59 protein-coding genes, 1 tRNA gene and 1 pseudogene (2 of these 61 only partly in view) are annotated in these 57,168 nt (G+C 50.8%); 45 read left to right on the top strand and 16 right to left on the bottom strand.

Annotated elements, in window-relative coordinates; all coding sequences use genetic code 11:
• On the bottom strand, positions 1-477 hold the 5' end (the start) of the coding sequence (gyrA, locus tag DNH61_RS07540) for a DNA gyrase subunit A (RefSeq protein ID WP_111146042.1). It extends 2,055 nt beyond the left edge of the window; only the first 477 of its 2,532 coding nucleotides appear in the window; it begins with the start codon at positions 475-477; its stop codon lies beyond the left edge, outside the window.
• A 274-nt stretch (positions 478-751) separates the two neighbouring features.
• On the opposite strand from gyrA, the gene DNH61_RS07535 reads away from it, so the two are divergent.
• Positions 752-1,576 (top strand): YheC/YheD family protein, encoded by an 825-nt coding sequence (locus tag DNH61_RS07535; RefSeq protein ID WP_111146041.1) that lies wholly within the window; start codon positions 752-754, stop codon positions 1,574-1,576.
• Positions 1,577-1,612: 36 nt separating this feature from the next.
• Here the strand turns inward: DNH61_RS07535 and gyrB are convergent, their stop codons facing one another.
• From gyrB to dnaA, 6 genes are all read right to left on the bottom strand, one after another.
• Positions 1,613-3,529 carry a DNA topoisomerase (ATP-hydrolyzing) subunit B gene (gene gyrB, locus DNH61_RS07530; protein WP_111146040.1) on the bottom strand — a complete coding sequence of 639 codons (1,917 nt, stop codon included), beginning with the start codon at positions 3,527-3,529 and terminating at the stop codon, positions 1,613-1,615.
• An 81-nt stretch (positions 3,530-3,610) separates the two neighbouring features.
• The gene (gene remB, locus DNH61_RS07525) at positions 3,611-3,859 is read right to left on the bottom strand and encodes an extracellular matrix regulator RemB (RefSeq protein WP_111146039.1); all 249 of its coding nucleotides are present in this window, start codon (positions 3,857-3,859) and stop codon (positions 3,611-3,613) included.
• Positions 3,860-3,896: 37 nt separating this feature from the next.
• Positions 3,897-5,006 carry a DNA replication/repair protein RecF gene (gene recF / locus DNH61_RS07520; protein WP_111146038.1) on the bottom strand — a complete coding sequence of 370 codons (1,110 nt, stop codon included), beginning with the start codon at positions 5,004-5,006 and terminating at the stop codon, positions 3,897-3,899.
• Positions 5,007-5,075: 69 nt separating this feature from the next.
• Positions 5,076-5,285, bottom strand: a complete 210-nt coding sequence (gene yaaA, locus DNH61_RS07515) for a S4 domain-containing protein YaaA (RefSeq protein ID WP_111146058.1) — start codon at positions 5,283-5,285, stop codon at positions 5,076-5,078.
• Positions 5,286-5,347: 62 nt separating this feature from the next.
• Positions 5,348-6,490 carry a DNA polymerase III subunit beta gene (dnaN, locus tag DNH61_RS07510; RefSeq protein WP_111146037.1) on the bottom strand — a complete coding sequence of 381 codons (1,143 nt, stop codon included), beginning with the start codon at positions 6,488-6,490 and terminating at the stop codon, positions 5,348-5,350.
• Positions 6,491-6,702: 212 nt separating this feature from the next.
• Positions 6,703-8,055: a chromosomal replication initiator protein DnaA gene (dnaA, locus tag DNH61_RS07505; protein WP_111146036.1), complete on the bottom strand. Its 1,353-nt coding sequence runs from the start codon at positions 8,053-8,055 to the stop codon at positions 6,703-6,705.
• Positions 8,056-8,813: 758 nt separating this feature from the next.
• On the opposite strand from dnaA, the gene rpmH reads away from it, so the two are divergent.
• From rpmH to DNH61_RS07445, 12 genes are all read left to right on the top strand, one after another.
• Complete coding sequence (gene rpmH, locus DNH61_RS07500; RefSeq protein WP_111146035.1) at positions 8,814-8,948, top strand: 50S ribosomal protein L34; 135 nt, start codon at positions 8,814-8,816, stop codon at positions 8,946-8,948.
• An 86-nt stretch (positions 8,949-9,034) separates the two neighbouring features.
• Positions 9,035-9,388: a ribonuclease P protein component gene (gene rnpA / locus DNH61_RS07495; protein ID WP_111146034.1), complete on the top strand. Its 354-nt coding sequence runs from the start codon at positions 9,035-9,037 to the stop codon at positions 9,386-9,388.
• A 93-nt stretch (positions 9,389-9,481) separates the two neighbouring features.
• Positions 9,482-10,249 carry a YidC/Oxa1 family membrane protein insertase gene (locus tag DNH61_RS07490; protein ID WP_111146033.1) on the top strand — a complete coding sequence of 256 codons (768 nt, stop codon included), beginning with the start codon at positions 9,482-9,484 and terminating at the stop codon, positions 10,247-10,249.
• Positions 10,246-10,875 carry an RNA-binding cell elongation regulator Jag/EloR gene (gene jag / locus DNH61_RS07485; RefSeq protein WP_111146032.1) on the top strand — a complete coding sequence of 210 codons (630 nt, stop codon included), beginning with the start codon at positions 10,246-10,248 and terminating at the stop codon, positions 10,873-10,875. Before DNH61_RS07490 ends, jag begins: the two co-directional genes overlap by 4 nt.
• 257 nt (positions 10,876-11,132) lie before the next feature.
• Positions 11,133-12,512, top strand: a complete 1,380-nt coding sequence (gene mnmE / locus DNH61_RS07480; protein ID WP_111146031.1) for a tRNA uridine-5-carboxymethylaminomethyl(34) synthesis GTPase MnmE — start codon at positions 11,133-11,135, stop codon at positions 12,510-12,512.
• Between the two features lie 113 nt (positions 12,513-12,625).
• Positions 12,626-14,515, top strand: coding sequence for a tRNA uridine-5-carboxymethylaminomethyl(34) synthesis enzyme MnmG (gene mnmG, locus DNH61_RS07475; protein ID WP_111146030.1), 1,890 nt, complete (start codon positions 12,626-12,628; stop codon positions 14,513-14,515).
• Between the two features lie 4 nt (positions 14,516-14,519).
• Positions 14,520-15,230, top strand: coding sequence for a 16S rRNA (guanine(527)-N(7))-methyltransferase RsmG (rsmG, locus tag DNH61_RS07470; RefSeq protein ID WP_111146029.1), 711 nt, complete (start codon positions 14,520-14,522; stop codon positions 15,228-15,230).
• 260 nt (positions 15,231-15,490) lie between these two features.
• A complete protein-coding gene (noc, locus tag DNH61_RS07465; RefSeq protein WP_111146028.1) occupies positions 15,491-16,306 on the top strand; it encodes a nucleoid occlusion protein in 816 nt (271 codons plus the stop codon).
• 105 nt (positions 16,307-16,411) lie between these two features.
• Positions 16,412-17,185, top strand: coding sequence for a ParA family protein (locus DNH61_RS07460; RefSeq protein WP_111146027.1), 774 nt, complete (start codon positions 16,412-16,414; stop codon positions 17,183-17,185).
• On the top strand, positions 17,166-18,026 hold the full coding sequence (locus DNH61_RS07455) for a ParB/RepB/Spo0J family partition protein (protein WP_111146026.1): 861 nt from the start codon (positions 17,166-17,168) through the stop codon (positions 18,024-18,026). The genes DNH61_RS07460 and DNH61_RS07455 overlap by 20 nt, the downstream gene beginning before the upstream one ends.
• A gap of 115 nt (positions 18,027-18,141) precedes the next feature.
• Positions 18,142-19,308, top strand: coding sequence for an aminotransferase class V-fold PLP-dependent enzyme (locus DNH61_RS07450; RefSeq protein ID WP_111146025.1), 1,167 nt, complete (start codon positions 18,142-18,144; stop codon positions 19,306-19,308).
• Positions 19,309-19,376: 68 nt separating this feature from the next.
• On the top strand, positions 19,377-19,871 hold the full coding sequence (locus tag DNH61_RS07445; protein ID WP_111146024.1) for a DUF4446 family protein: 495 nt from the start codon (positions 19,377-19,379) through the stop codon (positions 19,869-19,871).
• Here the strand turns inward: DNH61_RS07445 and yyaC are convergent.
• Positions 19,846-20,439 carry a spore protease YyaC gene (yyaC, locus tag DNH61_RS07440; RefSeq protein ID WP_111146023.1) on the bottom strand — a complete coding sequence of 198 codons (594 nt, stop codon included), beginning with the start codon at positions 20,437-20,439 and terminating at the stop codon, positions 19,846-19,848. The two genes, DNH61_RS07445 and yyaC, sit on opposite strands and share 26 nt — an antisense overlap.
• 102 nt (positions 20,440-20,541) lie before the next feature.
• Between yyaC and DNH61_RS07435 the strand changes: the two genes are divergently transcribed.
• From DNH61_RS07435 to DNH61_RS07410, 6 genes are all read left to right on the top strand, one after another.
• Positions 20,542-20,787, top strand: coding sequence for a putative Se/S carrier protein (locus tag DNH61_RS07435; RefSeq protein ID WP_111146022.1), 246 nt, complete (start codon positions 20,542-20,544; stop codon positions 20,785-20,787).
• Between the two features lie 63 nt (positions 20,788-20,850).
• Positions 20,851-21,774: a mechanosensitive ion channel family protein gene (locus tag DNH61_RS07430; RefSeq protein WP_111146021.1), complete on the top strand. Its 924-nt coding sequence runs from the start codon at positions 20,851-20,853 to the stop codon at positions 21,772-21,774.
• Positions 21,764-21,985 carry a DUF951 domain-containing protein gene (locus DNH61_RS07425; protein WP_111146020.1) on the top strand — a complete coding sequence of 74 codons (222 nt, stop codon included), beginning with the start codon at positions 21,764-21,766 and terminating at the stop codon, positions 21,983-21,985. Before DNH61_RS07430 ends, DNH61_RS07425 begins: the two co-directional genes overlap by 11 nt.
• Before the next feature lie 97 nt (positions 21,986-22,082).
• A tRNA-Ser gene (locus DNH61_RS07420) sits at positions 22,083-22,173 on the top strand.
• Positions 22,174-22,325: 152 nt separating this feature from the next.
• Positions 22,326-22,889 carry an RNA polymerase sigma factor gene (locus DNH61_RS07415; protein WP_111146019.1) on the top strand — a complete coding sequence of 188 codons (564 nt, stop codon included), beginning with the start codon at positions 22,326-22,328 and terminating at the stop codon, positions 22,887-22,889.
• Complete coding sequence (locus DNH61_RS07410) at positions 22,879-23,757, top strand: hypothetical protein (RefSeq protein WP_111146018.1); 879 nt, start codon at positions 22,879-22,881, stop codon at positions 23,755-23,757. Before DNH61_RS07415 ends, DNH61_RS07410 begins: the two co-directional genes overlap by 11 nt.
• Before the next feature lie 323 nt (positions 23,758-24,080).
• Here the strand turns inward: DNH61_RS07410 and DNH61_RS07405 are convergent, their stop codons facing one another.
• On the bottom strand, positions 24,081-24,260 hold the full coding sequence (locus DNH61_RS07405) for a YjzC family protein (RefSeq protein ID WP_111146017.1): 180 nt from the start codon (positions 24,258-24,260) through the stop codon (positions 24,081-24,083).
• Between the two features lie 289 nt (positions 24,261-24,549).
• On the opposite strand from DNH61_RS07405, the gene rpsF reads away from it, so the two are divergent.
• The 6 genes from rpsF (at position 24,550) to DNH61_RS07375 (ending at position 28,862) form a co-directional block, all read left to right on the top strand.
• Positions 24,550-24,834, top strand: a complete 285-nt coding sequence (gene rpsF, locus DNH61_RS07400) for a 30S ribosomal protein S6 (protein ID WP_111146016.1) — start codon at positions 24,550-24,552, stop codon at positions 24,832-24,834.
• A 43-nt stretch (positions 24,835-24,877) separates the two neighbouring features.
• On the top strand, positions 24,878-25,402 hold the full coding sequence (ssb, locus tag DNH61_RS07395) for a single-stranded DNA-binding protein (RefSeq protein ID WP_111146015.1): 525 nt from the start codon (positions 24,878-24,880) through the stop codon (positions 25,400-25,402).
• 54 nt (positions 25,403-25,456) lie between these two features.
• The gene (gene rpsR / locus DNH61_RS07390; RefSeq protein ID WP_111146014.1) at positions 25,457-25,738 is read left to right on the top strand and encodes a 30S ribosomal protein S18; all 282 of its coding nucleotides are present in this window, start codon (positions 25,457-25,459) and stop codon (positions 25,736-25,738) included.
• A gap of 269 nt (positions 25,739-26,007) precedes the next feature.
• Positions 26,008-26,466 carry a MarR family winged helix-turn-helix transcriptional regulator gene (locus DNH61_RS07385; RefSeq protein ID WP_111146013.1) on the top strand — a complete coding sequence of 153 codons (459 nt, stop codon included), beginning with the start codon at positions 26,008-26,010 and terminating at the stop codon, positions 26,464-26,466.
• Between the two features lie 37 nt (positions 26,467-26,503).
• A complete protein-coding gene (locus DNH61_RS07380; protein WP_181438611.1) occupies positions 26,504-28,531 on the top strand; it encodes a YhgE/Pip domain-containing protein in 2,028 nt (675 codons plus the stop codon).
• Between the two features lie 136 nt (positions 28,532-28,667).
• Positions 28,668-28,862, top strand: a complete 195-nt coding sequence (locus DNH61_RS07375; RefSeq protein WP_111146011.1) for a hypothetical protein — start codon at positions 28,668-28,670, stop codon at positions 28,860-28,862.
• 65 nt (positions 28,863-28,927) lie between these two features.
• Here the strand turns inward: DNH61_RS07375 and DNH61_RS07370 are convergent, their stop codons facing one another.
• A complete protein-coding gene (locus DNH61_RS07370) occupies positions 28,928-29,278 on the bottom strand; it encodes a DUF4870 domain-containing protein (RefSeq protein ID WP_111146010.1) in 351 nt (116 codons plus the stop codon).
• A gap of 194 nt (positions 29,279-29,472) precedes the next feature.
• Here DNH61_RS07370 and DNH61_RS07365 point away from each other — a divergent pair, with 194 nt between their 5' ends.
• The 15 genes from DNH61_RS07365 (at position 29,473) to DNH61_RS07285 (ending at position 49,549) form a co-directional block, all read left to right on the top strand.
• Positions 29,473-30,528 (top strand): LCP family protein, encoded by a 1,056-nt coding sequence (locus DNH61_RS07365; protein WP_111146009.1) that lies wholly within the window; start codon positions 29,473-29,475, stop codon positions 30,526-30,528.
• A 68-nt stretch (positions 30,529-30,596) separates the two neighbouring features.
• A complete protein-coding gene (locus DNH61_RS07360; RefSeq protein ID WP_111146008.1) occupies positions 30,597-31,055 on the top strand; it encodes a CBS domain-containing protein in 459 nt (152 codons plus the stop codon).
• Between the two features lie 96 nt (positions 31,056-31,151).
• Complete coding sequence (locus tag DNH61_RS07355) at positions 31,152-33,200, top strand: amidohydrolase family protein (protein ID WP_245948000.1); 2,049 nt, start codon at positions 31,152-31,154, stop codon at positions 33,198-33,200.
• Positions 33,201-33,541: 341 nt separating this feature from the next.
• Complete coding sequence (locus tag DNH61_RS07345) at positions 33,542-34,444, top strand: DUF2232 domain-containing protein (RefSeq protein ID WP_245947998.1); 903 nt, start codon at positions 33,542-33,544, stop codon at positions 34,442-34,444.
• A gap of 18 nt (positions 34,445-34,462) precedes the next feature.
• Positions 34,463-36,433: a DHH family phosphoesterase gene (locus tag DNH61_RS07340; protein ID WP_111146006.1), complete on the top strand. Its 1,971-nt coding sequence runs from the start codon at positions 34,463-34,465 to the stop codon at positions 36,431-36,433.
• Positions 36,430-36,873, top strand: coding sequence for a 50S ribosomal protein L9 (gene rplI, locus DNH61_RS07335; protein ID WP_111146005.1), 444 nt, complete (start codon positions 36,430-36,432; stop codon positions 36,871-36,873). Before DNH61_RS07340 ends, rplI begins: the two co-directional genes overlap by 4 nt.
• A gap of 131 nt (positions 36,874-37,004) precedes the next feature.
• A complete protein-coding gene (dnaB, locus tag DNH61_RS07330) occupies positions 37,005-38,366 on the top strand; it encodes a replicative DNA helicase (RefSeq protein WP_111146004.1) in 1,362 nt (453 codons plus the stop codon).
• Positions 38,367-39,663: 1,297 nt separating this feature from the next.
• On the top strand, positions 39,664-40,953 hold the full coding sequence (locus DNH61_RS07320) for an adenylosuccinate synthase (protein WP_111146002.1): 1,290 nt from the start codon (positions 39,664-39,666) through the stop codon (positions 40,951-40,953).
• A gap of 193 nt (positions 40,954-41,146) precedes the next feature.
• The gene (locus DNH61_RS07315; protein WP_146240961.1) at positions 41,147-42,010 is read left to right on the top strand and encodes a hypothetical protein; all 864 of its coding nucleotides are present in this window, start codon (positions 41,147-41,149) and stop codon (positions 42,008-42,010) included.
• Between the two features lie 140 nt (positions 42,011-42,150).
• Positions 42,151-43,689: a M23 family metallopeptidase gene (locus tag DNH61_RS07310; protein ID WP_111146000.1), complete on the top strand. Its 1,539-nt coding sequence runs from the start codon at positions 42,151-42,153 to the stop codon at positions 43,687-43,689.
• A 139-nt stretch (positions 43,690-43,828) separates the two neighbouring features.
• A complete protein-coding gene (gene yycF / locus DNH61_RS07305; protein ID WP_111145999.1) occupies positions 43,829-44,569 on the top strand; it encodes a response regulator YycF in 741 nt (246 codons plus the stop codon).
• Positions 44,569-46,398, top strand: coding sequence for a cell wall metabolism sensor histidine kinase WalK (gene walK / locus DNH61_RS07300; protein ID WP_111146056.1), 1,830 nt, complete (start codon positions 44,569-44,571; stop codon positions 46,396-46,398). Before yycF ends, walK begins: the two co-directional genes overlap by 1 nt.
• Positions 46,395-47,885, top strand: coding sequence for a YycH family regulatory protein (locus DNH61_RS07295; RefSeq protein WP_111145998.1), 1,491 nt, complete (start codon positions 46,395-46,397; stop codon positions 47,883-47,885). The genes walK and DNH61_RS07295 overlap by 4 nt, the downstream gene beginning before the upstream one ends.
• Before the next feature lie 77 nt (positions 47,886-47,962).
• Positions 47,963-48,709, top strand: a complete 747-nt coding sequence (yycI, locus tag DNH61_RS07290) for a two-component system regulatory protein YycI (protein ID WP_111145997.1) — start codon at positions 47,963-47,965, stop codon at positions 48,707-48,709.
• Between the two features lie 33 nt (positions 48,710-48,742).
• Positions 48,743-49,549: an MBL fold metallo-hydrolase gene (locus tag DNH61_RS07285; RefSeq protein WP_111145996.1), complete on the top strand. Its 807-nt coding sequence runs from the start codon at positions 48,743-48,745 to the stop codon at positions 49,547-49,549.
• On the opposite strand, the gene DNH61_RS07280 is transcribed toward DNH61_RS07285, so the two are convergent.
• A complete protein-coding gene (locus DNH61_RS07280) occupies positions 49,518-49,739 on the bottom strand; it encodes a hypothetical protein (protein ID WP_181438610.1) in 222 nt (73 codons plus the stop codon). The two genes, DNH61_RS07285 and DNH61_RS07280, sit on opposite strands and share 32 nt — an antisense overlap.
• A 149-nt stretch (positions 49,740-49,888) precedes the next feature.
• On the opposite strand from DNH61_RS07280, the gene DNH61_RS07275 reads away from it, so the two are divergent.
• Together DNH61_RS07275 and DNH61_RS07270 are read left to right on the top strand one after the other, a co-directional pair.
• The gene (locus tag DNH61_RS07275) at positions 49,889-51,211 is read left to right on the top strand and encodes a S1C family serine protease (RefSeq protein WP_111145995.1); all 1,323 of its coding nucleotides are present in this window, start codon (positions 49,889-49,891) and stop codon (positions 51,209-51,211) included.
• Between the two features lie 9 nt (positions 51,212-51,220).
• Positions 51,221-51,388, top strand: coding sequence for a CxxH/CxxC protein (locus DNH61_RS07270; protein WP_111145994.1), 168 nt, complete (start codon positions 51,221-51,223; stop codon positions 51,386-51,388).
• Positions 51,389-51,468: 80 nt separating this feature from the next.
• On the opposite strand, the gene DNH61_RS07265 is transcribed toward DNH61_RS07270, so the two are convergent.
• On the bottom strand, positions 51,469-51,798 hold the full coding sequence (locus tag DNH61_RS07265; protein ID WP_111145993.1) for a hypothetical protein: 330 nt from the start codon (positions 51,796-51,798) through the stop codon (positions 51,469-51,471).
• Between the two features lie 223 nt (positions 51,799-52,021).
• Between DNH61_RS07265 and rlmH the strand changes: the two genes are divergently transcribed.
• A complete protein-coding gene (gene rlmH, locus DNH61_RS07260; RefSeq protein WP_111145992.1) occupies positions 52,022-52,501 on the top strand; it encodes a 23S rRNA (pseudouridine(1915)-N(3))-methyltransferase RlmH in 480 nt (159 codons plus the stop codon).
• An 89-nt stretch (positions 52,502-52,590) separates the two neighbouring features.
• Here rlmH and DNH61_RS07255 read toward each other — a convergent pair whose 3' ends face one another.
• From DNH61_RS07255 to DNH61_RS27225, 3 genes are all read right to left on the bottom strand, one after another.
• Positions 52,591-53,007, bottom strand: coding sequence for a hypothetical protein (locus DNH61_RS07255; protein WP_111145991.1), 417 nt, complete (start codon positions 53,005-53,007; stop codon positions 52,591-52,593).
• 336 nt (positions 53,008-53,343) lie between these two features.
• Entirely contained in the window at positions 53,344-53,793 is a 450-nt protein-coding gene (locus DNH61_RS07250) for a hypothetical protein (protein ID WP_111145990.1), read from the bottom strand.
• Positions 53,794-53,839: 46 nt separating this feature from the next.
• Positions 53,840-54,088 carry an HTH-like domain-containing protein gene (locus DNH61_RS27225; protein ID WP_425452225.1) on the bottom strand — a complete coding sequence of 83 codons (249 nt, stop codon included), beginning with the start codon at positions 54,086-54,088 and terminating at the stop codon, positions 53,840-53,842.
• A 155-nt stretch (positions 54,089-54,243) separates the two neighbouring features.
• Here DNH61_RS27225 and DNH61_RS07240 point away from each other — a divergent pair, with 155 nt between their 5' ends.
• Positions 54,244-55,395, top strand: a complete 1,152-nt coding sequence (locus DNH61_RS07240) for an IS4 family transposase (RefSeq protein ID WP_111145989.1) — start codon at positions 54,244-54,246, stop codon at positions 55,393-55,395.
• A gap of 144 nt (positions 55,396-55,539) precedes the next feature.
• Here the strand turns inward: DNH61_RS07240 and dndB are convergent.
• Positions 55,540-56,534 (bottom strand): annotated as a pseudogene (gene dndB / locus DNH61_RS07235) (DNA sulfur modification protein DndB).
• 351 nt (positions 56,535-56,885) lie between these two features.
• Here dndB and DNH61_RS07230 point away from each other — a divergent pair.
• Positions 56,886-57,168: the 5' portion of a GIY-YIG nuclease family protein gene (locus tag DNH61_RS07230; protein ID WP_111145988.1), read on the top strand. The gene runs 23 nt beyond the window's last position; only the first 283 of its 306 coding nucleotides appear in the window; it begins with the start codon at positions 56,886-56,888; the stop codon falls past the right edge of the window.

Below are 57,168 nucleotides of genomic sequence, written 5' to 3'. Positions count from 1 at the left end.
AACAACTGGCTCATGCTCCTCACCGTCATAGTTTGGTATATAATCAATCGTTTCCTTGTTGATATCACGCAGCATCTCCATAGCCATCTTGGACAAGCGCGCTTCGGTATAACGCATGGCTGCGGCAGAATCGCCGTCAATGGAGCCGAAGTTGCCGTGACCATCAACTAGCATATATCGCAATGAGAAGTCCTGCGCCATCCGTACCATCGATTCATAAACGGCTGAGTCACCATGAGGATGGTACTTGCCGATTACTTCACCGACAATTCTTGCGGACTTCTTATAAGGTTTATCCGGAGACATACCAAGCTCAGACATCGCAAATAAAATTCTGCGGTGAACCGGCTTAAGTCCATCACGGACATCGGGCAGTGCACGGCTTACTATAATGCTCATGGCATAATCCATGAACGAATCGCGCATTTCCGTGCCGATATCGCGATCTATTATTTGAGAACGTTGTTCTTCGGCCATGCTAAACCTCCTGACATAACTAAAAAAGCACCAAACTATATTATATTACTTTCACGTTTCCAGTACAATTAAACGTTATGGTTTTCACATGCGGTTCTAGACCGGCATAGAAATGGGCAAACACGCTGTACCGAGGCGGACCATTCGACATATACTGTTACGAAACACCAAGGCATGCGACATTAGTCCCTAATTTTCATTATAGCCCATTCCTTGTCTTTTGTCCGGTTTAAAATTCCTTGTGCGGCATACTTTCTGAAAGGAGATGCCTCTGTTGGCTGTTCAGCGAGTCAAAAGCAAATTAGCCAAAACCAAAGTGCTTGAGCAGCATTGCTATATCCGGGATTTTATTCCCCTGACCAGGGAGCTGTCCAAGGTTTCTCTCAATGAAATGCTGACTCAGCATTCTATGGTATATATCAAGCCTGATATCGGATCATTCGGCAATGGCGTTATGCGGATTGAACAGCAGCCGGATGGTCTTTACCGCTTGCAGCTTCAATCTGACATCTATAGCTACTCTTCCTTCGATCGTCTCTATGAAGGGATCCGAAAACTTGCGGGACATAAAAAGTATCTCGTTCAGCGAGGCATCGAGCTGCTTCGGTATAATGACCGGCGATTTGATCTCCGCGTTATGGTCCAGAAGAATCCCAAGGGCAAATGGGAGACAACCGGGATCATCGGGCGTCTTGCCCATCCAGCCAAGGCCGTTACCAATTATCACAGCGGCGGTACGCCATTATCCTTCGAACAGCTTACACAAGCGATTCTTACGGATGAGGAACGTCAAGCTCTTACCCAGCGTTTAAAGTTGATTGGCGCAGCAGCAGCAAGCGGTCTCCAATCTGCTTACCCCAGATTGAAGGAGCTCGGACTGGATATTGCCATTGATACGGACAAACGTCCCTGGCTGCTGGAAGTGAACACACTTCCAGATCCCTGGCTGTTTCGCAAGCATGACGATCCTGCTGTTTTTCGTAAAATCTATCACTATGCCGCTGCGTACGGACGCTTTAAGCACAGCAGACGCAGCAAGCGAGCCAGGCAGCTGCGCTCATCCGGCCATGCGCATAAAACACAAAAGCCGTCCCCTTAAAGGGACGGCTTCGTATTCATTATTCGTATAACCGGACTATACGTCCAGATTTGTTACATACTTCGCATGCTCTTGAATAAAATCACGGCGCGGTTCCACATTGTCACCCATCAGGGTGTCGAAAATGGTATCAGCTATCATGGCATCCTCGATAGTAACCTGAAGCATCGTGCGGCTTTCCGGATCCATCGTCGTCTCCCACAGCTGGCCTGCGTTCATCTCTCCAAGACCTTTATAGCGCTGCACATTCACCTTCGCGCCTTCGCCAAATTCAGCAATGATCTGGTCGCGTTCCTTCTCGCTCTGGGCATAGCGGATCGTCTTGTTGCGCTCAATCTTGAAGAGCGGCGGCTGCGCGATATAGATATAACCAGCCTCAACAATTTGACGCATATACCGGTAGAAGAATGTGAGCAGCAGTGTCCGGATATGGGCACCGTCAACGTCTGCATCGGTCATAATAATGATTTTGTGGTAACGCGCCTTCGCCAGGTCAAAGTCATCACTGATTCCTGTGCCCAGCGCCGTAATAATCGCCCGGATCTCAGCATTACCGAGAATCCGGTCAAGACGCGCCTTCTCCACGTTGAGGATTTTACCCCGCAGCGGCAGAATCGCCTGAAAATGACGGTCGCGTCCCTGCTTGGCAGAGCCGCCGGCGGAGTCGCCTTCGACAATGTACAGCTCACTGATCGAAGCATCCTTGGATGAACAGTCTGCCAGCTTGCCCGGCAGTGCACTGACTTCCAGCGCGCTCTTGCGCCGTGTCAGCTCGCGGGCTTTACGGGCCGCTTCCCTTGCGCGCGCAGCCTGAACACCCTTCTCCATGATTTTACGGGAAACAGACGGGTTTTCCTCCAAGAACTCCTGCAGTTTCTCGGCAAAGAACGATTCAACGATCCCCCGTACTTCACTGTTGCCAAGCTTGGTCTTCGTCTGACCCTCGAACTGAGGCTCCGGAATCTTCACGGAAATGATCGCCGTCAGGCCCTCGCGGACATCATCACCCGACAGGTTCGAATCATTATCCTTGATAAAACCTGACTTGCGGGCATAATCATTGATGATCCGGGTGAGCGCACTCTTGAAGCCGGATTCATGCGTGCCGCCCTCATGAGTATTGATATTATTCGCGAACGAATAGATATTCTCCGTGTAGCTGTCATTATACTGGAGCGCTACTTCCACCTGGATGTGATCCTTGGAGCCTTCCACGTAGATTGGCGTTTCATGCAGCGCTTCCCGGTTGCGGTTCAGGTACTTGACGAATTCATTGATGCCGCCGTCATATTTGTACGTATTGGTCGTCTCAGTACGTTCGTCCGTCAGGACGATCTCAATTCCCCGGTTCAGGAACGCGAGTTCCCGGATCCTGCCCTGCAGAATATCATAATCATAGACGGTCGTCTCGGTAAAAATCTCTTCATCCGGTTTGAACGTTACGGTTGTTCCCGTAACATCGGTTTCGCCTACTACCTTGATATCATGCTGCGGGACACCGCGGCGGTAAGACTGCTCATATACATTACCGTCCCGCCTTACCTGAACAGTTACCCATTCCGAGAGGGCGTTCACTACGGAAATACCGACGCCATGCAGACCGCCGGATACTTTATAACCGGAATCGTCGCCGCCGAACTTGCCCCCGGCGTGAAGCACAGTAAGAACGACTTCAAGCGTCGACTTCTTCAGCTTTGTATTTTCCCCGACTGGGATACCCCGGCCGTTGTCTATAACCGTAATGCTGTTGTCTTCCCTTATGATGACTTCGATCCTGCTGCAGTAGCCTGCAAGCGCCTCGTCTATACTGTTATCTACGACTTCCCAGACCAGGTGATGAAGCCCCTTGCTGCTGGTAGAACCGATGTACATACCGGGACGTTTACGTACCGCTTCCAAACCTTCAAGAACCTGAATCTGACTCTCATCGTACGCTTGCTGATTCAAGGTCATGCCTAACTCACTGCTCCTCTCAACTGCTTGCTGCTTCTGTATAAAACACGATGATGAAATATAATATATTTATGCCGCAGGTCACATATCCGAAAACTGATGCGCCCGCTTCTTCAGCGTGGAAGACGAAATAGGCGAGTAGTAGACCCGCTGTCCGGTAATGACAATGGATTTCGGCTCTTCCTCGCCAATGACCTCCACATCCTTGCGCTTTGTTGCATGCGTTACGAACTGCTTGGAAATTTTGGATGACTGCTCGATGGATATATCAAAAATCGCCACCAGCTCAGCTGCACGTACGATTTTCTCCCCGCCCAGATGGATATACATGACACCCGTCCCTTCTTTCGCTCTGCCGCCGCATCCTTTACCGCATAACGCTGCCTTCCTTCACATGATAGAGACTAGCGTCCTGCAGCTTAGCGATATCGACGCTTTCAAGCCCGGTCGTTGTAATAAAGGTCTGTACCTTGCTCTGGAAGGTTTCGATCAGCTGCGTCTGCCGGTTCCGGTCCAGTTCAGACAGAACATCATCCAGCAGAAGCACAGGATACTCCCCGATCTCTTCGCGGATCAGCTCGATTTCGGCCAGCTTGAGCGACAATGCGGTCGTCCGCTGCTGTCCCTGAGAGCCGAAGGTCTGGGCTTCCTTCCCGTTGATATAGAAGGCCAGATCGTCTCTATGCGGGCCCGCGAGCGTCATTCCGCGCCGTAATTCCTGCTCTTTCACTTGTGATAACTTTATCATAAATTGCTCAAATAAAACAGATTCATCTTCCGATGCAGCCGCTTCGAAGGATGGCTTGTACTGTACCTCCAGCTGCTCTGTTCCCGCCGTAATGCCCGCATGGATTGTCTCCGCCCACTTTTGCAGCCTTTTTATAAAGTTTTGCCTCTTTTTTATGATTTTAACACCATACTCCACAAGCTGGGCATTCCAGATGTCCAGCATCGCCTGCTGGGCACCGCCTGGATAGGCCGATTTGAGATAGTTATTGCGCTGGACCAGCACCTTGGCATACTGCTGCAGGGTATGCAAATAACCGGGCTGCACCTGACCGATTTCCATGTCCAGAAACCGTCTGCGTATGCCCGGTGTTCCTTTTACGATTTCGAGATCCTCAGGCGCGAACATGACGACATTAAGCGTACCAACAAAATCGCTCAGCTTGCGCTGCTCAAGTCCGTTGATCTTCGCCTTCTTGCCTTGTCCCGAGAAAGCAAGCTCCAGCTTAACCGTACCGTACTTACGCTCGGCTTCCCCTATGATCCGTGCCGTATCCGACTGCCAGCCGATCAGTTCCTTGTCCTTGGAGGTGCGATGGGACTTGGAGAGGGCAAGGACGAAGATGGCTTCAAGCAGATTCGTCTTGCCCTGTGCATTGGGCCCGATAAAGATATTCACCTGACTGTCGGTTTGAAGCTCAACCCGTTCATAATTCCGGTAATGCTGCAGTTCAATGGATTTTAAAAACAAGGATGCGTCCTCCTGATCTATAACACGGCGCAGCGTTAATGTGCCACTGTTCCCTTTGCATTACGTGATTTACACGACTTTAAACGAGCCGCATCCTTCCACAACAACCGTATCACCGGGATACAGCTTGCGGCCGCGGCGGTTATCCGGTTCTCCGTTGATATGGATTTCGTTTTCCTGGAGAAAAAACTTGGCCTGTCCGCCTGTGCCAATACAGTCCGCAATCTTAAGAAACTGGCCCAGTGTAATATATGCCGTTGTAATCGTCACTTCTTTCACCTGTCTGCACATCCCTTCACCAATGTTCTGCCATCATTGTTCCCTAAAGCAGGCCTGCTTGATCAGCTTGTCGTCCGGTAAGGAAGAATAATATGCAGATTATGCGAGTGGTCGGTCGGCTTCAGGATGATCGGGCTCATTGCACCGTTAAAACCGATGGAAATCTGCTCGCTGTCAATCACTTTCAGCGCATCAAGCATATATTTGGAGTTGAAGGCGATCCGCAGGGGATCTCCGTTGAAGGCTATTACATTCAGCTGCTCGGTAACCTTGCCAAGCTCGGATGAACTTGATGACACTTCGATTGTTCCATCCTCCATCGTGATAAGGCGGACGATGTTCGTCTTCTCTTCCCGCGACATCAGATAGGCCCGGTCGATGGCATCTGTTAAATTTTTTGTTTCTAGAACCAGTTCTGTTTTGAATTGCTGCGGAATAATCTTAGAAGTATCCGGATAGGTGCCGTCGAGAACGCGGGAGAAGAACAGCACTTGCCCTACTTTAAACAGAACCTGATTGTCCGCTACCACAATTTCGACTTTCTCGGAAGAGTCTGGCACCAGCCTGGACAGCTCGTTCAGCGTTTTGGCCGCAATGACGATGTTGTTGAAACGGTAGCCCTCGGCTGTCTCAATATTGGCCGTCCGGCTGGACAAGCGGTGACGGTCTGTCGCGACGAACTTGAACTCGCCATCCTGCAGATTCCACAGGAGACCGGTCAGGATTGGGGTCTGTTCGCTTGTTGAAGCCGCAAACACCGTCTGGCGGATCATCGACTTAAGCAGATCACCGGCAACATAGAGCGATTCGTTCTCTTCGATTGATGGAAGCACCGGGAACTCTTCGGCATCAAGACCAACCATCTGAATATCAGTTGAACCAGAGCGAACGGAAATTTGCAGCTGCTCCTTCACTTCAATCTCAACCTCGTTTGCAGGCAGCTTCTTCACGATCTCTACGAAGAATTTGGCAGGCAGCACAATACTTCCGGGCTTTGAAACCTGGACAATTGTTTTGTTGCTCTGTTCCGCTGGAATAAAGCTTTGGATCGATATATCGGTATCACTGGCTGTTAAGGTAACACCTTGATGGGTGACGTCAAATTTGATGCCGCCAAGGATCGGAATAGCCGGTCTTGAGGAGACAGCTTTGGAAACCTGCTGGATGGCGTCATTAAGTTCATTTTTGGCGATGGTTAACTTCATGATTTCACTCCTATAACGAAAACTGGGGTAAACCGGCAGGGCTTCGGAATCCGTTCAGACACCGTTCTACATGATGATATATATAATAACATTTTTTGTAGTAGCAGTAGTAGGGGCACTGAATATGTGGATAACCGTGAATAACGCCGATAAAAGAAGCCTATCCACATGTGTATAGCGTGTGCATAGGCTTCCATACTGTTCACAACCGGTTACGAACCATTTTTTATTTTGTCGGTTAGATTCTGAATGATCTTGTAGAGCTCCTGATCTTTCTCCACCTGCTGCGTAATCTTGTCATGAGCATGAATAACGGTCGTATGGTCACGTCCGCCGAATGCTTCGCCGATCTTGGGCAGGGAATAGTCGGTCATCTCCCTGGACAGATACATGGCGATTTGCCGCGGGAAGGCTACAGCCTTGGTCCGCTTGCGCGCCTTGAATTCCTCAAGCTTCAGCCCGAAGTATTCGCCAACCCGCTGCTGGATATCCTGGATGGTAATCATCTTGGGACGGCCCGATGGAATGATATCCTTCAGCGCTTCGGCTGCCAGATGAGAGGAAATATCCTGGTTGATTAGCGAAGAATAAGCCACGACGCGGATTAACGCGCCCTCGAGCTCCCGGATATTCGTATCAATCTGGTTCGCTATATAAACCATTGCCTCGTTCGGAATATCCAGATTCTCAGCCTTGGCCTTCTTCCGCAAAATCGCAATCCGGGTTTCCAGATCAGGCGGCTGGATATCGGTGATCAGACCCCACTCAAACCGGGAACGAAGCCTTTCCTCGAGTGTCGGGATCTCCTTGGGAGGCCGGTCACTTGAGATAATGATCTGTTTACGTTCCTCGTGAAGCGCGTTAAAGGTATGGAAAAACTCTTCCTGCGTCTGCTCTTTACCGGCCAGGAACTGAATATCGTCAATGAGCAGAATATCAATATTGCGGTATTTAATCCGGAAGCTCTCGCCGCGATTATCGCGGATGGCGTTAATAAACTCGTTCGTGAACTTCTCCGAGGAGATATAGAGCACGCGCGTATTCGGATTATGCTCCAGAATATAATGGCCGATGGCATGCATCAGATGTGTCTTCCCAAGCCCCACGCCGCCATACAGGAACAGGGGGTTATACGCCTTGGCCGGCGCTTCTGCAACAGCAAGCGAAGCAGCATGGGCAAACCGGTTGTTGGCACCGATGACGAAGGTATCAAAGGTGTACTTGGGATTGAGCATATGCGAGAAAGACTCTTCGTGAACGATCGGCTGGGGAGCAGCTGACTGGTTCGGCGCAGGAGCCGGCTCGGGCGGCTTGTTCTCTTCAATGATGAATTTGATATCAACCTGGCGCCCCAGATAATCCGTCAGCGTTGTCCTCACAAGCTTCGTGTACCGGCTTTCCAGCCATTCTACCGCGAATGTCGTGGGTGCTGTAATCAGGACCATTTCGTCGGATGCGAAAGAAGCCTTCGTCGCCTTAAACCAGGTATCGAAGCTCGGCTTGCTTAATTTGGTTTTTATAATAGACAGGACTTCCTGCCATGTTGCCTGGCTATAGCTATCCACAGATTGTCACTCCTTAACCGTTGTTACAGCAAGAGAATTCAGCCGCTTCCAACGGTCTTGGCAAGCGACGAAAAAGGGTTGCGCCGCAGATTGAGCTGCGGTGAACCCGTTATAGAAAAAAAATACCATGCACGGAAAAAAGGCATCAGAAAATGGAGGCTGCTGCATGCTGCTGTAAAACAGCGGCCCTGGACGATGGTGCATGTGTTTGTCGAATAAGCTGGAAGTGCGGCGGAATTATCCACACTATACACGATAACAGTTGAGAAGTTATCAAAAGGGGATAAAACTTGTTCACAAAGTTATCCACAGGCTGTTGATAATATTGGGGATGATATGGATTCATCCACATCGAAAACAAGACTATCATAGCAAAAGACGCCTGTGATTTCAACGCAAATCAATAATTTATCCACATTTACAACAGGTTGTGCATAAAACTTATGGACAACACTAGATATTGTTTATAATTTGTTAATCGTTCGACAAAAACTGCTCACAGCCCCAAAAACTTATTCACATGTTATCAATTTCGAGCGGTTTCTATCCTCACCAGGTTATCAACAGGCTAAACCTCGACAAGGGGCTCAATGTGGAGGGAGATCAACCGTCTGGCCCAGCCATTATTGACTTTTACCGTTGGGTGTGCTTTAATTGAAAAGGCGTTTTTTGAAAGCAGACACAGATAAAAAGTAGTATGATTCATTTAAAATGCTGATGCAGTATTTAAATAGATCGGAACCAGGAGGTGCAAAATCATGAGACCGACATTTAAACCGAATGTAAGCAAGCGCAAGAAAGTTCACGGCTTCCGCAAGCGGATGGCTACGAAGAATGGCCGCAAAGTACTGAGTGCCCGCCGTCAAAAGGGTAGAAAAGTATTGAGTGCGTAACTAAAAGACCACGTGCGGTGGTCTTTTTTTTTCGGTTTTGGACCATACTTCATTAATAAAAAGGAAAGTTCGGTGGGCTTGCGTCTATGCAAAGAAAGCTTCGATTGCGGAACCGGAGCGATTTTTCACGTATATATAAGTGGGGAAAATCGTTTGCGAACGGTCAATTTGTTGTGTACTGGTCGAAGCGGCCCGCGACGGAGCAATTCCGGATGGGCGTGTCGGTCAGCAAGAAGCTTGGCAACGCGGTTGTGCGGAACCGGCTTCGCAGGGTAGTAAAGGAAATGGTTAGACTTAACGCGCCGCTGATTGCCGAGCATACGGATTTCATCCTTATCGTCCGCAAGCCGGCCGTTGCGATGAAGACCAAGGAACTCGAGAAGAGCATGCTGCATGTGCTTCGCAAAGCGGGATTACTAAAGCCCCGGCCGGATCGGTGAAAGCGCTGGCTTCGCCCGTCCGGGGCTGTTTCCTTGCGGCTTGTATTATGGTATAGTTTTCTAGAATGCTTGTCTCAGCAGAGGGGAGTTTTGATGTTGTTTCGTAATAAGAAATGGTGGCTTGTTCTAGGCCTGGTTGGGCTGATGGCCGTATTGTCGGGCTGTGCGCCTGCAGACCATACGACCACGACCGAGGATTTGCTGAAGGGCAACTTCTGGGAGAAGAACGTTGTTTACTGGTTTGCGCTTATGCTGGATACGTTCGCTGATTGGTTCACCGGCTCTTATGGACTGTCCATATTGCTGCTGACGATCATCGTCCGGACTCTGATTTTGCCGCTTACTTTGAAGCAGTACCGCAGCTCGAAGGCGATGCAGGCCATTCAGCCGGAGATGCAGAAGATCCGCCAGAAATTCAAGGATAATCCGCAGAAGCAGCAGGAAGAGACAATGAAGCTGTTCCAGCAGCATCAGATTAATCCGCTCGCGGGCTGTCTGCCGCTGCTCATTCAAATGCCGATCTTTATCGCGCTTTATAACGCGATTTACTGGAACCCGGATATTCGTACACATGAATTCCTCTGGCTTCAGCTTGGAGAGAAGGATCCGTATTATATTCTGCCGGTCATTGCGGCAATTACGACATTCATCCAATCGAAGATGATGCCGCAGCAGCCGAATAATCCAATGCAGGCGATACTGCTTATTTTCCCGGTATTGATCTTCGTCATGGCGATGTCATTCCCGGCCGCACTTCCGCTTTACTGGATCTACAGCAACATCTATACGATTATCCAAAACTATTTCCTCTACGTTCGTTCATCCGACAAGGGTAAGGCTAAGGAGGCCCCTGCGAAATGAAGAAAATCGTAGCATCAGGAAAGACGATCGAAGAAGCTGTACGAAACGGTTTGGCTGAGCTGCAGGTTACGGAAGAACGGGTTAATGTAACGGTTATTGAACAGCCCTCCAGGGGGCTGTTCGGATTAATCGGCACAAGAGAAGCCAAGGTAGAACTTGAGCTTCTGCCCGAGCCGGTCGACCCTGTGGTTGAAACGGAACAATTTCTGCATGAAGTGGCTGAGGCTATGGGCCTTCAAGTAGATATTAACCGGCAGACAAACAGAGAAGGTGTTCAGCTGGCCATCTCCGGCACCGGAGATATTGGCATGCTGATCGGACGCAGAGGCCAAACGCTTGATGCCCTGCAGTATCTGGCTAATATTGTCGCGAACCGCCATTCAGACAGTTTTGTAAGAATCGTCCTTGATGCTGAGGATTTTCGGGAACGCAGACGCAAGACACTGGTGGAATTATCCGACCGTCTTGCGGGCAGGGTTATACGATCGAAGCAAGAGGTAGTTCTGGAACCGATGACTGCACAGGATCGGAAGATCATTCATTATCAGCTGCAGAATCATCCGAAAGTGAAGACGTACAGTAAGGGAGACGAGCCTAACCGGCGAATCGTCATTACCCCCCGATAGATGAATAAGTTGATAGGCTCGGCAATGGCTCCCACCAAGAGGCATTGCCTTTTTTTGAAGGTGCGGGTGTCGAAAAATAACTATCCACATGTGGATAACGCTTGATGACAGATGGACGCGCCTTGCGGTGAATCAGTCTCATGAAATTGTGTACAATTTCGAAGAAAATGCAAATCATAATCCACAAGGGGATAACTGGCGTCAGGCAGTCGACCTGGTCAGGGGTTAACGGTTATACTGAAGGAGTTGGAATAAACATGAATATGGATACGATTGCCGCGATCTCGACAGCTGTCGGTGAAAGCGGCATTGCCGTCATAAGGGTAAGCGGGGCAGATGCTGTGAAGGCAACGGCGCCGCTGTTCCGGTCAAGAGTGGATTTAAACGAGGCAGCTACCCACACGGTGAATTATGGACATATTATTGATCCGGACACCGGTGAAGTGATGGAGGAGTCGCTGGTTACGGTTATGAAGGGGCCGCGGTCCTTTACGGCTGAAGACGTGGTGGAGATCAGCACGCACGGCGGGATCGTGGCCGTTAAGCGTGTCATGGAGCTGCTGCTGAGGCGCGGAACGATCCGGCTGGCTGAGCCGGGAGAATTTACGAAGCGGGCGTTCCTGAACGGCCGGATCGACCTGACGCAGGCTGAAGCCGTAATGGACTTGATCAGGTCAAAATCGGATCGTGCCTTCTCGATTGCACTCAAGCAGGCGGAGGGCTCGCTGTCCAAGAAGATTAAGGTGCTGCGTCATCAGCTGATTGAGCTGCTCGCGCATATTGAAGTGAACATTGATTACCCGGAGCATGATGTGACCGAGATGAGCAATTCCTTTATCCGTGACCAGAGCACGGAGGTGATTGGTGAGATTGCTCAGCTGCTCCGAACGGCAAGTGAAGGCAAGATTTTGCGGGAAGGTATTGTAACAGCCATCGTCGGCAGGCCGAATGTCGGCAAGTCGTCTCTGCTGAATGCTTTGTCCCAAAGTAATAAGGCCATAGTAACGGATATACCGGGAACAACCCGTGATGTTATAGAGGAATTTGTCACTGTTAAGGGCATTCCGCTAAGACTGCTGGATACGGCGGGAATCCGGGAGACCTCTGACCTTGTAGAACGGATTGGAGTGGAGCGTTCCCGAACCGCACTGGGCGAGGCAGATCTTATCATGCTAGTGCTCAATAATGCAGAGCCGCTGCATGAGGATGAGAAGGAGCTGCTGAAGCAGCTGGCGGGCCGGCAGATGATCGTCATCCTGAACAAGACCGACCTGCCGGCACAGCTCAGTGACGAAGAGCTGGGCGAGCTGGTCCCTGAACAGGCGATTGTACGGATGTCGGTTGCGGAAGAGAAGGGGATGGACCAGCTGGAGGAAGCGATCGCTTCGATGTTCTTCTCCGGCAAGCTGGAATCCGCCGATATGACCTATGTATCGAATGTGAGGCATATTGCCCTGCTGAAGCAGGCGGTGCGTTCGCTCGAAGATGCCATCGAGGCGACAGAATCCGGCATTCCGATTGATATTGTGCAAATTGATGTGCGAACCGCTTGGGAGCTCCTCGGCGAAATCACTGGTGACAGCGCGGGAGATTCGCTAATTGATCAGATTTTCTCGCAGTTCTGTTTAGGTAAATAATATGCAAAAAATAATGACATTTCTGGTCGTATCTTGAGTGAAATACAAAGATACGATGCAGATAGATGATGGAAGCCGAGTTGTGTGTGAAAAAGAGGAGGAGGAATAGCGAAATGGGATATCATGCTGGCGAATATGATGTCATCGTGGTAGGTGCCGGACATGCAGGCTGTGAAGCTGCATTGGCATCGGCAAGAATGGGCTGTGAGACCCTGCTGCTGACAATTAATCTGGATATGGTGGCATTCATGCCATGCAACCCGTCAATTGGCGGTCCGGCCAAAGGACATGTCGTCCGTGAGATCGATGCACTCGGGGGCGAGATGGGACGGAATATAGACAAAACCTTTATACAAATGCGGATGCTGAACACAGGCAAGGGTCCTGCGGTTCATGCGCTTCGTGCCCAGGCAGATAAGTTCATGTATCAGCATGAGATGAAGAAGACAATTGAAGAAACAGCACACCTGACACTCCGTCAGGGTATGGCTGAAGAATTAATCGTGGAGGACGGCAAGTGTGTAGGCTTGATAACGAAGACAGGCGCTGAATACCGGGCGAAGGCAGTTGTCGTAACTACAGGGACATACCTTCGCGGCAAAGTGATCATGGGCGAGCTGATGTATGAGAGCGGACCTAACAACCAGCAGCCATCGGTGAAGCTGTCCGAATCGCTTCGCGGACTGGGCCTGGAGCTTGTCAGATTCAAAACCGGGACGCCGCCGCGCGTTCATAAGGATTCGATCGATTTTGACAAGACGGAAATCCAGCCAGGGGATGAACAGCCAAAGTTCTTTTCCTATGAGACGGAATACTCGAACAATGAACAGCTGCCATGCTGGCTGACCTATACATCCGAGGATACACACAAGATTATTAATGATAATCTGCATCGTGCGCCGATGTTCTCAGGTCAAATTGAAGGTACGGGACCGCGTTACTGCCCTTCTATAGAAGATAAGATCGTCCGGTTTGCGGATAAGCCGAAGCATCAGATTTTCCTGGAGCCGGAAGGCAAGCACACGTCGGAATATTATGTTCAGGGTCTGTCGACGAGCATGCCGGAAGACGTACAGCTTGCAATCCTTCGCTCGATCCCTGGCATGGAACGTGTTGAAATGATGCGTACCGGCTATGCCATTGAGTATGATGCGGTTGTACCTACACAGCTGTGGCCGACGCTGGAGACGAAGGTCGTATCCGGACTGTTCACCGCAGGACAAATTAATGGAACTTCCGGCTATGAGGAAGCGGCTGGCCAGGGAGTAATGGCAGGTATCAATGCAGCCCGCAAGGTGCAGGGACAAGAGCCCGTTATTCTGGAGCGGTCTCAAGGATACATTGGCGTATTGATTGATGACCTTGTGACGAAGGGGACCAATGAGCCTTACCGTCTGCTGACTTCCCGTGCGGAATACCGCCTGCTGCTGCGTCACGATAATGCCGATCTGAGACTGACGCCGATTGGTTATGAGATTGGCCTTATCTCCGAGGAGAGACATAACCGTTTTCTGGTGAAGAAGGAACGGATTGAACAGGAGATTGAACGTCTGAAGACAACCAAGGTTCGTGCAGATGAAGCACTGCATGCGATGCTGGAGGAAGCGGGCTCGGCACCAATTGCCAACACAGTTGATGCACTCTCGCTGCTGCGCAGACCGGAGATCAGCTATGCGCTGCTGGAGAAGGTAGCACCGTCGCCGCTCGAGTTAAATGAAGATATGAAGGAACAAGTCGAGATTCAAGTGAAATACCAGGGTTATATTGAGAAGCAGCTGCTGCAGGTTGAGCGTCTCGCTAAGATGGAGAAGAAGAAGATTCCGGATGACATTGATTATTACGATGTTCATGGACTCGCTTCCGAGGCCAAACAGAAGCTGAGCACGATCAGACCATTGTCGATTGGCCAAGCGTCCCGAATATCCGGCGTAACGCCTGCCGATCTATCTATTCTCCTGGTTTATCTCGAACACTATAACCGGGTAGTTGCGGCACGGGGGTAAGAGGATGGATTGGTTCATCAAGCTAATGGCGGAACAGCAGAGGGAACTCAGCACAACCCAATTGGATCAGTTGGAGCGTTACTATCAGATTCTCGTGGAATGGAACGAGAAGATGAACTTGACCGGGATCACGGAAAGGGATGCGGTATATGAGAAGCATTTTTATGATTCGATCTCTTTATCCTTCTATGTTGACATGGATCAGGTGACCCGGCTGGCCGATATCGGTTCGGGGGCTGGTTTCCCGAGTGTTCCGTTGAAAATTTGTTATCCTCATCTGAAAATCACTATCGTCGACTCACTGAACAAACGCATTCAATTCCTGACTCATCTATGTAAGCAGCTGGAATTGCAGAATTGCCAGCTCGTTCATGGAAGGGCAGAGGATGTGGCGCGTCAAGAAGAGCACCGGGATCAGTATGATCTGGTAACTGCGCGGGCGGTTGCGAGGATGAATGTGCTAAATGAATTTTGTCTTCCCTTTGCGAAGCCAGGCGCTTTGTTTGCAGCGATGAAGGGCAGTGAACCTAAGGATGAAATAGAAGAAGCGGGGAAGAGTCTTAAGGAGCTGAACGGCAAGCTGGAGGATATCCATCATTTCAAGCTTCCTAATGAAGAAGCGGATCGTCATATTATCTTGATTCGTAAACAAGGTTCCACACCGAAGAAGTATCCGCGCAAGGCGGGTACACCGCTTAAGCAGCCGATTATGTAGCGACAGCATGACGGGAATGAATTGTTCCACGTGAAACATTTTCATTCCCGGTTTTCATGTAATCAAGCAGGAAAAAGGATTTTGGCTGGCGAATATACCTATAGTGTAGTAAAGAACCGGAGAAAATTTGATAATATCGTCGTAAGGCGTATAATGGAGCGAGTACACTCTATTCTTTCGATTAGGGTTAAGATAGAGACGTTCCGCATCATTAGACGATTCAACGTTACGGCATATTGAATTAGGTGGGTTATGACGGTATGAAAGAACAATTTTCGCGGCTTTTCGGCTTTTCCGAACGCTCCAACCAGGATGAAGTCAAACAAATCCCCGTGGAGGATATCGATACAAGCCCCTATCAGCCCAGAACGATATTCGATGATGATCGGATCGAAGAGCTTTGCCAAACGATTAAGACACATGGCGTCATTCAACCAATTGTCGTGCGTGTTCGGAACAACCGTTACGAAATTATAGCGGGTGAGCGTCGTTGGCGTGCGGTAAAGAAACTTGGCCTTGAAACAATACCGGCCATCATAAGAGAATTCAATGATTCGCAAGCGGCTTCTATCGCTTTAATCGAGAACCTGCAAAGAGAAGGGCTGACTGCTGTAGAGGAAGCCATCGCTTATCAGAAGCTCATTGATCTACATGATTTGACGCAGGAAAGTCTCGCGCAGCGGCTGGGGAAGAGCCAGTCCACGATAGCCAATAAGCTTCGATTGTTGAATCTTAGTGAACCTGTTAAACTTGCATTAATGGAACGGAAAATAACCGAGCGGCATGCTCGGGCATTGCTCACTCTGGATACGGAAGAGCTTCAAGTGAAGGTTCTTGAAGATGTTATTTCGAAGGAGCTAAATGTTAAACAAACGGAGGCTAGAGCAGCCTTTTATAAGGAAACGGCCAAGGCCAAGAAGTCGAAAAGGATCTCATTTACGAAGGATGTACGTCTGGCTCTCAATACAATTCGCCAATCCATTGATATGGTGTCCGGCTCCGGCTTGAAGATCAAGACGGATGAGAAGGACTGCGAAGAACATTATGAGATCGTTATTCGGATCCCTAAGCGGTAGCTGAGCCGTACAACATGAAACAAGCAGCTTCGTTCGCGAAAGCGGCAACCCTTGCCGCTTTTTCTCTATTTACAGCCTACTAGCTAGATATTGAGGTGAACCGGATTGTCCAAAATAATTGCCATAACGAATCAGAAGGGCGGGGTAGGGAAAACAACCACCTCTGTCAACTTAGGCGCCTCCTTAGCTTCTCTCGGCAAGAAAGTGCTTCTGGTAGATATAGACCCACAGGGTAATACGACTAGCGGTATCGGGATCAACAAAGCAGATGTGAGCAACTGCATTTACGATATCCTTATTAATGATGTACATCCTGAAGAAGCCATGTGTGAAACGAAAATTCCGGGACTTACGCTTATACCGGCAACGATCCAGCTGGCTGGTGCCGAGATCGAGCTAGTCCCTACGATATCACGTGAGGTAAGGCTGAAGAAATCACTGCAATTGGTTAAGAATCAATTCGACTACGTGCTGATCGACTGTCCGCCATCTCTAGGGATCTTAACGATTAATTCATTAACAGCTGCAGACTCTGTTATTATTCCTATTCAATGTGAGTATTATGCTCTGGAGGGTTTGAGCCAGCTGCTAAACACCGTGCGTCTTGTTCAGAAGCATCTGAACACCTCATTGCAAATTGAAGGTGTGCTGCTTACGATGTTTGATGCCAGGACGAATCTGGGCATTCAGGTCATAGAAGAAGTGAAGAAGTACTTCCAGCAGAAGGTCTACCAAACGATCATTCCAAGAAATGTGCGGCTTAGTGAGGCCCCATCTCATGGTCAATCCATTATTACCTATGATCCTCGTTCGAAAGGCGCGGAGGTTTATCTTGAATTGGCGAAGGAAGTGATAACGTATGAGCAAGCGGCTAGGTAGAGGACTTGACGCGCTGATTCCATCGCTTTCGGTACAGGAAGATGATAAAGTGGTTGAGGTTTCCCTGTCGCAGTTAAGGCCCAATCCGTATCAGCCACGCAAGACGTTCGATGAGGATGCGATCAAGGAACTGGCTGAATCGATTAAGCAGCATGGGATCATTCAGCCTATAATTGTTCGCAGCGTCGTTAAAGGGTATGAGATTATTGCGGGTGAACGGCGTTTCCGGGCATCCCAGCTGTGTGGCAATCCAACCATACCTGCTGTAGTTCGCAATTTCTCCGATCAACAGGTGATGGAGATCGCATTGATCGAGAATTTACAGCGGGAAGACCTGAATGCCATAGAACTGGCGATTGCTTACCAGTCGATTATGGAGAAGTTTAGCCTGACACAGGAAGAACTATCCATGAAGGTTGGTAAGTCCAGGTCACATATCGCTAACTTCCTGCGCTTGCTTACACTGCCTGCTGAGATCAAGGAAAATGTTTCACGTGGAACATTATCGATGGGCCATGCGCGGGCGCTGGCAGGTCTTAAGGATGAAGTGCAGAAGCAAGAGCTAGCCAGACTTTCAATCGAGCAGGAATGGAGCGTAAGAGAGCTGGAGGAAGCCATCCAGAATCTTGACCGTAAGCCAGCAGCAGAGCAGGAGACACCTGCTGCACAGCGCAATAAGAAACGTGATCCTTATATCGAGCAGGTCGAAGAGTCGCTTCGGGAACGCTTCAAGACAACTGTAAAGATTAAGCAGCAGAAGGACAAAGGGCGTATAGAACTGCTCTATTATAATAAGCAGGATCTGGAACGGCTCCTTGAACTACTCGAGAAAATGGCCTAATATTCATGGTAAACAGTTATAGCATGCCTGAGTTGTAATCTTTCGGAGGAAGGATTAAACTAAGGTGTGCTATTGTTTTATCTGGAAATAGGCGGATGAGTGGAGGGAGTAAAAGGTGGATAACGAAAGTGAAATTCATTATTTGGACCATGCGGCAACATCATGGCCCAAACCCCGGCAGGTGATCGATGCTGTTCAGGAGGCGCTGTTGGAATATGCAGCTAATCCGGGGCGGGGAAGCCATAGAATGGCCGTCAGGGCCAGTCGAGCAGTGTTTGGTGCCCGTAAGGTGTTGGCTCAACTGTTCCGTATCAAGAATCCGAACGACATCGCTTTTACTCCAAGTACAACAGAAGCATTAAACCTCGCCATTAAAGGCTTCTTAAAGCCTGGTGATCACGTGGTAGCAACCGCGGTAGAACATAATTCCGTCCGTAGACCCTTGGAATATCTGAAACGCACCATTGGCATCCAAGTAACTTATGTAGATACAGATCAGACAGGCGCTCTCCAAATCGGACAGATTGAATCGGCCCTAACAGCATCGACGAAGCTTGTAATCGTCAACCATAGCTCTAATCTTCTCGGGTCCATTCTTCCTGTTAAGGAAATTGGACAGCTCACACGCTCGAAGGGGATTGTCCTTCTGGTAGATGCCGCTCAGAGCGCTGGAATACTCCCTATAGACGTTGAGGCGATGGGGGTTGATATGTTAGCCTTTCCAGGCCACAAAGGCCTCCTGGGCCCTCAGGGGACGGGAGGGTTGTATATTCATCCAGACATTGATCTGGTTCCGCTCCTGCATGGAGGGACTGGAAGCCAGTCGGAGGCCATTGACCAGCCGGATGTAAGACCTGATCGTTACGAATCAGGCACATTGAACCTGTCAGGCATTGCAGGCTTGCGGGCAGGGGTAGAAGTGGTTGCGAATGAGACTGTCGAAAAGATCCATAATAAAGAATGGTCCTTAACACAGCGTATGATGGAGGGGCTTCTTGCAATAGAAGGGGTAAAGGTTCTGGGTCCAGCACTTGGTGAGCCAAGGACCGGCATTGTTTCCTTCCTGGTGGGCTCAGCAGATCCATCGGAGACGGCTTTTATTCTGGATCAGCATTATGGCATAGCGGTACGTTCCGGCTTCCATTGTACGCCGCTCGCACACGGCTGTGCAGGCACGACAGAGACCGGTGCAGTCCGCGCAAGTGTCGGCTTTTACTCCCAAGACTCAGATGTAGACGCACTGATTGCTGCAGTGAAGGAAATGAAACAGCACTATTCATAATGGATATGGCATAGCAGTTGCACCTGCAGTCAGGCAGGGAATGGGATGGGTATGGAGGAGAAAACAGAATGGAACCAATATTAGAACCGTTTATCGTGGAGTGGCTCGTTCTGGGCTTGTCGGCCGTTGTATTGATTCTTGTGATCTGGAATTTGGCGGTGGGCAGAAGGCTGAAGCGCTTAAGACGGGATTACCGGGCGATGATGGCTGAGACCGGCGTGGATAATCTGGAGCAGCTTCTGGCGGATCTGCAGAGCAGAGTAACACAAGGTGAACATAAACTAGCAGAGCATGAAAATGAACTGGTGAAACTGTATAATGGACTGCGGTTAAAAAAGGGGAATGTGGGCATTCACCGTTATAACGCTTTCTCTACACAAGGCAGCGATATGAGCTTCTCCATTGCTATTATAAACGATGAGCAGGATGGTATTGTGCTGAGCGGTCTTCATACACGCGAGGAAACCTACGTCTATGCTAAACCGCTCGTGAACGGTGAATCTCCTTATCCGTTGACACCAGAGGAGAAACAGGCGATTAATCAGGCTGTGCAGCCGAAATAGCAGCAGGCCGGTTGGCAAGAAGGACGGCATGGTGCAGGCTTCGAGCAATGATTTCGGACATACGGATGACCAAGTGAAGCCGGGTGTTCTGGAGGACGAAATATTCCATGAAGCCGCCGACATTGACGATGCCAGTAATGTGAATATCACCAACGGGAGGGAGCTCCTTGTTCACACCGGCCCCCGGACGGACTGGACCCTTCCCAACTTGAATACAGCCCACACTGGCAACTTGTCCAAGACAAGCATCAATGCCGATGACGAAAGGGTGGCGTATATTCCGTTCAATATGCTGCAGCGTTTCCTCCAGGTTAACGGCGTGGACAGGCTGCTCCAGCGTACCGAACAGGTCATAATAGGGGCTGCGGTGTTTGCTAAGGTGAGAGCCTATTAATGGACCTAGCGCATCTCCGGTTGAACGATCGGTTCCGACGCACACAATAACAAGTCTCTGCTCGGGATACAGGTTCCGCAGATAACCGGTAAGCCTGTCTGTCAGCAGCACGCCAACATTCGATTCCGTATGCGCAATTTTGAAAGGCGCCTCTTTCCTACTAGTCATTTTCATAGAATCCCCTCCGCCATCCTCATGTGTTACTAGTATATGGACAGGGTGGTCATTTTATACTTGGGACTGTAAAAATAAAGATTCAATCGCGGAGGACAGAACATGCTGATTGCATTCGACTCTACCCAACAAGCACTGCGAGCAGAGATGCTCCTGGAATACGCGGAGATTGAGATTGATATTCGGCCGACACCAAAGGAGATAACGGCAGGCTGCGCGCTGTCAATTGATTTTCCCGATGTGGACCTGCAGCAGGTAGCGGCTGTTATCATAGAAGAAAAGGTAGAGATCAGGGGAATATTCGAGCAGGTTGGAAACCAGTATATACCGGTTCGTTTAGACAGCTAGGCTAAATGTGTAAATAAAGGAGTTAAGTCGAGATCACAGAGCTCGCAAGAGGGAGGAGAAACGATGAGCGAAGAAGTGCCGGTTAATGAAGAACCAACGATCAATGAAGAAACCATCTCTGGAATATGGACAGGCATCCAGGATTGGTTCATGAATGAGGAGATGTGGATTGCTATAGCCATAGGTGCAATTAGAATCCTGCTGATCCTCGTCATCGGAAGAGTTATTATATGGGCTGTTAACAAGCTGTTGAATCATATGATTCTGAACCGGACAACCACCCGGCTTCATATAGAGACCAGACGTGTACAGACAGTCGGAAGGCTGCTTAAGAACGTCGTTAATTATGTCGTTTACTTTATTACACTGCTGCTGATTCTAAGCGAGTTTCATATTAACTTGGGACCAATTATCGCTGGCGCAGGCGTCGTAGGGCTTGCCATTGGCTTTGGTGCTCAAAGCTTGGTCAAGGACGTCATTACCGGGTTCTTCATTATTCTTGAGGACCAGTTCTCTGTGGGCGACTTTATTCAGACTGGTACCTTCAAAGGCACCGTTGAAGTGATTGGATTGAGGGCCACAAGGCTGACAAGCTGGACCGGAGAGGTGTATATTATACCTAACGGCTCGATTGTGGAAGTAACGAATTATTCACTCCGCAATTCGCTTGCTGTATTGGATGTATCGATTGCTTACGAGGAAGATATCGACCATGCGACTGAGATTATTAAGAATACAATTGAGCATGTGCATCATGAGAATATGACGAAGACTCCCGAGGTTCTGGGTGTGCATGCATTAGGCCAGTCGGAAGTCATCATAAGGGTAATTGCGGAATGTTTGCCGAACACTCACTTTGTGGTAGCGCGTTTGCTGAATGCCGAAATTAAGAAATCGCTTGATGCGCATGGCATTGAAATTCCGTATCCGAAGATGGTGACTTACTACAAGGGCGAAAGAGGAGGCGCACAGCAAGATGGAGCGTAAGGAATTTGCGCTTGGCGATATTGTGCAGATGAAGAAGCAGCATCCCTGCGGAACCAATGAGATGGAGATCATCCGGATGGGAATGGACATACGCATCAAATGCGTCGGCTGCAAGCACAGCATTCTTGTGCCCCGTTTGAAGTTCGAGAAGAACATGAAGAAGGTGCTGCGAAGCGCTGAATCCGGGGAGGATGGACAGGCAGCGGAGTAAGGGAGAGGAGGGGAATGATTTGCCTTTAAAAAGTTGCAGACAAGGTTGTTGCATTCCCCAACTATCTATGGTATTATAAATCCTGCTTGTGATGAATGGAGAGGTACCCAAGTGGTCCAAGGGGGCTGACTCGAAATCAGCTAGGCGTCTCACGGCGTGCGTGGGTTCGAATCCCACCTTCTCCGCCATACATACACATAACGGTCCCGATGGGGCCGTTTTTTTTGTGCATTCAGTTACAGAATGGATTATTAAACGGTCACATTAACCCTATATATGGTGTTTACTCTTATGAAGGCAGATGACTGCCTTACATAACCTGTGTTAAGGAGGGGAAACGGTGCATGAATTATTGGCGTTCTGGGTGAGCGAGGCACGGAAGGGAGATCAAGAATCCTTTGCAAGAGTGGTCAGAAGCATGCAGCAGCCAGTCTTCCGTTACTGCTACCCGATGCTTGGTAACCGGGAAGATGCAGAAGATGTGGTACAAGAAGTATTCATAAGAGCGTATGAGCACCTGGATAGCTACGAGGAGAAGGGACAATTTACAGGTTGGCTCTTCACGATTGCTCATCGGCTTTGTCTGAATAAAATCAAGTATCGGAGCAGATGGTTTGCGGTGATTAATAAGGCAGCAGAACAGGAGCGGAACGCAACTACGAACATAGAGTTAGATGTTCACGAAGATGAGACCTTGATCCTGCTTAACTGCTTAAAGCCTGCATTAAAGTCGGTTGTCATACTTAAGGTGCTGAATGGGATGAGCTACGAAGAAATCAGTGCTGTAACAGGTGTAAAAGCGCAAAGCCTTCGAAAGCAGTTTGAACGCGCACGTAAGCAACTAAAAAAGGAATACGCCAACAGGCGTGCACAGATGAAAGGGGAGGTACATTTTGAATTCTGATTTTCGTCTGGAAAGCAGGCTGAAACAAATCGATATACCAGAGATTGATGTCGAGGAACGGGTAATGATTAGCATAAAGCAGCGGAGCTTGCAGGGGAAGCACAGAAAAATGTTCAAACCCGTTGTGCTCGCTAGTCTCATCGTTCTGCTAATAGCTTGTACGGGATACGCAACGGCAGAGCTTCTTACGCTATATGATGAGAAGGGCAGGGTGACGTTACAATTTCATCAAGAAACAGACTCAGGAGATATATTATCACGAGATGAAAAGCAGTATTACCTCGGAAAGGTAGAGGCTGGTAAAGCGATAGCTGTTTATAAAACAGAGGGGAATCCCGAAGAGATTACAACTACTCTGGTTAGGCCTCTAATAATAGAACAATTGAGCGAGCTCTCCGGTATAACAGTGTCTGAATTTATACAACCACTGGTTATTTCAGAGCCGCTTACATTTAAATCGGCTAAAGTGACTTATATGCCGGCCAATCTAACTAAGCAGGAAATCGATACATTGAAGCGCCAGGCTGCAGGACACATCGCAAGTCAGAAAATAGAGGTAACGGATCAAATAGCTGCAATAGACATAGAACTGCTGTACAAAGGTGATGCATACTGGATAAGCATACGAGAAGGTAAGGGCTGGGAAGAGATCTACACGAATCTCAAAGGCAGGAACAGCCAGACGATCAAGGTAGATCAATCTGATGGTTTGGTACTAGACTCTTCAGATGAATTGGAGCTTTATTGGCGAAGAGACAGTGAAGAAGCATCAGCTCTATATGTTGTGAAGGGGCAGGGCAATGGAGATCATGAAGCAGAAGCATTGACTGCTGTATTGGAAGCTTTTATCTCACCAAGTGGAGGATAAGGAGGGCAGAGGGAGCAAATTGGCAGTTACCGCGTATACACAAACAGAGAGCCCTTGCGGGCTCTCCTGACGGTGGTTGATTTGGTTGAGTCATCAGCATCTTCATCAGGCGACAAGAAACTTTCGGGTGCATCTTCCGATGCGCGTGTACTTCGACTTAAGAGTCTTTGGCACATCCCTCCGCTTCTATGCTGAGTGGATCTGTTCCTCTTGCGGTTGTTGCACTAGAGAGTTCAACGTAACCACACCTCTCGTCTCACCGTCGATATTATCATGTCCGGGATGGGGGAGCTGTATACATGATACCGGTAAAAAAAGTGCCGTTACTTCATCCGCGTCCAGCGGCGGTCCTCATTCGTAAGCTCGGGGAAGCGCTGGCCTTTCTTGAGCTTCACTTTACGGGGGTTGTTAACGCCGGTGTGCACGGCATGCTCGCCGACCTCAATATAGATGCCATCATTAGGAGCCGTATGTCTGTCCGTAAAATGTGTCCATTCACCCATGGGGAAGTTCCTCCTTATGCTGCTTAGTTTACGGACGGATCCCGTCCACAGCTTATTGTGCGCGAATGGGGGGCAGTCAATGAACGGGATTATGTGACATGACTGAACCGCAACAGGTCGGAGCCGTATGAAACATGGACTGAAACAGGCAGAGCTGATTGATGAGCAGGAAAACAGTACTTGCTTTAGGCACTCTACTTTTGATATAGTAATATGGTATGCGAGTTGATTAAGTCTCTCGCTCCTTGCTCCCGCAGGGGAGCCGCTAGTCCAAAAGGAGGTGAACAGAATGCGCAAATATGAAGTGATGTACATTATTCGTCCAGAGGTAGAACAGGAAGCTGTTCAAGCACTAGTCGAAAAATTCAATGGCATCATCTCCAACGGCGGAGAAGTCACAAAGCAAGACGTGATGGGCAAACGCCGCCTTGCGTATGAGATCAATAAGATTCGTGACGGCATTTACGTGCTGGTACATTTCAACGCTCCATCTGAGGTTATCGTTGAACTTGACCGCGTCATGAAGATTACGGATGAAGTTATCCGGTTCTTGATCGTCAAAGATGTAGCCTAAGGCTGCACGCAAGGGATGTTAACCGATTGGGAGGTTAATAACCATGTTGAACCGTGTCATTCTGATCGGGCGTCTGACAAGAGATCCCGAGATGCGATATACACCGTCCGGTGTGGCGGTCACGCAATTTACGCTGGCTGTTGACCGGCCGTTTACCAGCAATGGCGGTGAGCGGGAAGCTGATTTTATCCCGGTTGTCACCTGGCGGCAGCTCGCCGAAACATGTGCCAACTATCTCCGCAAGGGTCGTCTGACCGCGGTTGAAGGCCGAATTCAGGTTCGGAACTACGAGAATAACGAAGGTAAGCGGGTATACGTGACGGAAGTCATCGCCGATAACGTTCGTTTTCTGGAGTCGAACCGCGAGGGCGGCGGAAGCAACAATCGTGAAGAGGGCGGCGGCTACGGTGGTGGCGGCAGCAATTACGGCGGCGGCAGCGGAGGCGGCGGTTCGTACGGCGGCGGTAATGCCGGCGGCGGACGCGGGAATGCTTCGCGGAACGACAACGATCCGTTCTCTGATGACGGACGACCAATCGACATTTCGGAAGATGATCTGCCATTTTAAGAAGCGGCCGCAGGCTGCTGCTTAATGAATTTTTAGACAAGGAGGAATATGAACATGGCCTTTAAACCAAGAGAAGGCGGAGACGGAGAGCGTCCAGAGCGCAAGTTCAGCCGTAAAGGCGGCCGTAACAAGCGTCGTAAAGTATGCTTCTTCACCGTTAACAAAATCACGCACATTGACTATAAAGACACTGACCTGCTCAAGAAGTTCATCAGCGAGCGCGGCAAGATCCTGCCTCGTCGTGTAACGGGCACCAGCGCTAAATATCAACGTGCTCTGACAACTGCCATCAAACGTTCGCGTCAGGTAGCTCTGCTTCCTTACACGACGGAGTAGTCTATAGAGTAAAGAAGCTGTTTCGAAAGCGGATTGCGATCTGCTGGAGAAGCAGCTTTTTTGTGTTTCAGCGGGTCGCACATGGAATGATGTACAAGCTGTGATTAATATCATAAAAGAGCACTTGCAAAACATTTAACTTAGTAGTAAGATACTTATCAATAAGATAAGTTGTCTTGAAGGATTATTTACTAGGAATAGGTAGAGCATTTCTACGGCAGAAAGTTCGATAGTAGAACTTCAGGCCGGGATAGAAAGGAGGGGAATGTATGAGCCATCAAGATAAGCTGCTGGAATGCTGGCAGATGATTCGAATGTGCTATAAGATCTGGGGCACGGAATGGTATAAGCAGAATCCATCCGGTCTATCCATTACACAGGTGCAGCTGCTTGAGCTGCTCGATAAAGAAGGCAGACAGAAGGCATCTCAGCTTGCCGGGGCTTTATTCATTACGACAGGCGGTTTTACTGGTATCGCTGACAGGCTTGTTAAGGCAGGGCTGGTTGAGCGTGTTAAGGATGAGCAGGACCGGCGGACCGTGTATCTGGAGCTGACAGAGGAAGGGAGAAGCGAGCTCGCCCGGGTAGTGGAGCAGCGGAAGGAACTGCTTAACAGGCTGTTCGGCGTGCTGTCCGAGAAGGATGTGAGCGAACTGCAGCGGATGTTGAATACGTTCTATGAGCATTACAGGAATACGATTGAGCCGCAGGGCAAGCTGAATGACTAAGTAACCGAAGACGTGATATAGAGAAAGAAGGATGGATATGGAGAAGAGAAGCAGGACATTGTTTGTGGAAGAGTGGAAGTCGATCTTCCGGAAGCGGATGACGCTGATTTCCATCGCAGCAGTTTGTGTTATTCCACTGCTGTACAGCGGGACCTTCCTGTGGGCATTCTGGAATCCTTATGGACAGGTGAATGAGCTGCCGGTGGCGGTTGTGAACAGGGACACGGGCGCAGAGATGGATGGCAAGAAGCTAACGATTGGCGAGGACTTTCAGGAGGAGCTTAAGAACTCGGATACCTTCAAGTGGGCTTTCGTCACGAAGGAGCAGGCTGAACAAGGGCTTCGGGATAAGCAGTATTATATGGCGATTGAAATTCCGGAGGATTTCTCATTAAGGGCCTCGAAGGTGATGGAAGCTCATCCAGACCCGGCCGTGCTCACGTACATTCCGAATGAAGGTCTGAATTATATGACCTCACGTATTGGTTCATCAGCCGTGGATAAAATAAAAGCGGAGCTGTCACAGGAGCTTACGGAAGCTTACGTGACCTCCTTATTCGAGAACATTCAGACGGTATCGGATGGGCTTGGCGAAGCAGCGGAAGGCGCAGGCAAGCTGGCCGACGGCAGCGGGAAGCTGCAGGACGGAATTGAACAGTTCCAGAATAAGCTCGGCGAGCTGTATAACGGAACAGGGCCGCTCGGCGATGGTATTCTGAAGCTGATTCAAGGTACGGAGAAGCTGGGCAGTGGAACGAAGAAGCTGTATGCAGGCAGCGGTCAGCTGAACGAGGGAATCGTTAAGCTGCAGGGCGGCCACCAGGAGCTGACGGACGGCGTACGCAGTCTGCAGACCGGAACGGATACGTTAAAGCAGGGGCTTGCCCAGTCCAAGGCAGGTGCTGAGCAGCTTAAAGCAGGGGCGGAAGGGCTTCAAGGGCTGCTGGGGCTAATTGCAGAAGCAAACCCTGAGCTGGCCGCCACACAGGAGTATGCCCAGGCGCTGCAAATCGCTCAGCAGGTAAGCGGAGGAGCAGCAGGTCTGGCTGAGGGACAGCAGCAGCTGGCAGCGGGAGCGGATCAGCTGGCAGCAGGTGAAGCAAAGATACTGGCGGGGATGGAGACATTTGGCAGCAAGCTTGAAGAAGCCGGCAAGGCAGCGGCCAAGGTCGAAGCAGGAGCCCAAGCGGTTGAACAGGGCACGAAGGACCTGAAGACAGGCCTTGGCGTGCTGAAGACCGGGGTCGGCAAGGTGGCAGACGGAGCGAAGCAGCTGCATGAAGGTACGTTGAAGCTGGCGAACGGCTCGCGCTCGGTGACAGATGGATCGAGTGAGCTCTTCCAGAAGCTGACGGATGCTGCAGCGGAGACTTCATCCATTCATCCGGATGCTGCAACGTACCGCATGTTCGCTTCACCGGTTATCATTGATGAAGAGAAGGAGGGCGCGGTTCCCAACTATGGAACCGGAATGGCGCCGTATTTCATCTCGATGAGTCTGTTTGTCGGTGCGATGATGCTGACGATCGTATTCGATGTACGCAAGCCTGCGGTTCGGCCGAGGCGGGCCATCAACTGGTTCGGCAGCAAGCTGGCTACCATGCTACTGGTAGGACTTCTGCAGGCACTGCTGCTGGATGGCGTTATGCTTGGCGTCCTGCAGCTGGAAGTGAAGAGTGTTCCTTATTTCATCGGCTTCAGTATTCTTCTAAGCTGGACGTACATGGCGATTGTACAGATGCTGGTGACACTGTTTGGTGACGCGGGACGCTTCCTGGCGATTCTGCTGCTGATTGTTCAGCTTACCACATCGGGCGGAACCTTCCCGGTTGAGATGATCCCGTCCGGTTTGCAGCAGCTGCATACCTGGACGCCGATGGCTTATGCAGTGGATGGCTTCCGGGCAATCATCTCAACCGGCCAGTATGATTTTCTGCAGGGGGATGCGGGTGTATTGGCAGGCGTATTCGCGGCCAGTGCGTTCATCACGCTCGCTTACTATGTGTACCGCATGCGCCGAAGAGGCGGCGGACAGAAAATCCTGAACGTGGAAGTTGCTTCCTGATTCGTCCGGTGTGATTCCGAGCGGCTGTTAACGGGTATGATAGAGGCAAACGGTAAGGGGCGATGTCAAGAGACAGACATCGTCCCGAATATGCCGTAAATACGCCGGTACATGGCTGCGAAGGAGTGTGCAGATAATGGCCAAGTCAGATCGGAATAAAGACCGTAATACGGATAAGTCAGAGAATTTCTTCGGTATCTTCACCCCGGCTGAACGTGAGGACAATGCTGCTACAGACCCGATTGACGATGCCGTGGCAGGTATCATGGATAATATTGAAGAAACAGTGACAGGACATGATACGGACAGGAAAGAAAAACCGAAAAGATAGCATCTGGTCCGGCCTGCATGGGTAATGCAGGCTTTTCTTTTGCATTAGAAGCTTTACTGGACCAGTCAAAATCGCTGCGCATGCCTTTCAGCCAGGTCACCGATTACGGGTAGCTTAAACCACCGGCCCTGCAGAGCCAACAGCATACAGGCAAGCCAGAGAATAAGAGCTGCGGGAGCCAGGAGCAGACCGAACAGCCACCCGATAATTGGGATGCCGCCCAGTAAGAGCTGCGTGACGATGACTGCGGCAGATGCGAAAATAGATTGCAGAGCGTGAAATTTTACGAACCTGTTGTCCTTTTCAATCGTCAATAAGAGGAGGCCTGTTATAAAACCAAGCACATAACAGAGCATGCCTGCAATCCGGGGCTCGAAGCGGGAGGCAGACCGCTTGGGAGATGGGGAATCATCCATAACAATCATCCTTTCCTGTTTGACTGCTGTGAGACGTATAGGGTTGTCTTGGGAATATGTATGCAGACTTGAATCAAACCATTCACAAGCGGGCAGGAAGAAGCGGGAATAGGACGAAACTTTACGGGCTGGCGGATCGTTTTAAGCGGGTGTTAGCGGTTTAAATAGTGTAGGGCGAAGGGAGAATGGTAACAATGTTACAAAGACGCTGGCAGAAATGGACGGCAGGCATATTGGCTGCCGTGCTGGTGTTTGGTATAATCGGGTATTTTAATCGGACAGCGATTGCACTATGGGGGTTTGATACGTTTCTCTCCGGGAGCGTGCAGAAGAAGCTGGAGAAATCCTATCAGCCGCTGGAGGGCAGGCCGGTGACGGAACCGGTCAGTTATAAGGAGATGAGGCCATTTTCACTGCTGCTGCTGGGCGTCGATCAGCGGAAGAATGAGCGCGGCCGCTCCGATACGATGATTGTAACGGTCGTCAGACCGGATGATGGTGCTGTCTTAATGATTTCAATACCGCGGGATTCCTATGTGGAAATTCCGGGCAGAAGCCGTCCCGACAAAATCACTCATGCTTATGCTTATGGGGAAGCGGGTCTGGCGGTACAGACGGTGGAAGAGATGTTCGATATGCACGTAGATCATTATGCGACCATTAATTTTGAAGGATTCCGGAATGTGATTGATGCAATGGGCGGCATCAGGCTGCCGATTGAGAAGGATATTGTGAACAAAGGTGCAATGCATGAGAAGTTTATTGTAAAAGCCGGTCAGCAGCTTTACAATGGTACTGATGCCCTTAACTTTGTTCGCTACCGCGAGGATGCAGGCGGCGATGTAAGCCGTACACAGCGTCATCAGATATTCCTGAATGCGATTCTGGACAAAGCGGCAGGGATGGACCAATGGGCTCAAATTCCTGAACTAATTGATATTATGGGTGATAATTTCACAACAGACATTGCTCCCGAAGAGATGGTGGAGCTTGGCAAAGCCCTGCTCGCATCCGGCAGCAGGACGATCTATAGCCACACTTTGAAGGGCGAAGGCAGACTGCTGCATTCCAATGGCGGCGGGTGGTATTATTTTGTGGAAGAGGATGACCTGGATAAGGCTAAGGGCTGGGTGGACGCCTGGCTGAACGATTCGACGCCGTTACAGTCGCTGCCGCTGCCGGATCAATATCAGTCGAAGCAGCCGGTCGAGGCACTGTCGGCCGCACAGGCACAGGCGAACGGACACTGATCAGCTCCTTACCATCATATGACAACTACAGACTAAACATGGGGAAACGAAAGTGGGAGGATAGTGTCATGAACATTGCTTTTTTCTTGCTGCCCAAGCAGGAAGTCGTATGCGTAACAGCAGATGCCACGCTGCGGCAAACACTAGAGCGGATGGAGTATCACCGTTATACGGCGGTGCCTATACTCGATGACCAGGGGGGTTACGCAGGGACAATTACCGAGGGAGACCTGCTCTGGTTTCTGAAGAATCAGCCGGGTGTCAGCTTCGAGCAGACCAATAAATACAGGCTGATGGATGTACCGAGGCGAATCAGCAACAAGGCTGTACAGATTGACGCGAAGATGGAAGACTTGATCTCATTGGCTAAGGTGCAGAACTTTGTCCCGGTTATTGATGATATGAACCGGTTCATCGGCATTGTACGGCGGAGTGATATCATTGATTACTGCGCAGGAGCAATGCTGGAGCACAGCCGGGGCGATAAGGAAGCAGCTGCTGCTGTACCGAAGCAGCTTGAAACATAGTCGCTGAGCGAGATGTTAAGGATGCGCAGCTTCGGGGCGTAAGCTGAATAACCAGCTGATCGCCAAGCTGCAATGCAAGAGTATAGGAGGCAGGGAATGGCAGAACAACGTAATGGGGCGGGTACTGGCCGAAGGCCGATGCGCGTCTTGCTGATGATCGCCGCGCTGCTCGCGGCGGTCTTTGCCGTGTTCATGATCTGGTCGCTGTTTGGAGGCAACGATGCTTCGGCACCGGGACTAACGCCAGGACAGACGGCAGAGGACGGGGCAGCAGGTACTCAGGGCGAAACGGTAAACGGCGATAGTAAGACAGGCGGCGGAGAAGCACCGGCGGGCGAAGGGGATTCAGCTGCAGGGGCAAATCAGGATAACGCAGTGGCACTTCTTGATTCCCAGGTTACGCAAGCAGAGCTGGATGCCGTATATGATATTGTTATTCAGAATGGCCGCGTAATCAATCCGGAAACACAGCTGGACGAGGAAGGACTTCATGTAGGCATCAAGGATGGGACGGTAGGCGTGGTCACCTCAAAGCCTTTGAAGGGTGAGCGGACGATAGATGCGACTGGCTTGGTCGTAGCGCCTGGGTTTATTGACAATCTGTCTTATGATCCGAACCCGCTGGGGGTGTGGAACAAGATTGCGGATGGTGTAACGACGAACATCGCGATGCATGGAGGCACCTCCTCTCCGGCCAAATGGTATGCCTACTATGAAAGGGACAAGCCTCCCGTGCATTTTGGTGCATCGTTCTTCTATACGCAGGCACGCAATCAGTTTAAGCTGAGCCGCTATGCTGGCGCGAATGCGGACCAGATCGCCAAGCTTAAGCAGCAGGCGGAGGAAGCTCTTAATAATGGTGCGCTCGGCATATCCTTCAGTCTCGAATATGTACCGGGCATCACCTCAGAGGAAGTGCTTGCGCTGATGGAGCTCGCGAAGGAGTATAATGTTCCGACGTATTTCCACGGCCGGTATTCCGATATGGAGGAGCCGGGAACGAACTTCGATACAATGAATGAGCTGATCGGCTACGCAAGGGCAAGCGGCGCTGCTGTGCATATTGACCATATCAACAGTACGGGCGGAACGTTCAGTATGAAGGAGTCGCTGGCGATGATTGATGAGGCGCTGGCAGAAGGACTTGATATAACAGCATGTCTGTATCCGTATAACTACTGGGGCACTTATCTAAATTCCGCTCGGTTCGATGAGGGCTGGCAGGAACGGTTCCGGATTACATACGAGGATCTGCAGATTGCCGGAACGAGTGAGCGGCTGACAGCGGAGACCTTCCGCAAGTATCAGAAGGAGGGAAAACTGGCTGTAGCTTACGCTATACCTGAACAGGATGTCGTTGATGCCTTCCAGGCGCCATATGTCATGATCGGCAGTGATGCGATTCTGGAGCCGGGCCACAACAACCATCCACGTGCATCAGGCACGTTCGCGCGCACACTGGGTTTATACGCCAGGGAGAAGAGTGTGATCACACTCTCCGAGGCCATAGCGAAGCTCAGCCTGATGCCAGCCCAGCGGCTGGAGAAGCAGGTGCCGGCGCTGCAGAAGAAGGGCCGGATTGCGAAGGGAATGGACGCGGACATCGTTGTCTTCGACTATGACACGGTCATCGACAAATCCACCGTGGAGCAGCCGGATCTCTATTCTGAGGGAATGGAGTACGTGCTCGTTAATGGTCAGGTAGCGCTTGACCAAGGTGAACTGAACAAGAGCGTTCGTGTTGGACAGGCGATTCGCAGTGAATTCGTCCGCTTCAAGGAAACGGCCGGAAGCCTGAATTGGGGTACGGGATCTTATCCTCTAGTCGCATATAACGATGAGGTATATGTTGATCTGGCAGCCTTTACGGAGCAGGGCTATGCACTTGCATGGGATAAGCTCAGCTTGACGTATACGTTGGATAAAACAGCAGCCGGTTCGGCTGGAGCATCTGAATCCAAGGCCAGCCAGCAGCCGAAGAGCGGTGAGCTGATGCTGGAGCGGGGATATCAGGTGAAGACGGCAGACAAGCAGTCTGAGCTGATTTCGATAGGCGAGCGGGCATTCGTGCCGCTTAAGTTCCTGGAGGATACAGGACTGAAGGTATCGAATGAAGGCGATGTATGGACAGCGGACGCTGCCTGATTCGTAAGGACTGCTCCCCGGCCAGTATGCTTCATGCGGTTTAGCAGCAGCCGGCAGCAGGTGAATGAATATCAGACATGCTCCCTGACCTCGGCAGCTGAGGCAGGGAGTATTTTTTACGCCCGTAGCGATAATCAATATCTTGTGTACCATATCGGCATCCTCCAGGAAGTAACCGATAATGGTATGGCCCGCTTCGAATGTTGCAGGGGATTGAGGATGAACAGGCTGCATGTTATCCTTCGGGGACAGGATTAGGAAGGCCGGGTAGCAATGCGCCGGCTCCTGCCTTTATGTTATAATGAAGATTAAAGCTCATGTGCCGAGGAGTGTGGAACGGTTTGAAGACAGGTTATCGACCACTGTTGTGGAGTGCTGCGGCGCTTGTGCTGTTGTTCTCGATTGCTGTACCTGGCGTTAATGTATTGACGATAACATTTTTGATGGTGCCGTATGTAGTTCTTTACACGATGCTTCCGGCAGCCGCTTTTGCTGTTCATATGCTGGTCATCTGGGTTGCCGGATACTTGCTGATAGGGCCTGCTGCCCTGATCGTGGGATTGTTCTTCTTGATCCCCGGAATTGTAATGGGTCAGTTGTATAAGAAAAAGGCTTCGGCACGTACGGCTATAACGGGCGGTACACTTGCCCTGCTGGCACAGTTCTTGCTGGAGCTGCTGATTCTGCAGTTCGCATTCGACATCGCACTGCTCAGCGAGATGGGCAATATCATTCGGGAGAATATCGCGACACTATCCCGGGACGGGCTGATGCCTGGTAACTGGACGGCTGACATGACAGAGGAATTGATCCGGACGTCCATGCAATCCCTGCCGGTCATGCTCATCATTGTCTCGTTCGTTTATGCCGCGGTAACGCATTTTCTTGCACGGCGTGCTCTGCGAACCGCGGGCATCGAGGTCGCTGCCTTCCCGCAGGCGAAGGATTGGATGCTGCCGCGCTCATTTGTCTTTTACTATTTGATTGTCATTCTGTTCGACCTGTTCATGACAACCAAGGATAACACGTATTTCTCAGTGGTCATCATCAACTTGCTGCCGCTCCTGCGGTTTGCATTTACCGTGCAGGCTATCGGATTCTTCTTCTTTCTGGCCGCTCAGAAAAATTGGCCGCGTGTCGTTCCGCTGCTGCTGACAGTGCCGGTGCTGCTATTCCCGCCGCTTAGTCTGATTGGAGTCATTGACGTCGCGTTTCCGCTCAGAAAATCGTTTACGAAACCTTAAGTACAGGGGCGAATGGAAATGCCAAAGTTTCTCATGAAGAGATGGCACGGCTTGCATCAGGTCTGGTCGCTCGTGCTTATTATTGCGCTGACGTTGGCGCTCTCTACCTATAACTGGCTGCTCGGCCTTGCCGGACTTGTTCTGGCAGGCGTCGTGGCCGTGTATACGCTGCTTGCGGAACGGTCGTTCCGCCGCGATTTAACGAGCTATCTAGGCACCTTGTCGTACCGGATCAAGAAGACGGGCAATGAAGTCATCAGCGAGCTGCCCTTCGGTATCGTGCTCTTCAATGAGGATAAGGTGGTGGAATGGCATAATCCGTTCATCTCGCACATGCTGGAGCGGGAGTCTGTGATTGGCATGCCGCTGACCGACCTGTTCCCGGCTCTGCAGTCAAAGGACAAGGAGAAGGAGCAGGAAGGATCGGTAGAGATCCGTATTGGTACTTCCGTATATGAACTGCTGTTCAAGCAGGAAGAGCGACTCCTGTACGTGGTAGATATTACGGAACGCTGGAATATTGCCAAAAAATACGAGGACGAAAAGCTGGCGCTTGGCGTCGTCATGATGGATAATCTAGAGGAAGTCACACAGGGGATGGACGATCAGCAGCGTTCGGCGCTGATGTCCAAGGTAACCGCAGAGATTACCGATTGGGCCCAGCGGTACCATATGTATCTGAGACGCCTCACTTCGGACCGCTACCTGATTATGACGGACTTCAAGACGCTTAAGGAGCTTGAGCTGTCCCGGTTCGTTATTCTGGATGAAGTCCGGGAGATGACGCTCGATCTCAAGATCCCGATGACACTCAGCATCGGCATGGCCTGCGGAACATCCAATGTTATTGAACTGGGCCAATGGCTGCAGGGCAGTCTGGATATTGCGCTCGGCCGAGGCGGCGATCAGGCTGCGGTGAAGGTTGGCCAGCGGCAGACCTTCTATGGCGGCAAGTCGAATGCAGTGGAGAAGCGGACCCGTGTAAGAGCGCGGGTTGTAGCCCACGCCCTGCGCGACCTGATGAAGGACAGCGACAATATCATGATCATGGGACACAGGCTGCCTGATATGGATTCCATCGGAGCGGCAATCGGTGTGCTTAAGGCAGCTCAGCTGTTCAATAAAGACGCTTATATCGTATTGGAGGGGCTAAATCCATCCATAGAGAAGCTGATGGAACTGATTGCCGGGGAAGAGCGGCTGATTAAGCGTTTCGTAACTCCTGAGCAGGCACTATTGATGATGAGTGGTCGGTCACTGGCGGTGGTAGTGGATACACACAAGGCTTCGATGGTCAAGGAACCGAAGCTGCTGTCCGCAACGGAGCGGGTAGTCGTCATTGATCATCACCGCCGGAGCGAGGAATTCATTGCCAACCCGGTGCTGATCTATATGGAGCCCTACGCTTCATCCACCTGTGAGCTGGTAACAGAGCTCCTGCAGTACATCCATGACCGGGTGGGTCTGGATGTGACAGAAGCGACCTCTCTGCTCGCGGGGATCACGGTGGATACGAAGAATTTTTCACTCCGGACAGGGTCCCGCACCTTTGAAGCGGCATCGTTCCTGCGCAGGCATGGCGCGGATACATCGCTCGTGCAGCGGATGCTCAAGGAGGATCTTGAAGAATACATCAAGAAGGCCGATATTATCAAGCATGCGGAAATTCATTACGAGCATGTGGCGATTGCAGTCACAGAGCCAGGCGTTAAGAATTCCCAGCTGCTGATTGCCCAGTCCGCCGACACGCTGCTTAATATGACGGATGTGCTGGCATCATTCGTCATCAGTGAACGGACAGACGGTCTGATTGGCATCAGCGCCCGCTCGCTCGGTGACATGAATGTGCAGGTCGTAATGGAGCGGATGGGCGGAGGCGGCCATCTGACGAATGCGGCAGCCCAGCTGGAAGGCACTGTTGCCGAGGTGGCGGAACGCCTGAAGAAAGTATTGGATCATATCGATAAGGAAGAGGGGTTATTCGAATGAGAGTAATTTTCCTGCAGGATGTTAAGGGTCAAGGCAAGAAGGGCGAGATCAAGAATGTATCGGAAGGCTACGCACGCAATTTCCTGCTGCCGAAGGGGCTGGTCAAGGAAGCCTCCGAGGGCAATGTGAAGACGCTGGAGGTTCAGAGCGCATCCGAACAGAAGCGCAAGGCGAAGGAGAAGGAAGACGCGCAGAAGCTGGCGGAGCGTATGGGCGAGACCACGGTTGTCATCAAGACCAAGGCTGGCGAAGGCGGCCGCCTGTTCGGCGCTATTACCAGCAAGCAGATTGCCGAAGCGCTGGCAGCACAGGGCTTCACAGTGGACAAGCGGAAGATTGAGCTCGGTGAGCCGATCCGTTCGCTGGGCGTGACTCAGGTGCCGGTGAAGCTGCATCCGGAAGTGAAGGCAACCCTAAAGGTACAGACGACAGAGGAATAAGAACTATTGAACTCATTGGTCTTAATGAATTTATTGAACTTAATGAACTTAATGAACTTAATGAACTTAGCAGGCGGATATTATAACTCGATCGTAATGACGGACAGCATCGGACAGGGGAGAGAAGGACGATGAACACAGAGGCGATGTTTGACAGGGTCCCCCCGCAAAATCTTGAAGCTGAGCAAGCGGTCTTGGGGGCCATTCTACTGCAGGCTGAGGCATTGGTTACGGCTATGGAACGGCTGCGGAGTGAGGACTTCTATTCATCTGAGCACCAGATGATCTATGAGGCGATGGTTGAGCTGGGGGAAGACAACCAGCCGATCGACCTCGTAACGCTGACATCTTGGCTGCAGGACAGGCAGCAGCTTGAAGAGGCCGGCGGCGTCTCGTATTTGGCGAAGCTGGCAAGCGGTGTGCCGACTGCGGCGAACGTGGATTATTATGCCCAGATCGTGGAGGAGAAATCCCTTCTCCGCCGTTTGATCAGGACGGCGACACAGATCGTGCAGAACGGGTATGCGGCGACCGATGAAGTCGGTATTCTGCTGAACGAAGCAGAGCAGCGTATCCTCGAAATATCGAATCGCCGCTCAAGCAGCGGCTTCGTGTCCATTCGGGATGTTCTGATGGAAGTATTCGAACGGGTGGAATTTCTGTACGGCCATAAGGGCGGTACCACAGGCATTCCGTCCGGTTTCCCGGATCTGGATAAGATGACCTCTGGCTTTCAGCGGAGCGACCTCATCATTGTGGCTGCCCGTCCTTCAGTCGGTAAGACGGCCTTCGCGCTGAACATTGCCCAGAACGTAGGCGTCCGGGCACGTGAGGCCGTGGCGATCTTCAGTTTGGAGATGTCCGCGGCCCAGCTGGTGCAGCGGATGGTCTGCGCCGAGTCCAATGTAGACGCAGGCCGTATGCGGACAGGCTACCTGGAAGGCGATGACTGGGAGAAGCTGACGATGGCGATTGGAGCACTGTCGGAGGCGGAGATCTATATTGATGATACGCCAGGCATTACGGTAGCGGATATCCGCGCCAAATGCCGCAGACTGAAGAAGGAGAAGGGGCTCGGCATGATTCTGATCGACTACCTTCAGCTGATTCAGGGACGCGGCAAGGCAGGGGAGAACCGTCAGCAGGAGGTATCGGAGATTTCCCGTACCCTCAAGCAGATTGCCCGTGAGCTGGAAGTGCCGGTTATTGCTCTGTCCCAGTTAAGCCGGGGTGTGGAGCAGCGGCAGGACAAGCGTCCGATGATGTCCGACCTCCGGGAATCCGGTTCGATCGAGCAGGATGCCGACATCGTCGCATTCCTGTACCGGGATGATTATTATGACAAGGAGACCGAGAAGAAGAACATTATCGAGATCATTATTGCCAAGCAGCGTAATGGTCCGGTGGGCACGGTCGAGCTTGTCTTCCTGAAGAACTTTAACAAATTCGTCAGTCTTGATCACTCGGGACAGCAGCAGCCGGGAGTCGCCTAGAGGCAGATTCCCGCACGCAGAGATGCTGTCGCTTGGATAAGGATCAGCAGCAGCCCGGCCGGCAGGCCGGGTTTTCTTTTTTCTTTAACATAAAGGAAAATATAAATTTATAGGGTTATTGGGTGATGACTCTGTTGTTGTTTGGCTAGGCTAAGTGTATGGAGAACAATAACCTTAAACAATCCTATTGGATATGAATGGGCATTCGGATGCTTCATAAAGGGGTATGGTAAGAAGATCCGACCTGCCGTAATCCGGAAAGTGGAGCGCAGACAACAAACGCCTCAACCTTAGATAAGAGCTACCTAAGGTTGGGGCGTTTCGTGGATAACAAAACGATCCACGGAATGGATTTAAGCGTAAGGTATGGAGGAGCGGGTTTCGCTAATAGAGCAGTCCGCATATAGACTCTTTCAGTTTGGCATCATTTTCAAATCTAACAGAACTCAGCGACCTTATTTCAGCGAATAGGGGTCGCTTCAGCGGGTAACGGAACTCAGCGCTGCTATTCGGTCCATTCCAGAGGAATTTTTACTAATATGGGGACTTAAAAGCCTCTGAGTTCCGTAACCATTCAAAAAATGACTCTAATTTAATGTATAGCGCTTCTCAGTTCCGTAAAGACCCGCCTGTATGAAGCTGGTATGTACAATATCGCTAATACTCTCGTCATCACCGTCATCCCCAAATGCGGCCCTAACGTCAAACCGTGCATCAATTGCGAGTGTAACGATCGGTTCTGGAATCAACGAATAGTAATCTGGGGCCGTAACCTTGATGGAAAAATCCCCGCTTAATGCAGTTAAGGGATTCTTTTGTTTCTTGAGTACGGTTTTGGCACGGTGAGGTACAGCGGTGTAAAGGTGTGGAAGCATAGAGGTATGGAAGTATAAAGGTGTAAAAGCATAGAGGAGTAGAAGCATTGAGGTGTTGAAGAATAGAAGGACGGAAGTATATAAGTAGTGTATAGAGGCATGCTGCATGGGTTGCAAAAGGGCCGCTGCAGTTCCATCAAGAGATATAACCTGGACAGTCGGGTACAGGTCCTCCGCAAGGAATGGCTGGACGAGCCGATATCACCATCCTGCCCTTGGAGAGCAGGGGTAGAGTCATTTTTCATAGGCAGCAACCGCTCTAAACCCGAACGTTCGTGTATACAGATTACCGATTGTTCGTTTTTGTTGACAGGGGTAGGGTGGACTGCTACACTAGTATTGCTGCCTTTCAGAAGCGTGGATAGTCTGCGCTTGCAGGGCGGTAAATTTCGGTGTCATGGAACACTGAGCGGAGGTATGCCATGTCTACGGTTGTTGTTGTCGGAACCCAATGGGGAGACGAAGGAAAAGGCAAGATTACCGACTATTTGGCTGAAGGCGCGGACGTTGTCGCCCGTTACCAAGGCGGTAACAATGCCGGCCATACGATTCTCATCGGTGACAAGAAATATAAGCTGACGATGATTCCGTCCGGAATTTTCAATGATGATAAGCTGTGTGTAATCGGGAACGGAATGGTTATTAATCCGGCTGCGCTAATTGATGAGATCAATTACATTCACGATAACGGCTTTTCGACGGACAATCTGAAGATCAGCGACCGTGCGCATGTCATTATGCCGTACCACATGGTCCTCGATGCTCTGGAGGAAGACCGCAAAGGCGATAATAAAATCGGAACGACCCGTAAAGGGATTGGTCCTTGTTATATGGATAAAGCAGCCCGCAGCGGCGTGCGTATTGCGGATCTGATGGACGCGGAGGAATTCACGTCTAAGGTGCGTCAGTTGGTTAAAGAGAAGAATCAGGTTATTCAGCAGGTATACGGCGGTGAGCCTGTCGATGCTGAATTGATTATTGAGGAGTATCTCGGGTATGCCGATACGCTGCGCAAGTATGTAGCCGATACTTCAGTTGTTCTGAACGATGCGATTGACGAAGGCAAGAAGATTCTCTTCGAAGGCGCGCAGGGTGTCATGCTGGATATCGATCAGGGTACATATCCGTTCGTGACCTCGTCGAATCCGAGCGCTGGCGGTGTATGTATCGGTTCCGGCGTTGGTCCTGCACGCATCCGTCAGGTTATCGGAGTCGCGAAGGCTTACACGACCCGTGTTGGCGACGGCCCCTTCCCGACAGAGCTGCATGATGAGACTGGCAACGAGATCCGCGAACGCGGCCATGAGTATGGAACGGTAACCGGACGTCCACGCCGTGTCGGCTGGTTCGATAGCGTCGTTGTTCGCCATGCCCGCCGTGTGAGCGGAATCACAGGATTGTCGTTAAATTCGCTTGATGTGCTTACCGGACTGGAGACTGTGAAGATTTGTACAGGCTATAAGTTCCGCGGCGAGATCATCACGCATTATCCTGCGAGCCTGAAGATGCTGTCCGAATGTGAGGCTGTCTATGAAGAGCTTCCAGGCTGGAGCGAGGATATCTCCGGCGCGAAGACACTGGATGATCTGCCGGCGACAACCCGCCGTTATCTGGAGCGTGTGTCGGAGCTGACAGGTATTCCAATCGCCATCTTCTCTGTTGGCCGCAACCGCGAGCAGACGAATCCGCTTATCAACGTGTATGATGCATAATCATACCGAATAAGAGAATAATAGGCCTGTTTTCCTTATCCGAGATAAGGGAGGCAGGCTTTTTTTGCTGCGCTGGCCGAAGACGCACCATCCAACAATTTCTCTTAGACTGCGAATGGTGCCGCCCCGGTTGGTCCATACTGGTAGATATGTCCTCTCTTCTAGGACAGTATGGAGTAAAGGATGGATGGCTATGATGTGGTGGAAAATGGCAGGATGGCTCGGCAAGGCGGTGGCTTCGGCGCTGATCGTCAGCTTCTTGGCGATTTGGACGACGGGTTATATCGTGAACAGCTATGTAGAGGCACTGATAAAAGATTATAACCTGCCTATGAAGACTCAGCCCTTCGCCTTGTCCGGTGTCTGGGGCAAGCTGTGGGGCGCAGGCGATGCGGAAGACGGCACGATGACAGCAGAAGCGGAGCAAGAGGGAGACAGCGGCGGCAAGGCAGACCGGCCCCAAGACAGCAGTACCGGCAGTGTGCGTCCGGAGAATGACGATCATGCAGAACGGGACACACAGGATAATGCAGGGGACAATGTTCCGGACAGTCAGGCAGGTACCGGGAGTGATGATGTTCCGAGCAGTCAGACCGGCACCGGGGGGAGCGATGACCCGGCTGCTAACCCGTTCCAGGACGAAGGAATGGACTCGGAGGCATCGACGGGAGCCGGTTCGGGTTCACAGGCAGCGACGGATTCAGAACGGTCCGGGCAGCTCACAGATGCGGGGAGCGGCAGCAGCGGACAGTCTGGAGAGGAGACCAAGACGGAGACCGGATCGGGTACAGGCTCGCAGGCGCAATCGGCGCAGGGTGAAGCGGTCATTACGCCCGAGGAGCTGGCCAGAGCGAAGGACCAGATGAGTGAGGAAGACCGGAACAAGCTGTTCGCGATGCTGGTCAGCAAGCTTCCGCAATCGGAGTGGCAGACGATCTCCACCTATGTGGAGAGCGGCTTGACCGATGAGGAAATGACCAACATTCAGCAGATTGTTGCCAAGCATCTGGACCGGGAGGAATACGAGGAGTTAATGGATATTCTGAAAAAATATTAATCGAAGCACGGTTTCAGTGCGGTTGCCGCTGCTGCAAATGTTATGATACAGTAAAAGGCGTAATCTCCCGGACAGGGATATTTCGCCTGTTCCAAGGCGAATGGACGATTACATCATTGTGTGGAACAAAGGAGAAGATCATGACCGTTCACAGGCATAATAACCGGAAGAGCAAGACAGGCAAGGGACCTAAGAAGCCCGCGCCGGATACCCGGTTGCAAGACTTGAATGGCAAGCAGCAGCAAGCCGCAAGCTGGAAGAGCGCTGTTAAGGGGCTTCTTCGCAAACCAGTCCTACTTGCCGGAGGAGCATTGGTACTCCTCTCCGCCGCCGGATTAGGCGGCCATTATTATGTTGAAAGCAACACCGTAGAATATTATTACGTCTATCAGGATGGAGCCCAGCTGGGAACCGTTCATACTCCTGAGGCTGTTGAGCAGCTGATGGAAGAGAAGCGCAAGGAAGCAAGTGCGGCCAATCCGGGCCTCAAGATGGCACTGGATGCCGGCGAGCTGTCATACATAAAGGCGAGCGGATTCAAAGCAAAGCCGGAGACAGATGCAACGCTGGATAAGCTGGAGGACAGTATCACAAGCCATGCCGTTGGCGTAGAGGTAAGGGTCGACGGCAAGCTCATCGGCATCGCCAAGGATCAGCAGACTGCCGATCTGGTGCTGAAGCGTGTTCAGTCCAAGTATGTGCCGGAGAAGAAGGCAGCAGCAAACAAAGTGGAGGTAACAGCACTGGCTTACAGTTCACAGCCGGCCGCAGCCGCTTCCAAGACAGAGGTTGCGGAGGTGGCCTTCGTAGAGGAAGTAGAATTGTCATCCACGAAGGTGTCGCCAGGGCGGATTCAGGATGCGGATACTTTGTATAAACGTCTGGTGACCGGGAGTGCAGAGAATACGGTCTACACCGTGCAGGAAGGTGACTGCATCGGCTGTATCGCGGACAAGTTCTCCATCTCGCCGCAGGTTATCTACCAGAATAACCCATGGATTAAGGATGACATGATCAAGGTAGGGGACAAGCTGGACTTGACCGTTCTCGAGCCGCAGATCACGGTTCAGACCATCGAGAATGTGACCGAGACGGAAACGATTGAGCCAACAATTATTGTCCAGAAGAATGACGAGATGCGCGAAGGCGAGCGCAAGACGATTCGCGAAGGTGTCAGCGGCTCGAAGAAGGTTACCTACAAGCTCGTGAAGAAGAACGGCTACCTGATGAGTGAAGAACTGGTGGACGAAGAGATCGTCAAGCCGGCTGTACCGGCTATTATCATGAAGGGCACGAAGGTCGTCCGGGGCGAAGGCACAGGCGAATTTGCCTGGCCCGTCAGCGGTGCCCGGCTGACAAGCAGCTATGGGCCGCGTTGGGGACGCCAGCACAAGGGAATCGACCTGGTCGGAAACAGCAGTATTCTGGCAGCCGATGACGGTGTTGTAGAGTTTGCCGGTACGAAGAATGGGCTTGGCAAGGTCGTCTTTATCGATCATAAGAATGGATACAGAACGGTGTATGCCCATCTGGACTCTATTAATGTCAGCGAAGGCGATATTGTAGAGAAGGGCGACAAGCTGGGCGTGATGGGCAACACGGGCCACTCGACCGGCACTCATCTGCATTTTGAGATTCATAAGGACGGCAAGGTACAGAACCCGATTAACTATCTGTAAAGCGGATAGACGCAGCCGGCTGCATGCGAGCAGCCGGCTGCTTTATTTTGCCCTGTCCAATGTCAATGTCCTCCGCTGGGAGGTCTTCAGCCTATGTGTTAAAATAGTAGGGAGAGTAGAACGAACAGGTGGTGGGAGCATGCAGGGCAAAATACTGGTCGTAGATGATGAACAGCCAATTGCAGATATATTGAAATTCAATCTGGAGAAGGAAGGCTTCGAGGTGATATGCGCCTTCGACGGAGGAGAGGCTGTGCAGCTGGCTTATGCGGAAAAGCCGGATCTGATCCTGCTGGATCTCATGCTTCCGGTCAAGGACGGCATGGATGTGTGCCGCGAGGTGCGCAGCCGCATGCAAACCCCGATTATTATGCTGACAGCGAAGGATACGGAGCTGGACAAGGTGCTGGGTCTGGAGCTGGGGGCGGATGACTATGTTACCAAGCCCTTCAGCACGAGAGAACTGCTGGCACGGGTGAAAGCCCACCTGCGGCGGCAGCAGAAGCTGCAGACGGCAGGAGTCAGCGCAGAAGCAGCCGGACAGGCGGAGAAGCAGGGACTGAAGCTGTTCAACCTGTTCATTGATACGGATATGTATGTCGTCTACAAGGACGGCGAGCCGCTTGATCTGACACACCGGGAATATGAACTCGTCTATTATATGGCCCGCAACAGCGGGAAAGTCATGACGCGGGAGCATCTGCTCCAGGCTGTCTGGGGATTTGAGTACTTTGGTGATGTGCGTACGGTTGATGTAACGATCCGCAGGCTGCGCGAGAAGATTGAAGATGATCCAAGCCGGCCGGAATATATTCTGACCCGGCGCGGACTCGGCTATATGATGCGTAATCCGAAGTCAGGAGGGTTCATCCCCGGATGATGCGAGGTATTCGGCTATTCCGTACCGTTCAGGTGAAGCTCATCATCATCTATGTGCTGCTGATCCTGATTGCCATGCAGCTGATTGGCGTGTACTTCATCAGTACGATGAAGACGTCGCTGACTGCTTCCTTTACGAATAATCTGAATGAACAGACGAACATGCTGACGGTTCTGGTTGAGCAGACGCTGGGATCAGCAGAGCGGGAACAGAACGAGGTGCCGGATGAGCAGCTTGGCGATGATCTCAGCAGCCTGCTCAGCTCGCTGTTCAACTTCAGTCAGGCGGACATTCAGATACTGGATGCCAGCGGCAAGGTGCTTGCCACCTCCAATGCCCAGCAGTCTTATGTCGGGCGGAAGAATACAACCCTTGCCGTAAGCCGCGCGCTTCAGGGGATACGCGATAACGAGCAGGACATCGTGGATGAAGACAATGTCCGCAAGAAGGTGATCGCACGGCCGGCCTTCGATAATGGCAAGGTGGTCGGAGCGGTCTACATCGTCGCTTCCATGAAGGAGCTGTTCGAGACGGTGAACCGGATCAACCGGATCTTCATGTCCGGCATGCTGATCGCGCTTGGCCTGACGGGTATCCTGGGGATACTGCTCGCCCATACGATCACGAATCCGATCAAGGGGCTTACCCGGCAGGCGGCTGCCGTAGCGGAAGGCCGGTTCGACCATAAGGTGCCGGTATATGGAGATGATGAGATTGGCCAGCTGAGCCATGCCTTCAACAATATGACCGGGAGGCTGCAGGAGGCCCTGTCTGCCAATGAAGAGGAGAAGGAGAAGCTGGCTTCGATTCTGGCCAACATGAGCGACGGGGTAGTGGCCGCAGACGAGTATAATAATGTGATTCTGATGAACCGGCGGGCGAGGGAGATGCTTGAGGTGAAGGAAGGGACAGGAACTCCGCTGTCCGAACTGATCGGTATTACAGATGAGAAGGTAACAGAGCTGCAGGTGGGGATCGAGCATTCCACAGTCATTCGCAAGGAGCTTGATGGCGGGGACGAATGGCTGCTGCGCATCACCTGCACGCCGATCAGCCGCCGGGACAAGTCAATGGCCGGCACAATCGCTGTTCTTCAGGATGTTACCGAGCAGGAGAAGATGGAACGCTCCCGGCGGGAATTCGTGGCGAATGTGTCGCATGAGCTGCGCACGCCGCTGACGACGATCAAGAGCTACATTGAAGCGCTGGATGACGGCGCATTAGAGGACAGGGATCTTGCTGGACGGTTCGTCGGTGTTATTCGCGGAGAGTCGGAGCGGATGATCCGGCTTGTAACCGATCTGCTGCATCTGTCGAGACTGGATTCGAATCAGGCACCGCTTCGTCGCAAAGCCGTCCACGTGAGGGAAATGCTGGAGGAGGTGTCCGACCGCTTCTCATTCCAGATGAGGCAGAAGTCTATCGGCAGCTCCGTGCTGATCGAGAACGGCATTGAGAACATCTGGATCGACCGTGATCAGATTGACCAGGTTCTCGATAACCTGATGTCCAATGCCATCAAATATACGATGGACGGCGGTCATATCGAGATAGCTGCCCGCAAGCCGGATGCCGGATCGATCGCCATCAGTGTGAAGGATAACGGGATTGGCATTCCATCCAAGGATCTGGCCCGGATATTCGAGCGTTTCTACCGGGTGGATAAGGCACGTTCCCGCAATGCGGGAGGCACCGGCCTTGGTCTGTCTATTGCCCGGGAAATCATTAAGGCGCACGGCGGAACAGTGGAACTGGAATCGGAGTGGAATGAAGGTACAACGGTTACGTTCACGCTTCCGACGCTTCACGAAGGGAGCCAGGGATCATGATGGAGCGGGTGAAGACGACAGCGCTCATTATTCTTGTTGTCCTGAGTCTGATACAGAGCTATTTCCTCGCGTACAGCTTCCCGAATCTCGGCGCCAGGGTCAAGGTGGAGCAGGAGTATGTGCTGACGGAGACGATGGGACAGAAGCAGCGCGTTGAGCATGTGATTTTCCCGGAGGATATCGTCCTTCATGCGGGGGGCAACCGGCATACGCTGCTGTATCCGAACACCGTGACCTTCAATGAAATTACGAAGCGGTTTGAAGAGGTAGAGTTCAGCGGCTTCCTTAGGCACACAGCTGATAGCTACGACTGGGCCAAGGCCAGCACGGAAGGGATCGGGGCTGAGCTGCGTTTTGGCACTGGTGTTCCGGTATCGCTGCTGCAGAAGGTCTACAACCTTGATGGGGATTTCCTGTTCCTTGGGGATACAATCGAACGGATCTGGGTCATGAAGCGGCCGAACCAGGATACTGTGGAGACGTTCTTCTTCAGCTCCGACGGCAAGACGGTCTATGAGTCGGTCAGGGAAGTATTCACGCTGCAGGATGTGCAGCAGTTCGCCGGATACGGATCGTACATGCCATCCTATCAGCTGTGGAGAGGCTCGATCTATCTGCCGGAGACGCCGGTTGAGACGATTGAGTCCTCCTTCGGCTATACGGCCTACTCGCCGGAGCAGATGCAGCGCAACCTGTTCTTCGATCCGGAGAAAACGCGGAACCTGGAGGACTGGAACGGCTCTCAGATTTACACCGACGGCAAGCGTGGGCTGCAGCTGGGCTCCGGCGGAACCTGGATGGTGTACACCGACCCGGTAGCACCGCTGGACAGTCCGAATGACCTGGGGGAAAACATGCTTGCCGGGCTGCAGTTTGTGAATCAGCACGGAGGCTGGGACGGGCGTCACCGGTATGTGGTGCCTGCCGACCCGGCTGATGGCCGGATCATCCTCTTCCAGCAGTATTATGACCGGTATCCGGTGCTGGGAACGGAGGACTTTGAATACGGGCATATCCGCTTAATCGTGCAGCAGGGGGTTGTCAGTGAGTTTGAACGCTCGCTGCTGACCCGCGGGGAGCGGAGCGGCCGGACGACAGAACGCTGGCTTCCTGGTTCAGGGAGTGTAATCGAGGAGCTGGAGCGGTATCCGCGCCTCCGTGAAGTGGTGGCGGTCTTCCCGGCGCAGCAGGTAACCCCGACAGACGAGGGGGAGCTGCATTTTGCTCCTGTGTGGGCAGTACGTCTCTCGGATGGCACCGAGCATAAGCTGATGGATGCACTGCCGGCCGGAACGGTGCTGGAGCAGCCGCTGAAGAAGCTTCCCAAGCTGCAGTTCAACAAGACGGGGTCATCTGGGGTTGAAGGCAGCGGGACGGATGGCGGCACCGGGCTGAGGGGCAATGGCTCAGGAGGCGACAGCGTCATCCCGCTGCTGCCGGAAACGGGATCATCAGCGGGCACTCCCGCTGAAGACGGAACGAATTAGCTGAATAATATGAGACAGTTAGAGCGGTAAGCAGGTACAGCCAGAAGTGGCAGAGCTGAGAGAGGGAGATGGTACGAATGGATTGGAGCCGCGCGAAGAGTGTATTGATCATATCATTCCTGCTGCTGAATATGCTCCTTGGCTACCAGCTTTGGCTGGATATCCGTGAACGGCTGAATGCCAACGTGGACCTCTCGGCTCTGCCGCTGGAGGCGGCTGTGAAGATGCAGGAGAAGAAGATCCGGCTTGAGGCCAGCATCCCGACGGATACACCGAAGCTTGAGGATCTGACGTTCCGTTATACGCAGAAGGCGGCTGAAGGAGATAAAATCGAGCTCGATATGCCAATTTCCAGCAGGATTGTCTTTAACAAGAGCGAATTATTAGAAGGTATGGGAGATATCATTCCCGACCTGGAGCTGTACGGCTTCGATGCCTATATGAGCGACAGCAGCAGCGCGGTGTTCTACCGGCTGCATGACGGGCTGCCGATGTTTGATGTCCGGATGAAGCTCTATTACAGCAACCAGCAGATTATAGCCTATCAGCAGAACCGGGTCGAAATCATTCCTGGCGACGATGAACGAGAAGGACAAGCAGTGCTGCCGGCGGCAACCGTCGTGGCGCATTTGATCGATAAATATTTACAGACAGGGTCAGTGGTGACCGACATTCAGCTCGGCTATCACGGACAAATTTTCAACTCGGACATCCAGGTCTCGGCACCGTCGTGGCGTGTGCTGCTGGAGGATGGCAGCGGTTATTACGTCAATGCGATCAGTGCCGAGGTTACCCAGATGAAGGACAACGTCCTTCTCGATTGATGGGACGGGGAGAGAAAGGACAGGACAACAACGATGGGCATACGGTTTACTGTTCTTGCCAGCGGTTCAACAGGGAACGCAACAATCGTGCAGACCGACGAGGCGACGATTCTGGTCGATGCCGGGCTCAGCGCGAAGAAGCTGGAAGGATTGATGAAGGAACGCGGCGTCAGCGGACAGGATATAGACGGCATATTTGTCACACACGAGCATTCGGATCATATTAAAGGGTTAGGGGCCTTCGCCCGCAAGCATGACCTTCCGGTCTATGCCAATGAAGCGACGTGGCATGCGCTGGATAAGCATGTCGGCCAGATTGCCGATGAGAAGCGGTTCATTGTTCCGACAGGCGGAACAGTCGAGTTCGGCGAGCTGCGGGTCGAGTCTTATCCCATCTCGCATGATGCGGCTGAGCCGGTCGGATACTGCTTCCAGGATGAGGATTACAAGCTTAGCCTGGTCACCGACCTTGGCTATGTAAGCGATAAGGTGAAGCGGGCCGTAGAGGATTCCGATGTGATGGTGCTGGAATCCAATCACGACATTGGGATGCTGCGGATGGGCAGATACCCGTGGAACATTAAGCGGCGGATCTTGAGCGACATTGGACATCTGTCCAATGAGGCAGCCGGAGAAGCGGTATGCGATCTGATGACCGACCGCACCAAACGCGTCTATCTGGCTCACTTGAGCCTTGATCATAACTTGATGGAACTAGCCCGTGTAACTGTTAATTCTATTATGGAGGATCACGGCATATTCTTTAAAAGGGACGAGTGTTTTCTGAACCACACGTTCCATGACCGGCCTACCCCATGGGACGAAGTAAGGAAGAAATAGCGGCTTCGGACTCCGCGTCCAGCGCTGCAGCTTTGCGCTCCAGTTCATCCCTTGAGATGAGCCCCTTATCGATGAGGATGTCGAGCATGGAATGGAAGGCCAGCAGCATCTGGTAATGCTGATCCTTCATATCGGCAAGCTTGGCGGTCATATTGACCTGATCCCAGGCGGACATTGGTGAATACTGCATGAATATCATCTCCTCTTGTGATGTCAGATGTTTAGTACAGATTCGTATAGGGAATTCTAGTACTCTTACTATTGTAATCCGTTCTGCCGAAAACATTCCTATAAGTCTAAAAATAGTCTTGATGCACGGCATCGAGAGGAGCGATAGATATGAGCTTGTTCGACGACGATTTTTATTCCACGAGGGTATCCCGCCGGGTCCGTTCGCGAAAGGATGAATGGGGTATTCCGGCAAAACGCAGCTGGGGAGCGGTGCGGATCGCATTCGTCTCCTCCTTCGTCAGTGCAATGGCCGCCGTGGTGATGTTCGGCTTCATCTACGGCTACGACAGCGGCAGTCCGGCTGGGGGCACGCAGACTGGTGCGGCCCCGATCCAGACCGCAGATCCGTTTGAGCGTACCATTCAGGCAGCAGCAGTGGTCAGGCCGGCAGTCGTGAGCATCATCAACGAACAGCTGCTGCCGCAGGGAGAAGGCTTGTGGAGCAGTGAGGACGAGACGGAAGAGGAGCTCGACAGCGGGGAAGAAGCGGAGCTGCAGCAGGCGAGCCTGGGCTCGGGCGTTATTTTCAAGAAAACAGGCGGTAATGCTTACATTATTACGAATTATCACGTCGTCGAAGGCGCTCATACCTTGAAGGCTATGCTAGTGAATGGTGAAGTAAGAGAGGCCAAGGTTGTGGGAATGGATCAGATTACAGACCTGGCTGTGCTTGAGATAGATGGCAAGGGCATTGATACGGTTGCTGCGATCGGCGATTCGATGAAGCTTAGGGACGGGGAGACGGTGATCGCGATCGGCAATCCGCTGGGGCTCGGTGACTCCCTGACGATGGGAATTGTCAGCAAGAGCAAGCGCACGATTCCGGTGTCGCTGAACCAGGACGGCAATTATGACTGGGAGCAGGAGGTTATCCAGATTGACGCTTCCATTAATCAAGGCAACAGCGGCGGGGCACTGGTTAATCTTAGTGGTGAGGTTGTAGGTATAAACAGCATGAAAGTCGCAGATTATGGTGTCGAGGGGATTGGATTTGCGATTCCGATGAACAGCGCTCTCCCTGTCGTGGATTCTCTGATGGAGCATGGCAAGGTACTGCGCCCTTACTTGGGTGTCTACACACTGGACCTGGAACAGTACCTGTCGCAGCAGCCGGGGGCTGCATGGACGGATGAGGAAGATGCCGAGGGAGAGAAGCTTCCTTCTGCCGGGGATGAGCTGAACCTCCCGAAGGATGTAACCGAAGGGGTCATAGTCTTGGAGTCGCTTGGACCGGCTAAGGAAGCAGGGCTTGCCTTCAATGATGTGATTGTGAAGCTCGACCGCCAGGCAATCGGCAGCACGATGGAGCTACGGAAGTATCTGTATAACAAGAAGGAAATCGGCGACACCATTGACGTAACCTTTTACCGGGATGGCAAGCTGAAGACAACGACGTTCAAGCTGGGCGAGAAGGACAACGAAGAGGAGTAAGACGCGCTTATGTATTGTGTATGCAAACAGCATGTGGAACTAGCCATCGATAAATTCGTGGACGATTATGAGGATGCGCCGGATATGGTGGATCTGGACCGGACCCAGTTTGCGGACTGGGATCCCCCGCGCAAGTGCGATCTCTGTGAGCAGAGAGCGGAGATTCTGCTGGTGTGAGCCGGTTGACAGGTTAACAACAAGAAACCCGCGGTCAGGCCGGTTGGCCTGATGCGCGGGTTTTCCTGTATCATCATGTATTATGGAGTAGTTGTTGTGTCTTGGGATGTGCCTTCTTCCGTAATGCCTTCTCCCTCTGGGGAGTCGATATCCACGTCAGGTGTTGTTACGTCAACATCAGGCGCAGTTGCATCAGTGTCAGGTGTCGTTGTGCCTGCGTCAGGCATGGTTGTACCTGTATCAGGCGTTGTTGTGTCCGGAGTAGGATTAGTTGTATCCGGCGTGACAACATTCTCGTCTTCGACCACCACATTGTTGTTCTCGGCATTACCGCAAGCTGCGGCACCGAATACCAGTGTAGCACCCAGTACAGCTGTCAGCGAAGACTTAACCCATTTCTGTTTGTTCATGGTTATACCCCTTTCGAAATCCAAAGTGTTGTATGTGTTGTGTGCGCTTCTGTATCGTTTATAACCTTGCACGAGTGCATTATAAACGTCTAGACGTATTAGAAAAGCTTCATGATTCTAACATTTGAACAGCGTGGAGGCTGGGAAAGACATATAGTTGGAATAAATAATGGCATTATGGCGGGCAGGTTGCCTGCTTGATTATAGAGGAGGAAATGAGCGAATGCATGTGCAGGTTGCAGCGGTAGGGAAGCTGAAGGAAAAATATCTGGTGGACGGCATTGGAGAGTATGCTAAGCGTCTGAAGCCTTACATAAAGTTCGATATGATTGAGGTGCCGGATGAGAAGGCGCCAGAGACGATGAGTGCAGCGGAGGAGGCGCAGGTGCGTGAGCGGGAGGGCGAACGTCTGCTGGCCCAGATCAAGCCGGATGCGCATGTGATCGCCCTGGCCATCGGCGGACAGCTGTGGTCCTCCGAGGACCTGGCCGCCCAGCTGGACAAGCTCGGCACCTACGGCAGCAGCCACGTCGTGTTCGTGATCGGCGGCTCCAACGGGCTCGGCGAGAACGTGCTGAAGCGCGCACAGCAGAAGCTCAGCTTTGGGCGGATGACGCTGCCGCATCAGCTGATGCGGCTGGTGCTGACCGAGCAGGTGTATCGAGCGGTGAAGATTAATCGGGGGGAGCCTTATCATAAATAGGGCGAAATTTTTTCTTAGCTGTCCAAGAATGCGGCAAGGATTTTGTTATTCTACAAGTGTAAGATAGTTAAGCAAATGACTGCAGCAAATTATTGTTCTGTAGAGGGGATAGGTTCAGAGTAGAACTGTTGATAGCGGTCCAACGACTTCTTACCATTTTGTTTAACATAGTCTCGCTGCTTTTTAACATTATATCCTTCATAGTCAGAATAGAATGTTCCCGTATCTAAGTGTAGACTTGTAGCGTTAGACGCCATGCGGTTTTCAGATTCTGTAATAATTTCTACACCATCATAAAAGCGACTTCTTTTAGCATCTACAACAGTGGCCTTCCAACCTTGATTCGTTTTAATATCAGCAAGTCGGACTCTAGCAACAATTGCTACGACTATTTCTTGCTCATTATACTCATCAGTTACAAATGCGTCGATAATATGCTTATTATTAGCAAGATCAAGAACTTTTTTAACATCAAGTGTTTTAATTTCATTTGATCCGTTCGTCATAAAATATAACCCAACCCTTCTTATGTAGATATAAATTATATCGGAAATATTTGGATTAGTTATTACGTCAAATGGCGAAAGAAAGCTTGCATTGCAATTTAGAGGCTTTTCTGGGCAAAGGAAAAAGCCCCTCCCGCATTTGTTTCAGCAGTAGAGGGCTAAGCCTAAAAAGTTCTTCTCGGTCTCCACGCTGAAGGTACGGCGAGCAGAGGAGCAGGGTGGAGATGGGCTCGTCCTGAGAGAGGATCATTGAATTGGTCGGCTTTTGTGGTCCGTTTCAAAGTGCTAGACACGAAGAGCTCCACTTCTAATGGATTTGCACTTTGAAAGATCAAATTACTTACGACGTTGGCCTTCATATCCCTCGTATTTGGGTTGGAACTTGAGGTGAAGGTAAGCCTCAACGAAGTTGAGAATAAAGATGCCTAATTGATAATCAATTAAGATGTCTATTCTCTCCGTATTATTCTTGATCCACTCTCCGACAGTTGACTTGCTTAAAGCATACAGTTCGAAATCGGTATCACCCAAAATGGATTTCGATAAATTACTCATTGAACTGTCTGGATCGTAATGATGACTATTAACTCTTGCCGCACTTTTAGGTCCAGCTTTGCCAATCTTCAAATGCTGGCCTTCATACGAGAACGTATAGACAACTATCTTCCCATTTAATTTGGTCAATTTATGAGGGTTGCCTCTATTCTCAACTTGTATTTGTTCATCTAGGACTTTGACACCAGCTACCCTAATCATGGACAGCAATTCGTCTTTGATTGTGAACATTTATAAACTACCCCTATTTATTTTTATGGAGAAGAATCTCTGCTTCTTAGGTGGTTAAATCTCTTGGGATGACGAATTCCGAAAGCTTTATTCCTTTGCTAACTTCGGTTGCGTAGGATGGGTTTATCCCTGAGACACTTACTATCTCTTTAACACTGAGGTTGTTCCGCATTATTACATCGGCGTATTTCACACCGAATAAATGAATCTTTGCTACTTGTTTGCCATGTGGTGCTTTATGGTACATATCGCTCAATATTCTTCCTAGATCAGAAACATTACTCAAGAGATACACCTTCTTTTAAAAGTTTTATCGGACATCACTAGTGTTGCATTAATATTAACGAAATCTTCAAAACTTTCAGTTATCAGGCTTTCTGGGCAAAAAAAATCCTTTACAATGGAAATGGTAGGTAGTCCCTGTCCATAATCCAATGAAAGGATTCACGCATGGATAAGGATACCCTATTTTCTTCATTTGGTAAATGGCTTTCGCCAATTTGTTCAAAAATGTTTCATACCCAGATTGCTAAATCCGGTCAGGACAAGTATGTAAAGAAGCTTACAACACTCGCCTACCTCAAGCTGTTCTTGCATGCACAGCTGCAGCAGCGCGAAGGGCTGCGGGAGATAGCCGACGACGTTTTGAGTAAGGAATTTCAGCGAGAACTGGGCTTGGAGACGATCTCTGCAGCGCAGTTAAGCCGCAAGCATAGTCGGGTAAATCCAGACCTGCTCCAGCAGATTTTCGAGCGGCTGGCGAAGCAGATATTGTCCAGGCATGGCTGTTCGATCGCAAATCGCAAAGCACTTCGGATTATCGACTCGACCACCGTTGCCCTTTGCTTGCAGCGGTACAAGTGGGCCGATTTTCGAAAGACCAAGGCCGGGATAAAACTTCACCTGCGACTTGCTTTTGCAGATGCCCATGAGGTCCTGCCAGAGAAGGCGACCATTACGACAGCTAGGAAAAATGACCGGACACAGATGGACGATCTCATCCACGAAGAAGGGATCACGTACGTATTTGACCGCGGATACGTGGACTACAGGATCTTTGATCGTTACTGCTCGGACGGGATCTACTTCGCAACTCGCTTGAAGGAGAACGCGATGATTGAACCGCTCCAATCGCTTGAAATTCCAGAGGACAGCAAGGTCACCATGGATGAAAGGGTGCTGGTCGGTTCCGGACAAAAGCGGATGAAGCACAAGCTTCGGATGGTGGAAACCACCGACTCCCAGAGTAATTTGCTCATTCTGCTCACCAACCGTTTCGATCTGTCTTGCGATGAAATCAGTGAGATGTACCGCAGCCGCTGGGCCATTGAGACCTTCTTCAAATGGATGAAGCAGCATCTGAAGATTAAGCATTTCTATGGTACAAGCCAACAGGCCGCACACAACCAGGTTTGGCTGACGCTTATCGCTTTTTGCCTGCTTATGCTGGCCAAACTGGACGCGAACGTAGAGCACTCCCTGCTGCAGATCCAGCGATGGCTGAAAGCTCTGATGTGGAAGCCTTATGCACTGTGGATCGGGCGGATGAAGCGTAAACCGAGCCGCAAGTCTGCAGGACGGAGACGGTTAGAACCCACGTAACCAAGTCGGCCCGAAGGGCATTGTCTGACGCAAAAGCCGAGTGGATATACATAAATTACCAAATGGACAGAGCTACCTTTAATGGCTGCTCGACCTTTTGGTTCTGATGGAAGAAACTAATTATCTGAATTGTCTGTCAGCGTTTTATGCAACGCTAGTGTTCTCATCTAATGAAAGATTTAATTTCATCTTTATCAGATTAGCGGTCAATTGGGTGGTATCGTTGTTTTTGTTAATTCGCCCTGTTGAGGCAACTGCTCGTCCCAGCCATTCACTGGAATTCGTTCGGTTCCAATCAAAAGTCGACAAAGATTGTATGTATTGTCGCCAATCAGTTGGATTGTTATTGTATAAATAATTCCCAATGACTCCCATGGCCTCAAGGAAGACCCCATGCGCATTAATAAAGTTAATTCGCAGTACAGATGGTGAGAGCTCTTTACGGAAAACTTGCTGCCATTCAATCATCGCATCACACAATTCCAGCCAAAATTCTTTCAGAAACTTTTTTTCTTGATCTGAAATGAATTCGCCTTTCTTCTTATTGAGAATTCGACAATTCGTATGAAAGATGTTGTTTAAAGCGAAAATCTTGGGGACAGCTTGGACAAAGATGGTCTTTCTTTATCAGTATATCGGTCCATGAGCGGAATCTCCGCTATTACTTCCTTGGTAATATTAGCGAGTTGATCACGATGTTCGTATAAAATTCCGAGTGAAGAAGTTGTATTTACCGCGTGACGATTCAAATCCGCGAACATTTGTTGACTCATTTGGAGTCCAATATCTTTAAAGAACACCACTGAAATCGTTTCTTGTCCCAATTCTGACGATGTGCGCAGAGCTTCTTCGATGGCAGCACGTCTGTGTTGGCCGTCGCTTATCAAAAAACGAGCATCCATTGAAATAACTAAGCGTCCTATGTCATTGAATTGTGGATCGTCAGAATAAGGAATAAACGCCATTTCACCATCAACTGAAGCTGTTAGTGAAGAAAAGACGTAATCGTTTTGGTTGTTTAAGATATATGAGGTAATCTCGGGGATCCGAGACTTGTTAAGGGTTCTTTGTGCTCTATGTTCGGGCCCGACTTCTTCTTCATCAAATGAAAAGATTTTGGGATGACTCGCAGAGGACACATTCCGACATAGTATTCCTTACCAGCTTGGGTGCCGCGCAGGGCAGGGAAGCTGTAACTGAAGGTGGAATCCATAGTAAATCACATCCTTTACGTACGTAATTTATATATGATATAATATATCAATTTTTTGACCAAAGGACAACTAAAAGAAGATTTGAAACACTAATCTGTCATAATGACAGCTGCGTACATTTTTATTGAAATGTACAAATCATCTGTATGATTGGACAATTTATAATTTTATAGCACAATAAAATAAATTAATTGCGCAATGTGTTGACGGGCTTGTCCAATTATAATATAGTCAAGATATAAATATTGGGAACATGAACGAGGGGGGAGGACAAGAATGAAAGATTGCGAGTTTAACTTGGGATTAGAGTATTCCATTCCCGAATTGCCGGGAGTATATCTAATTCAAGAACAAAGTTCGCCATACGTTCTGTATATCGGTAGAACCAAAAATTTACGAACTCGATTTAAAAAGCACCTTAGTAAGACACATAATTGGCGCTTGAAAAAGAACTTGTCTGGCAACAGTGATGTTTCATTTTCTTACGAACTTACGATTTCTAACAAAGAAATGAAGCAAAAAGAAAAGGACTACATTCAGAAGTACAATCCGGTTTACA

The sequence above is a fragment of the Paenibacillus sambharensis genome (assembly GCF_003233845.1).
GTDB lineage: Bacteria > Bacillota > Bacilli > Paenibacillales > Paenibacillaceae > Paenibacillus_I > Paenibacillus_I sambharensis.
The sequence above is the reverse complement of the archived record's forward strand: the minus strand, read 5'-3'. Positions and strand labels throughout refer to the sequence as shown.

What these genes read in the sequence shown, in the direction of transcription:
- gyrB (WP_111146040.1), bottom strand. Translation starts at nt 3,529, where the DNA reads ATGACCTTGAATCAGCAAGCGTACGATGAGAGTCAGATTCAGGTTCTT.
- remB (WP_111146039.1), bottom strand. Translation starts at nt 3,859, where the DNA reads ATGTATATCCATCTGGGCGGGGAGAAAATCGTACGTGCAGCTGAGCTG.
- dnaN (WP_111146037.1), bottom strand. Translation starts at nt 6,490, where the DNA reads ATGAAGTTAACCATCGCCAAAAATGAACTTAATGACGCCATCCAGCAG.
- rpmH (WP_111146035.1), top strand. Translation starts at nt 8,814, where the DNA reads ATGAGACCGACATTTAAACCGAATGTAAGCAAGCGCAAGAAAGTTCAC.
- rnpA (WP_111146034.1), top strand. Translation starts at nt 9,035, where the DNA reads ATGCAAAGAAAGCTTCGATTGCGGAACCGGAGCGATTTTTCACGTATA.
- DNH61_RS07490 (WP_111146033.1), top strand. Translation starts at nt 9,482, where the DNA reads ATGTTGTTTCGTAATAAGAAATGGTGGCTTGTTCTAGGCCTGGTTGGG.
- jag (WP_111146032.1), top strand. Translation starts at nt 10,246, where the DNA reads ATGAAGAAAATCGTAGCATCAGGAAAGACGATCGAAGAAGCTGTACGA.
- mnmE (WP_111146031.1), top strand. Translation starts at nt 11,133, where the DNA reads ATGAATATGGATACGATTGCCGCGATCTCGACAGCTGTCGGTGAAAGC.
- mnmG (WP_111146030.1), top strand. Translation starts at nt 12,626, where the DNA reads ATGGGATATCATGCTGGCGAATATGATGTCATCGTGGTAGGTGCCGGA.
- rsmG (WP_111146029.1), top strand. Translation starts at nt 14,520, where the DNA reads ATGGATTGGTTCATCAAGCTAATGGCGGAACAGCAGAGGGAACTCAGC.
- noc (WP_111146028.1), top strand. Translation starts at nt 15,491, where the DNA reads ATGAAAGAACAATTTTCGCGGCTTTTCGGCTTTTCCGAACGCTCCAAC.
- DNH61_RS07455 (WP_111146026.1), top strand. Translation starts at nt 17,166, where the DNA reads ATGAGCAAGCGGCTAGGTAGAGGACTTGACGCGCTGATTCCATCGCTT.
- DNH61_RS07445 (WP_111146024.1), top strand. Translation starts at nt 19,377, where the DNA reads ATGGAACCAATATTAGAACCGTTTATCGTGGAGTGGCTCGTTCTGGGC.
- yyaC (WP_111146023.1), bottom strand. Translation starts at nt 20,439, where the DNA reads ATGAAAATGACTAGTAGGAAAGAGGCGCCTTTCAAAATTGCGCATACG.
- DNH61_RS07435 (WP_111146022.1), top strand. Translation starts at nt 20,542, where the DNA reads ATGCTGATTGCATTCGACTCTACCCAACAAGCACTGCGAGCAGAGATG.
- DNH61_RS07430 (WP_111146021.1), top strand. Translation starts at nt 20,851, where the DNA reads ATGAGCGAAGAAGTGCCGGTTAATGAAGAACCAACGATCAATGAAGAA.
- DNH61_RS07425 (WP_111146020.1), top strand. Translation starts at nt 21,764, where the DNA reads ATGGAGCGTAAGGAATTTGCGCTTGGCGATATTGTGCAGATGAAGAAG.
- DNH61_RS07405 (WP_111146017.1), bottom strand. Translation starts at nt 24,260, where the DNA reads ATGGGTGAATGGACACATTTTACGGACAGACATACGGCTCCTAATGAT.
- rpsF (WP_111146016.1), top strand. Translation starts at nt 24,550, where the DNA reads ATGCGCAAATATGAAGTGATGTACATTATTCGTCCAGAGGTAGAACAG.
- ssb (WP_111146015.1), top strand. Translation starts at nt 24,878, where the DNA reads ATGTTGAACCGTGTCATTCTGATCGGGCGTCTGACAAGAGATCCCGAG.
- rpsR (WP_111146014.1), top strand. Translation starts at nt 25,457, where the DNA reads ATGGCCTTTAAACCAAGAGAAGGCGGAGACGGAGAGCGTCCAGAGCGC.
- DNH61_RS07385 (WP_111146013.1), top strand. Translation starts at nt 26,008, where the DNA reads ATGAGCCATCAAGATAAGCTGCTGGAATGCTGGCAGATGATTCGAATG.
- DNH61_RS07380 (WP_181438611.1), top strand. Translation starts at nt 26,504, where the DNA reads ATGGAGAAGAGAAGCAGGACATTGTTTGTGGAAGAGTGGAAGTCGATC.
- DNH61_RS07375 (WP_111146011.1), top strand. Translation starts at nt 28,668, where the DNA reads ATGGCCAAGTCAGATCGGAATAAAGACCGTAATACGGATAAGTCAGAG.
- DNH61_RS07370 (WP_111146010.1), bottom strand. Translation starts at nt 29,278, where the DNA reads ATGGATGATTCCCCATCTCCCAAGCGGTCTGCCTCCCGCTTCGAGCCC.
- DNH61_RS07365 (WP_111146009.1), top strand. Translation starts at nt 29,473, where the DNA reads ATGTTACAAAGACGCTGGCAGAAATGGACGGCAGGCATATTGGCTGCC.
- DNH61_RS07360 (WP_111146008.1), top strand. Translation starts at nt 30,597, where the DNA reads ATGAACATTGCTTTTTTCTTGCTGCCCAAGCAGGAAGTCGTATGCGTA.
- DNH61_RS07355 (WP_245948000.1), top strand. Translation starts at nt 31,152, where the DNA reads ATGGCAGAACAACGTAATGGGGCGGGTACTGGCCGAAGGCCGATGCGC.
- DNH61_RS07340 (WP_111146006.1), top strand. Translation starts at nt 34,463, where the DNA reads ATGCCAAAGTTTCTCATGAAGAGATGGCACGGCTTGCATCAGGTCTGG.
- rplI (WP_111146005.1), top strand. Translation starts at nt 36,430, where the DNA reads ATGAGAGTAATTTTCCTGCAGGATGTTAAGGGTCAAGGCAAGAAGGGC.
- dnaB (WP_111146004.1), top strand. Translation starts at nt 37,005, where the DNA reads ATGAACACAGAGGCGATGTTTGACAGGGTCCCCCCGCAAAATCTTGAA.
- DNH61_RS07320 (WP_111146002.1), top strand. Translation starts at nt 39,664, where the DNA reads ATGTCTACGGTTGTTGTTGTCGGAACCCAATGGGGAGACGAAGGAAAA.
- DNH61_RS07315 (WP_146240961.1), top strand. Translation starts at nt 41,147, where the DNA reads ATGATGTGGTGGAAAATGGCAGGATGGCTCGGCAAGGCGGTGGCTTCG.
- DNH61_RS07310 (WP_111146000.1), top strand. Translation starts at nt 42,151, where the DNA reads ATGACCGTTCACAGGCATAATAACCGGAAGAGCAAGACAGGCAAGGGA.
- yycF (WP_111145999.1), top strand. Translation starts at nt 43,829, where the DNA reads ATGCAGGGCAAAATACTGGTCGTAGATGATGAACAGCCAATTGCAGAT.
- walK (WP_111146056.1), top strand. Translation starts at nt 44,569, where the DNA reads ATGCGAGGTATTCGGCTATTCCGTACCGTTCAGGTGAAGCTCATCATC.
- DNH61_RS07295 (WP_111145998.1), top strand. Translation starts at nt 46,395, where the DNA reads ATGATGGAGCGGGTGAAGACGACAGCGCTCATTATTCTTGTTGTCCTG.
- yycI (WP_111145997.1), top strand. Translation starts at nt 47,963, where the DNA reads ATGGATTGGAGCCGCGCGAAGAGTGTATTGATCATATCATTCCTGCTG.
- DNH61_RS07285 (WP_111145996.1), top strand. Translation starts at nt 48,743, where the DNA reads ATGGGCATACGGTTTACTGTTCTTGCCAGCGGTTCAACAGGGAACGCA.
- DNH61_RS07280 (WP_181438610.1), bottom strand. Translation starts at nt 49,739, where the DNA reads ATGCAGTATTCACCAATGTCCGCCTGGGATCAGGTCAATATGACCGCC.
- DNH61_RS07275 (WP_111145995.1), top strand. Translation starts at nt 49,889, where the DNA reads ATGAGCTTGTTCGACGACGATTTTTATTCCACGAGGGTATCCCGCCGG.
- DNH61_RS07270 (WP_111145994.1), top strand. Translation starts at nt 51,221, where the DNA reads ATGTATTGTGTATGCAAACAGCATGTGGAACTAGCCATCGATAAATTC.
- DNH61_RS07265 (WP_111145993.1), bottom strand. Translation starts at nt 51,798, where the DNA reads ATGAACAAACAGAAATGGGTTAAGTCTTCGCTGACAGCTGTACTGGGT.
- rlmH (WP_111145992.1), top strand. Translation starts at nt 52,022, where the DNA reads ATGCATGTGCAGGTTGCAGCGGTAGGGAAGCTGAAGGAAAAATATCTG.
- DNH61_RS07255 (WP_111145991.1), bottom strand. Translation starts at nt 53,007, where the DNA reads ATGACGAACGGATCAAATGAAATTAAAACACTTGATGTTAAAAAAGTT.
- DNH61_RS07250 (WP_111145990.1), bottom strand. Translation starts at nt 53,793, where the DNA reads ATGTTCACAATCAAAGACGAATTGCTGTCCATGATTAGGGTAGCTGGT.
- DNH61_RS07240 (WP_111145989.1), top strand. Translation starts at nt 54,244, where the DNA reads ATGGATAAGGATACCCTATTTTCTTCATTTGGTAAATGGCTTTCGCCA.